This window comes from Ornithinimicrobium cavernae, from assembly GCF_003121625.1.
GTDB lineage: Bacteria > Actinomycetota > Actinomycetes > Actinomycetales > Dermatophilaceae > Ornithinicoccus > Ornithinicoccus cavernae.
The window spans coordinates 114461-172131 of the sequence record NZ_QDDJ01000004.1; the positions used below are offsets into that span (position 1 = coordinate 114461).

40 protein-coding genes (2 of these 40 running past the window's edge) are annotated in these 57671 nt (G+C 67.2%); 33 read left to right on the plus strand and 7 right to left on the minus strand.

The annotated features are described in order from the left end of the window. Positions 1-20, plus strand: partial view of a DEAD/DEAH box helicase gene (locus tag DA085_RS05425; protein ID WP_109471936.1) — the 3' end only. Its footprint begins 3103 nt before the window's first position; the window shows 20 of its 3123 coding nt (coding positions 3104-3123); the start codon falls outside the window, past its left edge; its stop codon occupies positions 18-20. Beyond that, a complete protein-coding gene (locus DA085_RS05430; protein WP_109471937.1) occupies positions 13-828 on the plus strand; it encodes an SWIM zinc finger family protein in 816 nt (271 codons plus the stop codon). Before DA085_RS05425 ends, DA085_RS05430 begins: the two co-directional genes overlap by 8 nt. Here the strand turns inward: DA085_RS05430 and DA085_RS05435 are convergent. The 3 genes from DA085_RS05435 to DA085_RS05440 form a co-directional block, all read right to left on the minus strand. Further along, the gene (locus DA085_RS05435) at positions 825-1484 is read right to left on the minus strand and encodes an RES family NAD+ phosphorylase (protein WP_161958421.1); all 660 of its coding nucleotides are present in this window, start codon (positions 1482-1484) and stop codon (positions 825-827) included. The two genes, DA085_RS05430 and DA085_RS05435, sit on opposite strands and share 4 nt — an antisense overlap. Beyond that, positions 1481-2008 carry a hypothetical protein gene (locus DA085_RS21125; RefSeq protein ID WP_161958422.1) on the minus strand — a complete coding sequence of 176 codons (528 nt, stop codon included), beginning with the start codon at positions 2006-2008 and terminating at the stop codon, positions 1481-1483. The genes DA085_RS05435 and DA085_RS21125 overlap by 4 nt, the downstream gene beginning before the upstream one ends. 118 nt (positions 2009-2126) lie before the next feature. Next, complete coding sequence (locus DA085_RS05440) at positions 2127-3218, minus strand: ROK family transcriptional regulator (RefSeq protein ID WP_161958423.1); 1092 nt, start codon at positions 3216-3218, stop codon at positions 2127-2129. A gap of 266 nt (positions 3219-3484) precedes the next feature. Between DA085_RS05440 and DA085_RS05445 the strand changes: the two genes are divergently transcribed. The 11 genes from DA085_RS05445 (at position 3485) to DA085_RS05495 (ending at position 16882) form a co-directional block, all read left to right on the plus strand. Then, complete coding sequence (locus DA085_RS05445; RefSeq protein WP_109471940.1) at positions 3485-4633, plus strand: sugar ABC transporter substrate-binding protein; 1149 nt, start codon at positions 3485-3487, stop codon at positions 4631-4633. Continuing rightward, positions 4633-5457: an ATP-binding cassette domain-containing protein gene (locus DA085_RS05450; RefSeq protein WP_109471941.1), complete on the plus strand. Its 825-nt coding sequence runs from the start codon at positions 4633-4635 to the stop codon at positions 5455-5457. Before DA085_RS05445 ends, DA085_RS05450 begins: the two co-directional genes overlap by 1 nt. Next, positions 5450-6700 (plus strand): sugar ABC transporter permease, encoded by a 1251-nt coding sequence (locus DA085_RS05455; RefSeq protein ID WP_109471942.1) that lies wholly within the window; start codon positions 5450-5452, stop codon positions 6698-6700. Before DA085_RS05450 ends, DA085_RS05455 begins: the two co-directional genes overlap by 8 nt. Positions 6701-6783: 83 nt before the next feature. Continuing rightward, complete coding sequence (locus DA085_RS05460) at positions 6784-7716, plus strand: MurR/RpiR family transcriptional regulator (protein WP_109471943.1); 933 nt, start codon at positions 6784-6786, stop codon at positions 7714-7716. Positions 7717-7749: 33 nt separating this feature from the next. Continuing rightward, positions 7750-9213 carry an APC family permease gene (locus DA085_RS05465; protein ID WP_109471944.1) on the plus strand — a complete coding sequence of 488 codons (1464 nt, stop codon included), beginning with the start codon at positions 7750-7752 and terminating at the stop codon, positions 9211-9213. Then, positions 9210-10520 (plus strand): type I glutamate--ammonia ligase, encoded by a 1311-nt coding sequence (locus DA085_RS05470; protein WP_109471945.1) that lies wholly within the window; start codon positions 9210-9212, stop codon positions 10518-10520. Before DA085_RS05465 ends, DA085_RS05470 begins: the two co-directional genes overlap by 4 nt. Then, positions 10504-11664 (plus strand): amidohydrolase family protein, encoded by a 1161-nt coding sequence (locus tag DA085_RS05475; protein WP_109471946.1) that lies wholly within the window; start codon positions 10504-10506, stop codon positions 11662-11664. Before DA085_RS05470 ends, DA085_RS05475 begins: the two co-directional genes overlap by 17 nt. Continuing rightward, on the plus strand, positions 11661-12872 hold the full coding sequence (locus DA085_RS05480) for a M20 metallopeptidase family protein (protein WP_202619114.1): 1212 nt from the start codon (positions 11661-11663) through the stop codon (positions 12870-12872). Before DA085_RS05475 ends, DA085_RS05480 begins: the two co-directional genes overlap by 4 nt. A gap of 23 nt (positions 12873-12895) precedes the next feature. Continuing rightward, positions 12896-14242 (plus strand): aspartate aminotransferase family protein, encoded by a 1347-nt coding sequence (locus tag DA085_RS05485; RefSeq protein ID WP_109471947.1) that lies wholly within the window; start codon positions 12896-12898, stop codon positions 14240-14242. 114 nt (positions 14243-14356) lie between these two features. After that, positions 14357-15718 carry a hypothetical protein gene (locus DA085_RS05490; protein ID WP_109471948.1) on the plus strand — a complete coding sequence of 454 codons (1362 nt, stop codon included), beginning with the start codon at positions 14357-14359 and terminating at the stop codon, positions 15716-15718. A 132-nt stretch (positions 15719-15850) separates the two neighbouring features. Further along, positions 15851-16882 (plus strand): GNAT family N-acetyltransferase, encoded by a 1032-nt coding sequence (locus DA085_RS05495; protein ID WP_109471949.1) that lies wholly within the window; start codon positions 15851-15853, stop codon positions 16880-16882. A gap of 166 nt (positions 16883-17048) precedes the next feature. Here the strand turns inward: DA085_RS05495 and DA085_RS21810 are convergent, their stop codons facing one another. Beyond that, complete coding sequence (locus DA085_RS21810) at positions 17049-17183, minus strand: hypothetical protein (RefSeq protein ID WP_272914475.1); 135 nt, start codon at positions 17181-17183, stop codon at positions 17049-17051. A 267-nt stretch (positions 17184-17450) separates the two neighbouring features. On the opposite strand from DA085_RS21810, the gene DA085_RS05500 reads away from it, so the two are divergent. After that, a complete protein-coding gene (locus DA085_RS05500) occupies positions 17451-18347 on the plus strand; it encodes an LLM class flavin-dependent oxidoreductase (protein WP_109471950.1) in 897 nt (298 codons plus the stop codon). Between the two features lie 9 nt (positions 18348-18356). Here DA085_RS05500 and DA085_RS05505 read toward each other — a convergent pair whose 3' ends face one another. Further along, positions 18357-20306, minus strand: a complete 1950-nt coding sequence (locus DA085_RS05505; RefSeq protein WP_109471951.1) for a bifunctional aldolase/short-chain dehydrogenase — start codon at positions 20304-20306, stop codon at positions 18357-18359. Between the two features lie 179 nt (positions 20307-20485). Here DA085_RS05505 and DA085_RS05510 point away from each other — a divergent pair, with 179 nt between their 5' ends. The 6 genes from DA085_RS05510 (at position 20486) to DA085_RS05540 (ending at position 28648) form a co-directional block, all read left to right on the plus strand. Continuing rightward, positions 20486-21394, plus strand: a complete 909-nt coding sequence (locus DA085_RS05510) for a transketolase (protein ID WP_109471952.1) — start codon at positions 20486-20488, stop codon at positions 21392-21394. Beyond that, a complete protein-coding gene (locus DA085_RS05515; protein WP_109471953.1) occupies positions 21394-22422 on the plus strand; it encodes a transketolase family protein in 1029 nt (342 codons plus the stop codon). Before DA085_RS05510 ends, DA085_RS05515 begins: the two co-directional genes overlap by 1 nt. 2 nt (positions 22423-22424) lie before the next feature. Further along, positions 22425-23528 carry a RuBisCO large subunit C-terminal-like domain-containing protein gene (locus DA085_RS05520; protein ID WP_109471954.1) on the plus strand — a complete coding sequence of 368 codons (1104 nt, stop codon included), beginning with the start codon at positions 22425-22427 and terminating at the stop codon, positions 23526-23528. Between the two features lie 598 nt (positions 23529-24126). After that, positions 24127-25284: a DUF5067 domain-containing protein gene (locus DA085_RS21280; protein WP_202619115.1), complete on the plus strand. Its 1158-nt coding sequence runs from the start codon at positions 24127-24129 to the stop codon at positions 25282-25284. A 297-nt stretch (positions 25285-25581) separates the two neighbouring features. After that, positions 25582-26133, plus strand: coding sequence for a hypothetical protein (locus DA085_RS05535; RefSeq protein WP_109471955.1), 552 nt, complete (start codon positions 25582-25584; stop codon positions 26131-26133). Positions 26134-26917: 784 nt separating this feature from the next. Beyond that, positions 26918-28648 (plus strand): ATP-dependent nuclease, encoded by a 1731-nt coding sequence (locus DA085_RS05540; protein WP_109471956.1) that lies wholly within the window; start codon positions 26918-26920, stop codon positions 28646-28648. 561 nt (positions 28649-29209) lie between these two features. Here DA085_RS05540 and DA085_RS05545 read toward each other — a convergent pair. Together DA085_RS05545 and DA085_RS05550 are read right to left on the minus strand one after the other, a co-directional pair. After that, positions 29210-30760, minus strand: coding sequence for a Shedu anti-phage system protein SduA domain-containing protein (locus DA085_RS05545; protein ID WP_109471957.1), 1551 nt, complete (start codon positions 30758-30760; stop codon positions 29210-29212). A gap of 333 nt (positions 30761-31093) precedes the next feature. Beyond that, positions 31094-31810, minus strand: a complete 717-nt coding sequence (locus DA085_RS05550; RefSeq protein WP_109471958.1) for a GntR family transcriptional regulator — start codon at positions 31808-31810, stop codon at positions 31094-31096. Between the two features lie 161 nt (positions 31811-31971). Between DA085_RS05550 and mtnA the strand changes: the two genes are divergently transcribed. The 13 genes from mtnA to DA085_RS05610 all read left to right on the plus strand — a co-directional run. Next, positions 31972-33009, plus strand: coding sequence for an S-methyl-5-thioribose-1-phosphate isomerase (mtnA, locus tag DA085_RS05555; RefSeq protein ID WP_109471959.1), 1038 nt, complete (start codon positions 31972-31974; stop codon positions 33007-33009). A 37-nt stretch (positions 33010-33046) separates the two neighbouring features. Further along, positions 33047-34183 carry a substrate-binding domain-containing protein gene (locus tag DA085_RS05560; RefSeq protein WP_109471960.1) on the plus strand — a complete coding sequence of 379 codons (1137 nt, stop codon included), beginning with the start codon at positions 33047-33049 and terminating at the stop codon, positions 34181-34183. An 81-nt stretch (positions 34184-34264) separates the two neighbouring features. After that, on the plus strand, positions 34265-35794 hold the full coding sequence (locus DA085_RS05565) for a sugar ABC transporter ATP-binding protein (protein WP_202619116.1): 1530 nt from the start codon (positions 34265-34267) through the stop codon (positions 35792-35794). 3 nt (positions 35795-35797) lie between these two features. Continuing rightward, positions 35798-36826 carry an ABC transporter permease gene (locus DA085_RS05570; protein ID WP_109471961.1) on the plus strand — a complete coding sequence of 343 codons (1029 nt, stop codon included), beginning with the start codon at positions 35798-35800 and terminating at the stop codon, positions 36824-36826. A 30-nt stretch (positions 36827-36856) separates the two neighbouring features. After that, complete coding sequence (gene mtnK / locus DA085_RS05575) at positions 36857-38089, plus strand: S-methyl-5-thioribose kinase (protein ID WP_109471962.1); 1233 nt, start codon at positions 36857-36859, stop codon at positions 38087-38089. Between the two features lie 336 nt (positions 38090-38425). Next, positions 38426-43651, plus strand: coding sequence for a DEAD/DEAH box helicase (locus DA085_RS05580; RefSeq protein ID WP_109471963.1), 5226 nt, complete (start codon positions 38426-38428; stop codon positions 43649-43651). Positions 43652-43673: 22 nt separating this feature from the next. Next, positions 43674-46508 (plus strand): helicase-related protein, encoded by a 2835-nt coding sequence (locus DA085_RS05585; RefSeq protein WP_109471964.1) that lies wholly within the window; start codon positions 43674-43676, stop codon positions 46506-46508. Position 46509: 1 nt separating this feature from the next. Beyond that, positions 46510-50406: an Eco57I restriction-modification methylase domain-containing protein gene (locus DA085_RS05590; protein WP_109471965.1), complete on the plus strand. Its 3897-nt coding sequence runs from the start codon at positions 46510-46512 to the stop codon at positions 50404-50406. Between the two features lie 45 nt (positions 50407-50451). After that, positions 50452-50877: a restriction system modified-DNA reader domain-containing protein gene (locus DA085_RS21130; protein WP_161958424.1), complete on the plus strand. Its 426-nt coding sequence runs from the start codon at positions 50452-50454 to the stop codon at positions 50875-50877. Beyond that, positions 50874-53072 (plus strand): AAA family ATPase, encoded by a 2199-nt coding sequence (locus DA085_RS05595; protein ID WP_161958425.1) that lies wholly within the window; start codon positions 50874-50876, stop codon positions 53070-53072. The genes DA085_RS21130 and DA085_RS05595 overlap by 4 nt, the downstream gene beginning before the upstream one ends. Then, positions 53072-54262 carry an McrC family protein gene (locus tag DA085_RS05600; protein ID WP_202619117.1) on the plus strand — a complete coding sequence of 397 codons (1191 nt, stop codon included), beginning with the start codon at positions 53072-53074 and terminating at the stop codon, positions 54260-54262. The genes DA085_RS05595 and DA085_RS05600 overlap by 1 nt, the downstream gene beginning before the upstream one ends. Positions 54263-54551: 289 nt before the next feature. Further along, the gene (locus DA085_RS05605; RefSeq protein WP_109471968.1) at positions 54552-56057 is read left to right on the plus strand and encodes a hypothetical protein; all 1506 of its coding nucleotides are present in this window, start codon (positions 54552-54554) and stop codon (positions 56055-56057) included. After that, a protein-coding gene (locus DA085_RS05610; RefSeq protein WP_154402111.1) for a hypothetical protein crosses the window boundary here: on the plus strand, positions 56050-57671 show its 5' portion. Its footprint extends 1039 nt past the window's final position; the window shows 1622 of its 2661 coding nt (coding positions 1-1622); its start codon is at positions 56050-56052; the stop codon falls past the right edge of the window. The genes DA085_RS05605 and DA085_RS05610 overlap by 8 nt, the downstream gene beginning before the upstream one ends.

Genomic DNA, 57671 nt, shown 5'->3' on the forward strand with positions numbered 1-57671 from the left:
CGGAGGCCGTCGGTGAGTGACTGGTTCCCGCCCCCGTCGCGACCCCGGGCGGTCGAGGGCGGGCTGCGGGCGCGCAGCAAGCGCGGGGCCATCGCCCAGCAGTGGTGGTCCCAACGGTTCATCCAGGTCCTGGAGTCGATGGGCATCGGCGGCCGGCTCGCGCGGGGCCGCAACTACGCGCGCCGCGGCCAGGTGCTCGAGCTGCAGCTGGACACCGGCGCGGTGACCGCGAGGGTCCAGGGCAGCCGGGCCCGTCCCTACCGCGTGCGGGTCGGGGTCCCCGCGTTCGGCAAGGCCGACTGGACCCGGGTGAGCCAGGCGCTCGCCGGAGACGCGTGGTACACCGCGAAGCTGCTCAGCGGCGAGATGCCGCCCGACATCGAGGAGCTCTTCGCCGGGCTGGGCCTGTCCCTGTTCCCCGCCGGTGCCGCCGAGCTGACGATGGACTGCAGCTGCCCGGACTGGGGCGTGCCGTGCAAGCACCTCGCGGCGGTGCTCTATCTGCTGGCCGAGCACTTCGACGAGGACCCGTTCGCCATCCTGGCGCTGCGCGGGCGCGACCGGGAGACGCTGCTCGGCGCCGTGAGCGCGTTGCGCGGCGGCGCGCCGGCGGATGACGGCGAGGCGTCCGCCGGCGCGTTGCCACTCGCGGACTGCCTGGAGACGTTCTTTGCCATGCCCACCGGGCTGCCCGGGCGCGCCGACCAGGGCGTGGACCCGGCTCCTCCGGATGCGCTGCTCGACCAGCTGCCAGCCGTGGACGTCACGGTCCGCGGCACGCCGCTGATCGAGGCGCTGCGCCCGGTGTACGCGACACCCGCCGGCTAGACCGGCTCGGCGTTGTCCTGGATGTCGAGGGTCGTCGATCCGAGCTCGTCGGAGCGCACCGCCGGATAACCCAGCTCCTGGAGGACGTCGAGCAGGTCGCGGCGCCGCAGCACCCCAGGGTCCGGGTGGTGTCCTTCGTCGCCGAAGATCGCGAACGCGGCCTCCTTCCCTCCCGGCGTGAACCTGGGTGGGTACCTGAGACCTCCGAACCCCGCGTCCCAGCAGGCCCGGGCCCATGCCTGGCACAACGCGTAGTCGCTCGTGGCCGCCAGCTCCCCGGTGACACCCACCATCAGGGCCGCGGGTGAGGTGAGGTCGGCGAGGGCGCCCGCGGACTCGGGCGCACACACCTCACTGACAACCCTGCCCGCATACAGCCGCTCGGTGATGGGGATCTGCATGGCCATGAGCCGTCCGCACCGCTCCCGGACCGCAACGCCCTCGGTCCCGCCGAAGTAGCACGTTCCGTGTGGGTCCTCCAGGTCGAAGCGGCCGTCCCCGGATGAGGCGAACCACCAGCAGCCGCCGTCGTCGCCCTCACGGAGGCCGTGCTCCCGGTAGAGGCGGCGGCTCGGACCAACGCGCGGAAGCCCGGTGCGCAGGACGGCTGCCTCCGGCGGGGGCTGCTGTGCCGGACGTGCCCGCGGGGCTGTCATCGGGGAGTCAGTTCGCGCCTGACGTCCTGGGCCCAGTCCCTCAGGCGAGCCTGGTCGCGACTGCTGGTGGCCCACTCGGTGGCACTCATCCCGAGTTCGGGGTCCGTCGCCCGGAGCATGGCCGCCACGGTCCATGAGTCGACGTCCTTGAGTGCCTTGAGGACAGGCACGAGGTTGGGGTGGACCTCAACTCGCCCGGCCTGGCGCCGGAACTGGAACAGCGGATAGTAGACCTGTCCCTCGGTCGTGGTGATCCCGAGCACGGTGCCGTTGGCACGACGGCTGCTCAGAGCCTGACGCGTCCGCAACCCGAGGGCTGCGCGAGCGCGCGCGCTGGTCCAGACCGGGCCGATACGAGAAGCGAGCGGATTCTGAGCGGGCGCTGCCGTGGTGTCCAGGATCAGTTGGGCCGCCTCGTCCGGCGTGGGCATTCCGGTGGTTGACCCCTTCCCCGCCCGACGCATCCGTTGGACCAGAGCATCACTGACCCGATGAGCGTACTGCTCGGCACTCATGGTGGACATGGCCACTCCTTCCGTCACGTGCGACAAGACCATTGTCGCCCGTGACGACAAGATCGTCAAGGGCAGTGATTGTGCCGTTCGCCCGGCTCAGCGTCCGGCGTTGTCCAGGTCGGTGCGCTCAGGTCCCGGCGTTGACCAGGTCGGTGCGCTCGGCGGCCAACTGCACGGCACCGACCACGCTGGCCCGGTCGCCGAGCTCGCTCATCACGATCGGGGTCTCGGCGACAGAGGCGAGCGCGTGCCGCCGCAGCCCGGTGCGGGTCGGCTCCAACAGCAGCTCACCGGCCTGCGCGGCGGCGCCACCCAGGATGACGATGCCGGGGTTGAGCAGGTTCAGCAGCGAGCCGAGCGCCCAGCCCAGTCGGAGCCCGGCGTCCTCGATCACCCGCCGGGCTGCGAGGTTGCCCTCACCCGCTGCCACCACCACCTCGGGGAACGTCGCGCCCGGGAGCCGCGAGCCGAGCAGGCGCAGCAGGTGCTCGCTGGAGGTGTAGGTCTCCAGGCAGCCCCGGCTGCCGCACCGGCACATCGGCCCCTGCTCGTCGACGGTGAGGTGTCCGATCTCGCCCGCGGTGCCGTCGGCCCCGTGGAACAGCTCGTCGTTGATGATGATCCCCGCACCCACGCCGCTGGCGATCTTCACGAACACCGAGGTGCGGTGCTCGCGACCGTGCCCGTGGCGGTGCTCGGCGAGGGCACCGAGGTTGGCGTCGTTCTCCACCTGCACCGGGGCGCCGAACGCCTCCCGCGCGACGGCCGCCGCATCCACGCCCTCCCAGCCCGGGAAGATCGCCGAGGACCGCACGACGTTGTTGACCACAGGGGCCGGCAGGCCGAGGCCGATGTGCCGCAGGGGCCCGACACCGGGGTTGATGCGCTCCAGGATCGAGGCCGCCAGCGTCAGGTCCATGACATGGCCCTCCGGCTCGGTGGGGACGCGCTCCTCGGCCAGCACCGTGCCGGTGAGGTCACCGACCGCGACCGCCACGTGGCGGTGCCCGAAGTCGACGCCGGCCACGACCCCCGCGCCGGGCGCCAGGCGCACCGCCGAGCCGCGGCGGCCGCTGCTCGGCTCGCTGTCCAGCAGGCCGGCGGCGGTGAGGTCGCGGACGATGTTGGACACCGTGGCGTGCGCCAGCCCGGTGGCCCGCGCCAGCTCTGCCTGGGTGTGGGCGCCCTTGTCCGTGGGCGTCCGCAGCACGTTGAGCACGCGGCTCTCGTTCGCCGCGCGCAACGACGACGTCGATCCGGGCGCAGAGGTCTTCGGAGACGCGCTTGGAGGCATGGCAGAACTGTGCCCCCTTCACCATTTAAGTGTCAAGAGTTAACGACATGCGAACCGTTCGGCGCTTTATGGAACCGTTATCGTTCACCTCTTGACGACAAAGCCCTTCGGCGCAACACTTCAGGGGATCTGTTCGCAACGAAGCGGGCGCTGGGTCTCCCCGGTCCGCTCTCCCCCTAGGAGGACCCACCGTGACCACATCAGTCAGGCGCCGCTCGGCCGTCGGGATCACCGCCCTGCTCGCGCTCACCCTCACTGCCTGCGGAGCCAACGACCCGGCCCCGGAGGACACCAACGACACCGGCGCCGAGGCCGAGGACACGGGCGAGGCCGGCACGGAGACCGGCGCGGCCGGCGGCGAGAGCATCAGCATCGCGCTGCTCCTCCCCGAGTCCCAGACCACGCGCTACGAGGCGTTCGACAAGCCGCTCTTCGAGGCCAAGGTGGCCGAGCTGTGCGAGGAGTGCGAGGTCCTCTACTACAACGCCGACCAGGACGAGACCGCCCAGGCCCAGCAGGTCGACACCGCGATCAGCGAGGGCGCCTCGGTGATCGTGCTCGACCCGGTCAACGGTGCCGGTGCGGGCGGCATGGTCACCGCGGCGCAGGCCGAGGACATCCCGGTCATCGCCTACGACCGGTTCATCGCGGAGGCCGACTACTACATGTCCTTCGACAACGAGACCGTCGGCAAGATGCAGGGCGAGGCCCTCGTGGAGGCGATGGGCGACACGGGCAACATCCTCATGCTCAACGGCGCCCCTAGTGACCCCAACGCCGCCCAGTTCAAGGCGGGCGCGCACAGCGTCATCGACGCCAGCGGCCTGACCATCCTGGAGGAGTACGACAACCCCGACTGGTCGCCGGAGAACGCCCAGCAGTTCGTCACCGACCAGCTCAGCGCCTACGACCCCGAGGAGATCGACGGCGTGTATGCCGCGAACGACGGCCAGGCGGGTGGCGCGGTCGCCGCGCTGACCGGTGGTGGCATCGCCGTGGACGACCTGCCCCCGATCACCGGCCAGGACGCCGAGCTCGCGGCCGTGCAGCGGATCGTGGCGGGGCAGCAGTCGGTCACGGTCTACAAGCCGATCCCGATCGAGGCCGAGACCGCGGCCGAGCTGGCGGTCACGCTGGCCAGGGGCGAGGAGCCGGCCGGGACCAGTGACACCGGCGTGGAGCTGACCGACTTCGAGGGCGTCCCGTCCTACATCTTCGATCCGATCGCGGTGACCCAGGACAACGTCGCCGACACGATCGTGGCCGACGGGTTCTACTCCGCGGACGAGATCTGCACGGGCGACTACGCCGAGGCCTGCGAGGCGCTCGGGATCGGCTGATGACCCAGCCCCTCACCCACCACGAGGCGGTGCCGGTCGGGGACAGCGTGCTGTCCCTGACCGGCATCACCAAGCGCTTCGGCGCGGTCCAGGCCCTCACCGACGTGTCGCTCGAGGTGCGCCCGGGCGAGGTCGTCGCCCTGGTCGGCGACAACGGTGCGGGCAAGTCGACCCTGGTCAAGATCATCTCCGGGGTCTACCAGCCCGACGGAGGCAGGATCGTCTTCGACGGCCGGCCCGTCGCCGTCCACGGGCCGTCCGACGCCCAGCGGCTCGGGATCGCCACGGTCTTCCAGGACCTGGCGCTCTGCGACAACCTGGACGTCGTCGCCAACCTGTTCCTCGGTCAGGAGCGGGCCACCGCCTCGATCCTCAACGAGGTCGAGATGGAGCAGGAGGCGTGGCGGCTGCTGCGCACCCTGTCGGCCAAGATCCCCTCCGTGCGCATCCCGATCGCCTCGCTGTCCGGCGGACAGCGGCAGACCGTCGCGATCGCGCGCAGCCTGGTCGGGCAGCCCAAGGTGGTGCTGCTCGACGAGCCGACCGCCGCCCTGGGCGTCGCCCAGACGGCCGAGGTGCTCAACCTGGTCGAGCGGCTCCGCGAGACCGGCCTGGGCGTGATCCTGGTCAGCCACAACATGGCCGACGTGCAGGCCGTCGCCGACCGCATCGTGGTGCTGCGGCTGGGCCGCAACGCCGCCGACTTCGCCGTCGAGGAGGCGACCACCGAGGAGCTGGTGGCCGCGATCACCGGCGCATCCGACAACGTGGTGGCCGAGCGGGCCTCCCGACGCACCAAGCCGGAGGACCAGGACCATGAGTGAGGCGACCAGGACCGCCGCAGTGGCGGCCGACCTCGCCGACGAGCGGCTCATCAAGAACGAGGGAGTCGGTGGCTTCCTGTCCAGCCAGCTCAACCGGCTCCGCTCCGGCGACCTCGGCAACCTCCCGGTGGTGCTGGGCCTCGTCATCATCTGCATCGGGTTCTACCTGCAGAACGCCCGGTTCCTCTCCTCCCGCAACCTGGTCTCGATCACGCAGTACGCCGCACCGATCGGCATCATCGCCCTCGGCATCGTGCTGATCCTGCTGCTCGGTGAGATCGACCTGTCGGTCGGCTCGGTGAGCGGCATGGCGGCGGCCGTCATGGCGGTGCTGATGGTCAACAACGGCCTGTCGACCACGGTGGCCATGCTGGGCGGGGCACTGGTGGGCCTCACCGTGGGGCTGCTCTACGCGGCGCTCTACATCTGGATCGGGATCCCGTCGTTCGTGTTCTCCCTCGCCGGACTGCTCGGCTTCCAGGGCGTGCTGCTGTTCGTCCTGGGCAGCACCGGCACGATCAACCTGTCCAAGGACTCCTGGCTGCTGGAGTTCACCCGGTTCAGCTTCGTCACGGGGTGGCAGTCGTATGCGATCGTCGCCCTGATCGTGCTGGTGTACCTGGGCACTGAGTGGCGGGTGACGGTGCGGCGCACTGCGGCCGGGCTGACCCCGCCGTGGTGGCCGCTGGTCATCGTCAAGGCCGCGGCGATCGCCGTCGGTCTGGGCCTGCTCACCTGGTACGTCAACATCGACCGCGGCTTCAGCTACCTGTGGTGGCTGTTCTTCGGGCTCGTGGTCGTCGTCGACTACGCCCTGCGCCGGACCCGCTGGGGCAGGCACGTGTATGCCGTGGGAGGCAACGAGGAGGCCGCGCGGCGCTCGGGCATCAAGGTCAACCGCGTGTATGTGTCCGTTTTCGTGCTGACCTCCCTGTTCGCCGCCTTCGGCGGCCTCCTGGCGGCCGGCCTGCAGACCAGCGTCTCGCAGGCGACGGGCACCACCGACACCAACCTGACCGCCATCGCGGCGGCGGTGATCGGCGGCACCAGCCTGTTCGGCGGGCGCGGCACGGCCTGGGCGGCCCTCATGGGCGTTCTGGTGCTGCAGGCGATCACCAGCGGGCTCAACCTCGCTGGGGTGGAGTCGGAGGTGCGGTTCATGGTGACCGGCGCCGTCCTCATCATCGCCGTCGGCATCGACTCGCTGTCCCGGCGCGCGCGGTCCTCCAGCGGCAGCGGCTGACCGGACCTTACGGCGGGTCCCGACCGGGCCAAGGCTGGCCGACTCCCCCGCCGGGCGCCGCTTTCGTCTAGCCTCGGTCCCCTATGGACGAGGACCAGACCGACGGCGCGCCCGTCACCGTCGCCCAGCTGACCCGGGACCGGCTGGGCGAGCTGAGCGCCGGCGAGCGCAAGGTGGGCCGGGCGCTGCTGTCGGCCTATCCGGTCGCCGGCCTGGAGACCGTGGCCGAGCTCGCGCACCGGGCCGGCGTCAGCGCCCCCACCGTCGTGCGCTTCGTCGCGCGCCTCGGCTTCGCCGGCTACCCGCAGCTGCAGCGGGCGCTGATGAGCGAGGTGCACGCCCAGATGGGCTCGCCGGTGCAGCAGTACCCGCTGCAGGCCGAGATGCCCGCGGGCAAGGACTTCCTGCCGTTCAACGCCGAGATGCACGCCTCGCTGATCCGCCGGTCGTTCCAGGACCTGCCCACCAGCGAGTTCGCGGCGGCCATCCGGCTGCTCTGCGACGAGTCGCTGCGCGTGCACGTGATCGGCGGCCGGTTCAGCCAGCTGCTGGCGGCCTACCTCACCACACACCTCCAGCTGCTGCGTCGGGGGGCGGCGCTCGTCCCCCCGGACGAGTTCGCCCGCGCCTCGCTCGTCGCCGACGCCGACCGTCACGACCTGCTCGTCGCCTTCGACTACCGCCGTTACGACCCCGCCACGGTCCGACTCGCCCGAGCGATGGCCGAGGCCGGCGCCCACGTGCTGCTGCTCACCGACCCCTGGCTCTCCCCCGCCAGCGACGTCGCCGAGGTGGTGCTCGCCAGCCGCGTGGAGTCGCCCTCGCCCTTCGACTCCCTGGTCCCGGGCCTGGCCCTGGTCGAGACGCTGGTCACCGCCGTCATGGACGAGCGCGGGCCCGACGGCCGGTCCCGGGTCGAGCGGGTGGAGGCCGTCCGGGAGGGGCTCAGCCCCGAGAACCCGTCACCCCTGGCGCCCGACCCGTCTGAAACAGAGATTTCACCCTCAGGCTATTGACAGGTTGCTGTATCACCTGTTTCATTGACGCCCATGGCGAGCACACCACACGAGACCTCGGGCCGCGCGACCGCCCGGCCCGACCCGGCTCCCGGTCAGGGCCTGCACCGCAACCTCCGCGTCTGGGAGGTCACCGCACTCTCGGTCGGCTTCATGGGCCCGGTCATGGCGATGTCCCTCAACGGCATCGGCGTCGCCGGCCTGGTCGGCAAGGCGGTCCCGTTCACCTTCATCGTGTCCTTCGCGGGGACCATGGCGGTGGCCTACGCCTTCATCCGGCTCACCCGCTACTTCGCCCACGCCGGCAGCGTCTACGCCCTGGCCGGCGCCACGCTCGGCCCGCGGGCGGGCTTCTTCGGCGGGTTCGCCCTGCTCGGCACCTACCTCTTCTTCTCGGCGTGCATCGTCGGCGCCTGCGCGGTGTTCTTCGACGCGATGATCGGCGAGCTCGGCATCAGCGTGCCGACGTGGGGCTGGCTGGTCGTCGGGGTGCTCGCCAGCCTCGCCGCCCTGGGGCTCAACCTGCGCGAGTCCAAGACCGTCACCCGCGTGCTGCTGGCGATCGGCATGGTCGGCATCCTGACCATGCTCGGTCTCGCCTTCGTCATCATCGCCCGCGTCGGCAGCGGCACCGCCCCGGTCAGCACCGGCCTCGACCTCGGCACACTGCTGCCGGGCGACGCCTCGTGGACGGCGATCATGACGGCGGCCGTCTTCGGCTTCCTGTCCTGGGCCGGATTCGAGTCCGGCACCACCCTGGGCGAGGAGACCAGGGACCCCAAGCGGACCATCCCGGTCGCCCTGACCCTGGCGGTCGTCCTGGCCGGTGTCATCTACACCGTCGTGATGTTCGCCCAGTCCGTCGGCTTCGGCACCGACCAGGCCGGGCTGGACGCCTTCGCCGGCGCCAGCTCCACGCTCACCCAGCTCAGCTCGACCTACATCGGCTCGTGGTTCGCCGTCGTCATCTCGATCATCGCGTTCTGTGTCGCCTTCGCCTCGCTCCTCAGCTGCTCGGCCGCCGCGGCCCGCCTGGTCTACGCCATGGCGCGCGACGGCTTCGGCCCCGCAGCCCTGGCGCGCACCAACACCACCGGCGCCCCCAGCACCGCGACGTACCTGGTGATCGGCCTGGCCATCGCGCTCATGCTGTTCCTGGCCGTCATCGGCGGCGGACCGGTCGAGGTCTACTACTGGTTCGCCACGATCGCGACGCTCTGCATGGTGGTCGCCTACGGCATGGCCTCGGTCGGCGTCATCCGGCACACCTTCCGCCCCGGCTCCCCCATCCGCGCGTGGGAGGCGCTGGTCCCCGCCCTGGGCCTGGCCTTCCTGGTCTACGTCTACGTCGTGCAGGTCGCGGGCCAGGAGGCGCCCTACACCTACTTCCCCTGGATCGCCGGCGCCTGGTGCCTGCTCGGTCTGGTGGTCATCATCGCCGCGCCACGGTTGGCTGAGCGCATCGGCAGCCGCATCTCACAGGAGGATCTCGGATGACCCCGGAGGCACACCAGGACGCCCCCGAGCTGACACCGCTCACCTTCGTCGCCACCAGCGACCTCACCGGGCTCACCAAGGGACGGGTCGTCCCGACAGCCGGTATGCCGACAGGCGCCTCGACCGGTTGGGTGCCGGCCAACGTGGGGATCGGTGTGGACGGCCACATCGTGGAGGGCATCCCCTTCGACTCCAGCGGGGATCTGCGGCTGCTGCCGGACCCCGAGGCGGTGCACGAGATCCGGGGCGTCCCCGGCAAGCCGGACCTCACCGTGGCGATCGCGAACGTGGTCCACACCGACGGCGCCCCGTGGTCGTGCTGCACCCGGACCATCCTGCGCGACACCGTCGCCGCCCTGCAGGAGGAGTTCGGGCTCAGCGCCGAGGTCGCGTTCGAGCACGAGTTCGCCGACCTGGACGGCGACACCCCGCACCACCCGTTCTCGTGGCGCAACTTCCGGGCCGCCGAGCCGATCGGCTCGCACCTGGTGACCGCGATGCAGGCCAGCGGCCTGGAGCTGGAGAACTGGCTGCCGGAGTACGGCCGCCACCAGTACGAGGTCGTCGTCGAGCGCGCGGCCCCCGTGGCGGCGGCCGACCGTGCCCTGCTGCTGCGCGACCTGGTCCGGGACGTCTTCGCGGCCTTCGACAGGCGCGCGAGCTTCACGCCGATGACCGCCCCCGGCGAGACCGGGGCCGGCGTCCACGTCCACTTCAGCCTGCAGTCGGCGGACGGCTCCAACCCGCTCTTCGACGCGGACCGGCCGGGACGGCTGTCCGAGCTCGGGGGCCGGTTCGCCGCGGGCATCCTGAGGTACGCGCCGTCCCTGGCCGCGGTCTTCGCGCCGCTGGCCATCTCCTACGAGCGGCTCAAGCCGCACAACTGGTCCGCCGCCGGGGTGTTCCTCGGCGTGGAGAACCGCGAGGCGCTGCTGCGGATCTGCCCGACCATCGAGATCAACGGCCAGGACCCGGAGCCGCAGCTGCACTTCGAGTTCCGCGCCGGCGACATCGGCGCCAACCCCTGGCTGCTGCTCGCGGTCGTGCTGCGCGCCGGCCTGGAGGGCCTGCGCCAGGACCTGGAGCCGGCCGAGGTCGTCGTGGGTGAGCCCGAGCGGGCGCAGATCACGGACCTGCCCTGCGACCTGGCCCAGGCGCTCGACCTGTTCGAGCAGGACGCGGAGGTGCGCTCGTGGCTGGGCGAGGACCTGGTCCAGACCTATCTCGCCGTCAAGCGTGCCGAGCTGGCGGCGGTGGCCGACATGAGTGACGAGGAGAGGTGCCGCTGGTATGCCGACATCTACTGAGTGGCTCACCACCCTGGACCTGGTGGACCACCACTGCCACGGTGTGGTCGAGTCCGACCTGACGCGGCCGCAGTTCGAGGACCTGATCACCGAGTCCGACGTCCCCGCACCGGCCGGCACCACGCACTTCGACACCCAGCTCGGGATGGCCCTGCGGGCGCACTGCCCGCCGGTGCTGGACCTGCCCGCCTTCGCCTCCCCCGACGACTACCTCGCCCGCCGGGCGGAGCTGGGCGCGCACGAGGTCAACCAGCGGCTGCTGCGCGCCTCAGGCATCACCGACTACGTCGTGGAGACCGGGTTCCGCCCCGACCTCATCCTGAGCCCGGAGCAGATGGGTGAGCGCGGCGCCGCGCGGTCCGCCGAGGTGGTCCGCCTGGAGCTCCTCGCCGAGCAGGTGGCGGCCGCGCACGACCCGGCCGACTTCCTCACCGCCTTCCGCGCCCGACTGGACCACGAGCTGACCCGCGCGGTCGGGGTGAAGTCCGTGGCGGCATACCGCGGCGGTTTCGAGCTGGACCCCACGCCACCGGGCGAGGAGGAGGTCACCCGCGCCGTCGTGCAGTGGCGTGCGCAGACCCCGGAGGGCCAGCCGCTGCGGCTCACCGACCCGGTGCTGATCCGCGCCGGCTGGTGGGAGGCGATCCACCGGGCGGTGCCGATCCAGCTGCACGTGGGCTACGGCGACCCAGACGTCGACCTGCACCGGACCAACCCCCTGCTGCTCAGCGACCTGCTGCGCAACGCCCGCTGCAGCGGCGCGAGCTTCCTGCTGCTGCACTGCTACCCGTTCCACCGCGAGGCCGGCTACCTCGCGCACGTCTTCGAGCACGTCTACTGCGACGTGGGGCTGGCGGTGAACTACACCGGGGCGCAGTCGGCGCAGGTGATCGCCGAGAGCCTGGAGCTCACGCCGTTCCACAAGGCGCTGTTCTCCTCCGACGCCTGGGGCGCCGCGGAGCTGTTCCACCTCGGCGCGGTGCTGTTCCGCCGGGGCCTGGGCGAGGCGCTGGAGCGCTGGGCCGCCGCCGACGGCTGGCCGGCCGAGGAGCAGGAGCGCATCGCGCGGATGATCTGCAGCGAGAACGCGCGCCGGGTCTACGGACTCGACCGCACCGGTCGGGCGACCGGAGAGACCAGGTGAGCGCGCCGCATACGGCCTCGTCCTCGGCGGTCCTGACCGAGCTGCACCGGCGGTGGCTCGCCGCGCTCGAGCCCGAGCTCCCCGGGGCACTGCAGCTGCGCCGCCAGGTGCACGCCGACCCGCACCTGTCGGGCCTGGAGGAGCCGACCGCGCAGGTGGTCGAGGCCGCGCTGGGGGTGCCGATGGAGCCGGTCGCGCTCACCGGGCGCGCCGGCCGGGTCGGACCGCCCGAGGGGCCCAGCGTGCTGCTGCGCGCCGAGCTGGACGCCCTGCCGGTGCGGGAGGCGACCGGGGTGAGCTTCGCCGCGCAGAGCGGGCGGATGCACGCCTGCGGGCACGACGTTCACCTGGCCGCGCTGGTCGCGGTCGTGCGGGCCGCCGCCCACCTCGACCTGCCGCTCGGGCTGGTGCCGCTGCTGCAGCCGCGGGAGGAGACCTATCCCTCCGGGGCGCAGGACGTCGTCGCCTCCGGGCTGCTCGCGCGCGAGCAGGCGGTCGCCGCGATCGGCGCGCACGTGCACCCGGGCGTGCCCCCGGGGCAGGTCGCCACCGGGGCCGGCGTCGTCAACGCCGCCGCCGACGAGATCGAGATCGTGCTCACCGGCAACGGCGGCCACGGCGCCTATCCGCACCGCGCGACCGACCCGGTGTCGGCGCTGGGCCACATCGTCCTGGGGCTGCCCGAGGTGGTGCGCCGCACCGTCTCCCCCATGCACCCGGCCGCGGTCTCGGTCGGCCACGTGCAGGCCGGTGAGGCGAGCGCCAACGTGCTCCCCTCCGAGGCGCGGCTGCTGGCGACCATGCGGACCACCGACGCCCGGGACCGGGCGGTCGTGCCGGAGCAGGTGCGCAAGCTGGCCGAGCACCAGGCCAAGGCGTTCGGGGTCGTGGCCGAGGTGCGGATCACCGCGGGTGAGCCGGTGCTCTACAACGACCCGGACCTGGTCGACCTGGTGGACGCGTGGCTGGAGCACGCCGGGCTCGAGCCGACCGAGCCGATGCGCTCCCTGGGCGCCGACGACTTCTCGTTCTTCGGGGAGGTCGTGCCCTCGGTGATGTGCTTCGTCGGGGTGCGCGTCGCCGGGCACGACGAGGAGCCGCCGCAGCTGCACCACCCCCGGTTCCTGCCGGTGGACGACGCCGTGGGTGACGTGGCCCGGGCGCTCATCGCGGGCTACCTGGCGGCCGTCGAGCTGCACCAACGCTGAGTCAACGGATGGGAGAGGGATCGATGGAGAACAGGCCGGACTGGACCGACGAGCAGTGGTATGCCGCGGACCTCACCTCCGTGGCGGGCGTGGAGCGGCTGCGGTTCTTCCCCCAGGTCGTCGCCTCCGGCGCGGGCAGCGTCCTGACCACGCCGGAGGGTCGCGAGGTGATCGACCTGAGTGCCTCGTGGACTGCGACAGGGCTGGGCCACGCGCACCCGGACGTGGTGGCCGCGGCCGAGCGGGCGCTGCGCGCCGCGCCGGGCGGGTCGGTGCTCTCGGGGACGCACCCGGATGCGGTGCTGCTGGCGCGGGCGCTCTGTGAGCGGGTCGAGGTGACGGCGCCTGCCGGCGAGCGGCGTGCCTACCTGGGGCACGCGGGCACGGACGCCAACGACGTGGCGCTGCGGGCGGCGCGGCACGTCACCGGCCGGGCGGGGATCGTGGCCTTCGAGGGCGGCTATCACGGTGGGCTCGGCGCCAGCCAGTCCGTGTCGGGCCTCCACATCTCCGGCGGGACGACTGCGGACCCGGACCTGACGCTGGTGCCCTATCCCGACGTCTACCGCCCGTGGCAGGACTCCGCGGAGACGCTGCTGGCGGACACGCTGGCCCGGGTCGAGGCGGCCCTGGCGGACGGCTCGGTGGCGGCGGTCCTCGTCGAGCCGATCCAGTCCGACGGTGGGGTCCTCGTGCCCCCGGACGGCTTCCTGGCTGGGCTGCGTGAGGCGACGTCGCGCCACGGCGCGCTGCTGGTCATCGACGAGGTCAAGGTGGGTCTGGGGCGCACGGGCCATTTCCTGGCCCACCACGCCGAGGGCGTCGTGCCCGACCTGGTGACGCTCGGCAAGGCCCTGGGCAACGGGCTGCCGGTGTCTGCGCTGGTCGGCCCGGCCTCGGCGTTGGACGAGCCGGCCGCCTCCGCGCTGATGACCACGATCGGCAACCCGGTGAGCTGCGCCGCGGCCCTGGCCGTGCTCGAGCTGCTGGACGACGGCACCCTGGCGGCGTCCGCGGCACGCCTGGGCGAGCAGGCGACGGAGACCATCCGTGGCTTCGCTGCCGGTGACCGGCCTGGCGCGGCGCACGTCGGGCAGGTGAGGGGCCGCGGGCTGTCCGTGGGCATCGAGCTCGTCCGTCCCGGCACTCAGGAGCCGGCCGACGACCTCGCGGCCAAGACCGCCTTCGCCGGCTGGAGCAACGGCGTCGTCGCCTATCCCGTGCGCGGCAACGTCCTGGAGATCACCCCGCCGCTGACCATCACGCCCGCCGAGCTGCAGACGGGCCTCGAGCGGTTGCTGGCTGCGCTCGACGCAGCAGCATGCGGCGAGGTGGCTGATGAGGACGTCGCGGCGTTCAGCGGCTGGTGAGCTGACGCTCTCTTCGACGGAGCGGCGAACCTCGATCTCGGCCCATAGTCGTAGGTAGAAGTACCCATATCGGCCCGTCCGTGGCGACCGTACTCTCGAGGGGAGGAGGCAGCCATGGCCACGACGCCCTCCCCCGCACGAACGACCGGCGGTCCGCGGCGGATCACCAAGGCACAGGCCCAACGTGTCCTCGCGGACCCGGCCTCGGTGCCCTCCGTCCTCGGCGCCGACGCTGAGCCGCTCGAGCCCGAGGATGCGGCCACCGTCGAGGAGGCGTTGGAGCTGGTCCGCGCACGCGCCTCCGCCGTGGTCCGGACCGGCACGGCCAGGCCGAGGGTGCACTCCGCGGCACCGACCCGCACGGCCGCGCGGCCACAGGTCAGGAGCACCGTCGGCCGCGGCTCCGACACCGTGACCAAACGCGGTCCCCGCGCCAGGAGGAGCGAAGACGTCGTTCGTGAGGCACCGACCCGCACGGCCACGCGGCCACAGGTCAGGAGCACCGTCGGCCGCGGCTCCGACACCGTGACCAAACGCGGTCCCCGCGCCAGGAGGAGCGAAGACGTCGTCCGGGAGCGCGCCGAGGCAGCGGCCGGGCCGAAGCCCTCGGGCACGGGCAAGCCCCTCCCCCAGACCCTCGAGTTCTGGCACCGGTCCTATCACCCTGCGCTGGACGGGCGTGACGCGCAGTTCCGCCGACAGCGTGTTGGCGCGGGCAAGCTGACCGGCACCGAGTTGAGCGTGGTGACCGACGCCTACGTCTGGGCCTACTTCATGGCAGGATCGGCGCGCAACGAGCTTCGCTCCTGGGGCGAGACTCCCCAGGACATCCCGGCACTGTGGAACGGCTCCATCGGGCACCCGGCGGCGTCCCTCGGCCACTGGTTCGGTGAGCGCGTGTCCGATCGCTCCGACATGCGTCGCATCATGGACCGCATCCAGGACGTGCTCGAGGCCTGGACCAGTGCGTTCTCGTCGGGATTTCGCACCGGTTTCCCGGTCTTCATCCGACGCAAGGAACGCGATCCTGTGTTCGGCTCGCCACCGGCACGGCACGTGGCCCGGAACACCGTTGAACTCACGCCGGACTACTTCGAGCTGGGGCCGGCAGCGCAGGCAGCGGTCCTGCTCCACGAGATGGGCCACTGGGCGATCGGCATGACCAATCCCAGGGACGAGCGTTCCGACCTGTGCGAGGGAGGATGGAACCGGCCGGAGAACATGTGTTACCACACCGGGAAGAACACCCTCCGCTCCGAGGACGAGATGCTGCGCGAGAGCAATCCTCGCGTTCTCGCCGAGGCCTTCGACGCAGGCAGTGAGTCCGCGGGCAAGACAGCCCGCAACAACATCGACAACTACGTGGCCTTCATGTGGAACCGGTTCATCGACCGCACCGACTCGGTCCTCTACGTGCCAACCGCCGGCTCCGTGCGCCCCGACCCGTCACCGGTCGGGAAGGGCAAGCCGACCTGAGCCGTCGTCGCGGGTCCTCCCACCAGTGCCGCTCGAGCTCGGCATGCCGCACTGCCACGTCCAGCTGCATCTCGCGCCGGGGGCGGCGACAATCCCGTTGCGTCAGGCAAGCCCCAGACCGACGATGACAGAGTGACTGACACGGCCTATCCCCTGCAGACCGATCGCCTCGTCGTCCGCATGCTCCGCGAGGACGACATCGATGTCCTCACGGCCTACCGCAACGACCCGCAGGTGTCGGCGCTGCAGGACTGGGAGCTGCCCTACCCGCGCGAGCGCGCCGAGCGGTTGGTCGCGGCCCATGCCGACCGCGACGACGTCCTGCCGGGCCAGGGGACGCAGCTCGGGATCGAGCTGGACGGCCAGCTGATCGGCGACATCTATGTCGGCCTGGACGAGCACGTCGGCATCGCCGAGATCGGGTTCAGCCTCGCCGCCGCGCACCACGGCAAGGGGTATGCCGTGGAGGCGGCTTCCGCGGTCGTCGACGACCTCGTCGACCGGCTGGGTGTGCACCGGCTCGTCGGCGAGCTGTCAGCCGACAACCTCGCCTCGGCCCGACTCCTGGAGCGACTGGGGATGACCTTCGAGCACTTCGCGGAGAAGTCCTTCTGGTGGCGGGGCGCCTGGGACGACAACCTCCACTACTCGATGACCGCCGACGACCGACGCGCCTGGCGGGACCGTCCCCTGACCCCGCCGGCTGAGGTGCGCCTCGTCGAGCTCACGCACGAGAACGTCTGGGGCTATCGCCGGCTGCGCACGCACCGCTCCCAGGAGCGCTTCGTCGCGACGATGGACCAGTCCTTCGTCGACGCGCTCTTCCCCGAGCCCGAGGACGGGCACCCCGTGGTCGCGGTGCTGCGCGGGATCGAGGCCGACGGGGAGCCGGCCGGCTTCGTCATGTGGGCCGACGCCATCAACGAGGGCACGCCCGATCCCTACCTCTGGCGCTACCTCATCGACCGGCGCCACCAGGGCCGCGGCATCGGCCGGCGCGCGCTCGACCTCTGGTTCGAGGACCTGCGCGCGGCCGGACACACTGCCGTGGAGGCGAGCTGGGTGCAGGCGCCCGGCGGACCGGAGCCGTTCTATCTCAAGGCCGGCTTCGCGCTCACCGGCGAGATGGACGACGACGAGGCCGTGGCGCGTCGCGAGCTCTGACTGCCGCGCGGCGGTCCGTGCTCACCTCACCAGGCACCTGGTAACCAGAGACGGGTGGCTGAGTCACCCAGTGACTCAGCCACCCGTCATACAGGAGCACTCTTGCCAGCGCCCGGCAGAACCCGCGATCCGCGGGGTTCATCTGGCGATGAGCAGTGGGCCGGCGTCAGCGCTTCTTGCCGTGCAGGGCGGTCTCGACCCCGGTCGCCTCGAGTTCCTTGGCCCGCTTCTCGGCGCGCTTCTCCTTGATGGACTTTCCCGTCTTCTTCGAGAGCGCCTGCCGTGGTGATTTGTCGGACATGGTGAGTCCTTTCAAAGGGGAACCCGGAAGGTCCCACTGACTTGACCATACGCCTCGGCAGACCAATGACCGCTCACGCTGCCGGAGGCCCAGCATCTGCTTCTTCCAACTGCTACAGGGTGTCGCAGTTCCGTGGTCGACTGGACCGGAGTCGAGAGAGGGACGGCGAGGCCGGGGCCCGAATCGATCTCAGAGCCGCACGCGGTAGCGGCCTCGCGTCGACCCCAATATGTTGGTGGCCCCAGGACCCCGACCAGGGAGTGGCTCATGGATCCACCACAGGGATCCTCCTCGTCCGCAAGGCCACGGCACGGCTTGATCCTGCCCGGTTCCGCCGCGGGTGACGACCCCACCACACTCGTCGAGTACGCCGTCAGCGCCGAGGAGTCCGGATGGGAAGGCGTCTTCCCGTGGGACGCGCTCATCGCGCCGGCGGCCTCAGACGAGCTGGGCGCGGCCGGAGACCCGGAGCAGCACCGGCCGGAGACCTATGAACCCCTGGTGGACCCGATCATCACGCTCGCCGGCATCGCGTCCAGGACGGACCGGATCAGGCTGGGCACGTGGATCATTCCTGTCGCACGCCGTCAGCCGTGGCAGGTCGCGCGCGACCTGGCCACGCTGGACCGACTGTCCCACGGTCGTGTCATCCTCGGTGTCGGACTGGGGCGACGGGCGGAGTACGACCTGTTCGGCGAGGAGTGGGACGTGCGACGGGTGAGCCGCCGCTATGACGAGGCGCTGGAACTGATCTCGCGCTTCTGGAGCGGTGAGCGCGTCACCTTCCACGGCGAGTTCTACGACGTGGACGACGTGGCCCTGTTGCCGACACCCGTGCAGCGCCCTCGGATTCCCATCCTCGTGGCGGGGTTCTGGCCGAACCGCAGACCGGTGCGACGGGGCGCCCGGTGGGACGGGCTGATGCCCGTGGTCGACCCGGACCCCGAGCGGCAGGACCTCCTCGACCTCGTCAGCTACTACCGGGACGTGGCGGACGAGCCCGGCGACATCTTCCTCCGCGTCGACGGCGCCGCCACGACGGCCGAGCGGGTCGACCGCTACCGCGAGCTGGGCGTGACGTGGCTAGCCTCGAGCGTGATCTCACCGCAACGGTCTGTTGAGGACAACCTCGAGGCGATCCGTCGCGGGCCCCCGCCCTGGTGACGTCAGCACTCAGATCGTGCGCTCGCTGCCGCCGTCGATGGCGACCTGCGCGCCGGTCGTGCGGGCGAAGGTGTCGTCCACCAGGGCGCGCACGCCCCGGGCGACGTCGGCGCTGGTCACCTCGGTGCGCAGCAGGTTGCGGCGCTTGTAGTCCTCGACGGACATCCCGTAGTGCTCCGCCCGGCTGGCCAGCAGCTCCGGGGTCCACAGCCCGGTGTCGAAGACGGCGTCCGGGTGCACCAGGTTGACCCGGATCCCGTCCTGGGCCCACTCCAATGCGGCGACCCGGCAGAGCTGGGTGAGGGCGGCCTTCGACGTCGAGTAGGCAGCAGCACCCTTCCCGGGAGCCGGCACGTTCTTGGAGGCCACGACCGCCACGCGACCGCCGGACGGCGCGAGCCGCAGCAGCGGGTGCACGGCGGTGAACAGGGTCGCCACGGCGTCCACGTTGACCGCCATCGTCGTGCGCCACTGGTCGGCGGTCAGGTCGGCGATGTCCTGGCTCTGAGGGAAGATCCCCGCGGAGACCACGACGATGTCCACTCCCCCGAACCGCTCGACGGTGCTGGCGAGCGCCGCGCGGACCTGCTCCGCGTCGGTCACGTCGACCGTGAGGCCCAGCCACGCGGGGTCGGCGAAGGCGTCAGCGGTCCCCGACGCGAGGTCCCACCCGGCGACCGCCGCGCCGGCGGCCATCAGCTCCTCGGCGCAGGCCCGGCCGATGCCCGAGGCGGCGCCGGTCACCACGGCGACCTGCCCCTCCAGCGGCCGCGGCTTCCCGGCGCGCTGCAGCTTCAGCTGCTCGAGCACCCAGTACTCCAGGTCGAAGATGTCGCCGGCCGGCAGCGAGACGTAGCCGCCCTGCCCCTGCGCCAGCTCGATCGTGTCCAGCGTGTGCGAGTAGATGTCCTCGGCGATGCCCGCCTCCTTCGCGGTGCGCCCGAACGAGAGCATCCCCAGCTCGTCGTCCAGCACGATCCGCGGCGCCGGGTCCAGCATGGTGAGCTCGACACCGCGCCGGTCCTTGTGGGCAGCGAAATAGTCCCGGTATGCCGAGGCGAACCCCTCCACGTCCCTGCCCCTCAGTGGGGTGCGCTTGGTGTAGAGCACGTGGTCGGGCGTCATCGGTCCCTGCTGCGTCGACTCGCACAGCACCGGGTCGGTGAGGAAGGCGCTGACCTGGGCGTCGGCGCGGCGCCGCGCCACCAGGGGCTTGCCGGCGACGGCGCTGATCCGGGCGCGCAGCTCCGCGAGCGCCACGACGTCCACCTCGTCCAGTGGCCCGGGCGCTGTGTGCTCCGGAACCTCGCCGAGCAGCTCGCGGGCTTCTGCGATCATCTGCTCGTGCCGTGCGAGCGCCTCGCTGGGCGTGTCCCCCACCGCGAACAGCCCGTGGTTGAGCACCACGATGCCCTCGGTCCCCTCATGGGCCTGCTCCTGCCAGGCGGCGAAGCACGCCTCGCCCAGGTCAGGGCCCGGCATGACGTAGTCGACGATGACGACCTTGTCGCCGTAGAGCGCCTCGGTCCGGGCCCTGCCCCCCTCGGTGTTGGTGACGGCCAGGATCGCGTCGGCGTGCGAGTGCAGCACGGCAGCGTGCGGCACCAGCGCGTGCACCAGCGTCTCGACGGACGGGTTCGGCGCGGAGGCGTCCAGCGACGCGGCGCGCAGCTCGTTGCCGAGTTCCACGTCACCCATCTTCACCGGCGGCAGCAGCTGCCGGAGTCGCTCGAGGCGCAGCGGGGCGAAGCCGTCCCGGCCGATCGTGGCCAGGTCATGCCCGCTGCCCTTGATGAAGAGCACCTCGAGGTCCTCGCCGGTGACGTCCCTCCAGGTCGCCTTGACCGAGGTGTTGCCGCCGCCGTGCAGGACGAGGGAGGGATCCGCGCCCAGCGCGCGGGACGACTCGACGAGGTCGTCGAGCAGCTCCAGGGCGGGGGGACTCAGCCGGTTCTCCATGGGATGTGCCTCTCTCGCAACGCGGGTCAGACCTCCAGTTGTCGGACAACCTAGCATCCAGCAGTCTCACCTGACCCCTTCCCGAGCACGGGTTCGGCGTCGTAGGGTGCAGCCATAGTTGTCAGACATCCCCTAGCGGGCCGCGCCCTTCGCAGCGCCCGCAGCTAGGAGTGGAGCAGATGGAGCCGGACCTCGACCGGATGGCGGCAATCGCCCACGGCATCCGCCGCAGGGTGCTCGAGCACACCCTCAAGAACAACGGGGGCTACATGAGCCAGGCCTGCTCGGCCGCCGAGCTCCTCGCCGCCTGCTACGGCGGCGCGATCAGGATGGCGCAGGTCGAGCAGCCCTATGAGCCGCCGCCGTTCACCGCGGTGCCGGCCCCCGGCGTCGAGCCGCTGTCGGGCGCGGTCGTGCACGGCCCCAGCTCCCCCGAGGCGGACCGGTTCATCATCTCGCCCGCGCACTACGCGCTCGTGGTCTATGCCGCGCTCATCGAGACCGGCCGCCTGGCCGAGCACGCGCTCGAGCAGTTCAACGCCGACGGCAGCACGATCGAGATGATCGGCGCCGAGCACTCCCCCGGCTTCGAGACCACCACCGGGTCACTGTCCCAGGCGCTGTCGCAGGCCGGCGGGATCGCGCTGGCGCGCCGGCTCAAGGGCCACACCGGCCGCACCTGGGTGTTCCTCAGCGACGGGGAGTTCCAGGAGGGACAGACCTGGGAGGCCGTGCAGGCTCTGGCCCACCACCAGGTGACCGGGGTGCGGGTGATCGTCGACGTGAACCAGGCCCAGTGCGACGGCCCGATGGAGGACGTCATGCGCATCGAGCCGCTCGCCGACCGCATCCGGGCCTTCGGCGCCAGCGTCGACGTGGTCGACGGCCACGACCTGACGGCCCTCACCGAGGCCATGGACCGCGAGAGCGACAAACCGCACTTCGTGCTCGCCTACACCGACCCGGTGCGCGGCCTGCCGCTGCTGGAGCAGCGCCGCCCCGTCCTGCACTACCTGCGATTCATCAGCGAGGACGAGAAGGCGGCCTATGCCGACGCCTACGCCGAGCTGGCCGGAAGGAGCCTGTGATGGCTGAGATCGTCCGCCGCCCGCACCTGCAGAACTTCATCGACTGGAGCGCCGACAAGCCCGAGGTGGTCGTGCTCACCGCCGACCTCACCAACTCATGCGAGGTCGGGCCGTGGCGCGACACCTACCCGGAGCGCTACTTCTCCATGGGCATGGCCGAGCAGAACATGATGGGCTTCGCCGCCGGGCTAGCGCGCGAGGGCTTCGAGCCGTGGCTGCACACCTTCGCGGTCTTCCTCTATCGCCGGCCGCTGGACCAGCTGCTCATGTCGGTGGCCTACCCGGCGCTGCCGGTGCGGCTCATCGGCTTCCTGCCCGGCGTCACCACCCCAGGTGGCGTCACCCACCAGGCGATCGACGACCTGGCGGTGCTGCGCGCGGTGCCCAACCTGACGATCCTGAGCACGGGCGATGCCACGGAGGTGGAGAGCGTCCTGGACGTGATCCACGCCCAGCCCGGCCCGGTCTATGTCCGGATGCTGCGCGGCGAGATGCCCCGCCTGTTCCCGCAGTCCGAGCCCTTCACGCTCGGCCGCGCCCGCGAGCTGGGACCCGACCACTCGGCATACGGCCCGGATCATGTCCTGGTCCTCACCGAGGGGATCTGCACGGAGGAGGCCATGCGGGCCCTGCCTGCCGTGCGCGAGCGGGGCGTGCAGGTCCGCCACCTGCACATCTCGACGCTCAAGCCGTTCGACGACCCCACGGTGCTGGACGCCCTCGCCGCGGCGGGCGGCGGCGTGATCACCATGGAGAACCACCTGCGCACCGGTGGTCTGGGGTCGGCGGTCGCCGAGGTCATGGCCGACGCCGGCATCCCCACCCGGCTGGTGCGGCTCGGGCTGGACGACACCTACGCCCACGGCGCCTCGCAGGGGCACCTGCTGGCGGAGTACGGGCTGGACGCCGCCGCCCTGGTCCGCGCCGTCGAGTGGCTCACCGGCGAGCCGCTCGGCATCACCGCCGAGGACCTGACCGAGCTGCGGGTCGCGGACGTGCACAGCACCGCCAAGGCGGAGGCCCTGTGAGCATGCCGACCGTGCTGGGGCAGGACCCCTCGCGGCTCTATGTGCGCTATGCCATCGCCGGTGATGTGGACGCCGTTGCCGAGGCGATCCGGGTCGAGCAGACCATCGAGTTCCCCGCCGACCTGGCGCCCGAGTGGATCCAGGAGGAGGTGGTCGGGCGAGTCGAGGAGCGCGACGAGCAGTCGGTGGTCATCTCCTACGCCGCGGGGGTGTATGCCGGTGGGCTGGGTCAGGTGCTCAACGTCCTGTGGGGCAACGTGTCCCTGTTCGAAGGTGTGCGTGTGGTCGGCGTGCAGCTGCCTGCCGCCGAGCACCTGGGGCTGAGAGGGCCACGGTTCGGCGGGCCCGGTGTTCGGTCGCTGCTGGGTGTGGAGTCGCGGCCGCTGCTGGCCACGGCCCTCAAGCCGATGGGCTCCACCTCCGCCGAGCTCGCCGCGACGGCCGGCGTGCTGGCCGAGGCCGGCATCGACCTCATCAAGGACGACCACTCCCTCGGTGACCAACCGTGGTCGCCGTGGCGCGAAAGGGTCGCCCGGTGCGCCGAGGCCGTCCGCGAGGCCAACGCCCGTGCCGGGACGAGCGCGCGGTATCTGCCCTCGCTCAACGTCCCCGCCCACGAGGTGTTGCAGCGCGCCCACGAGGCCAACGAGCTCGGCGCCGAAGGGCTGCTCGTGCTGCCTGGGATCACCGGCTTCGACGCCATGCGGGCGCTGGCCGACGACGATGACCTGGCCCTGCCGATCATGAGCCACCCCTCGATGCTCGGCTCCCACGTCGTCAATCCCGGCCAGGGCCTCGACCACGGCATCCTCCTGGGCCTGGTCAACCGGCTCGCCGGGGCCGACATGGTCGTCTTCCCCAACTACGGCGGCAGATTCGGCTTCTCGGTCGAGCAGTGCGCCCGGATCCGCGACGAGTGCGCTGTCGAACGTCCTGGCTTGCGCTCAGCACTACCCACCCCCGGAGGCGGCATGACACTGGCACGCGTGCCCGAGATCCTCGACCTCTTCGGCCACGACGTCGTCCTGCTCATCGGCGGCGCCCTGCACCGGGGGGACCTGAGCGCCAACGCGACGGCCCTGCGTGAGGCCGTCGAGATGCACTGACCAGGCCGCCTGTCGCGCGGCATGCACGTCGACCCTCAGCTCCGCGGTGCGCGGTCCATCGCCAGCCGGTGCCATCGATCTCGATGGTTCGACCTTGGATCCGGTTGGTCGCCTCCAACACCCGAGCGGGTTGACCTGGTCGCAACAGGGCGAGCAACTCGGCGCGCGGGGCGATGCCGGCGCGGAAGGCGACGTCGGACGGGTGGCAATCGGGGTTCGGATCGCTGCTGTTGACAAGCGCGGAGGCCTTTGCCACCACCGAGCAGTGACGGCGCAGGAACCACGAACGACTGGTCGTCTATAGCAGTGTCAGTCGCGGTTTCACTCGGTCGCCCATTGCATTCTGCGGGACTGGACGCCGGAGCACCTGTTTGACGGACGTGGGCGGGCTCGCCCGCGCCGAGGGCAGGAGCAGATCCACTTTCCGCCTGGCAATTTCATTCATACTCAACCCACTGCTAGCATCGCCCGCGACTATAGTGGGCCGAGACGCGCGGTTTACACTTGACAGACCTCCGTCACCACCTGCGTTCTTACCGTAATCTACGCATGCCTGACCGTGTTATGCGACAGTCCAAGATGGGGAAGTGAGTGTCCTATGAAGAAGCCGTTGGTGTCGCTTGCAAGCACGATCACTGCAGTGGCTCTTGTGCTCAGCGGGTGTGGTGAGTCGTCGCCCGAAGCGGAGAGCTCGCCTGAGGTGCGCGACGAGGGTTCGTCCCAGGAACCCGCGTCGGAGGCTGGCGATCCGTCAGACGGGAGCAGTGCAACTGAGGAAGCCGACACCGACGGTTCCGAGGCAGGGAACGAAGCCAGTGAGGATGCCGGAGGACACTCGACCTTCGAGGACGGTGTGCTCACCACCCCGGAACTGAAAATCGTCATCACTGATCACAAGGTGATTCCGGTTGGAGAGGAGGGCAATGAGTACGGAGACAAGCCAGTCATAGCTTTTTGGTACGAGACCACCAACTTGACTGACGAGGACGTCAGCCCGATGGACTTCATCTTCTACTTCGAGGCGTACCAGGACAACAACCCCAACGCCGAGAACACACTCGAGGTGGCGAGCCTCCCCGACGACAGGTTCCTCGACACCCAGATGGAGAAGATCAAGAATGGGGGAACAGTCGAAAACGCGATGGCCTACGAGCTCGATGACGAAACAACCCCCGTCGACCTCGTCGCATCAGACTTCATGACCGAGTTCGGCACGACCACCTACAACCTGGATGGCTCAGTTTCCAACACAGTTGCTTCTGACGAGAGCGCTGGGTCTTCCACGGCGAACGAGGGTTCGACCGGTAGTGACACGTCAGGTGAAGGCGAGGCCAGTGAGGATGCCGGAGGGGACTCGACCTTCGAGGACGGTGTGCTCACCACCCCGGAACTGAAAATCGTCATCACTGATCACAAGGTGATTCCGGTTGGAGAGGAGGGCAATGAGTACGGAGACAAGCCAGTCATAGCTTTTTGGTACGAGACCACCAACTTGACTGACGAGGACGTCAGCCCGATGGACTTCATCTTCTACTTCGAGGCGTACCAGGACAACAACCCCAACGCAGAGAACACACTCGAGGTGGCGAGCCTCCCCGACGACAGGTTCCTCGACACCCAGATGGAGAAGATCAAGAATGGGGGAACAGTCGAAAACGCGATGGCCTACGAGCTCGATGACGAAACAACCCCCGTCGACCTCGTCGCATCAGACTTCATGACCGAGTTCGGCACGACCACCTACAACCTGGAATAGCAGGTACCCCTGGCTGCGTGCCGGCAGTGTTTGGGCAGGACCGCTTGCGGCTCTATGTGCGCTACGCAATCGCCGGTGACGTGGACGCGGTTGCCGAGGCGATCCGGGTCGAGCAGACCATCGAGTTCCCCGCCGACCTGGCGCCCGGCTGGATCCAGGAGGAGGTGGTCGGGCGGGTCGAGGACCGCGACGAGCAGTCGGTGGTCATCTCCTACGCCGCGGGGGTGTATGCCGGTAGGGCTGGGTCAGGTGCTCAATGTCCTGTGGGCAAACGTGTCCCTGTTCGAAGGTGTCCGTGTGGTCGGCGTGCAACTGCCAGCCGCCGAGCACCTGGGGCTGCGCGGGCCGCGGTTCGGCGGGTCCGGTGTTCGGTCGCTGCTGGGTGTGGAGTCGCGGCCGCTGCTGGCCACCGCCCTCAAGCCGATGGGCTCCACCTCTGACGAGCTCGCCGCCACGGCTGGCGTGCTGGCCGAGGCCGTCCGGGAAGCCAGCGCCAGGGCCGGGACCACCGCGCGGTATCTGCCCTCCCTCAACGTCCCCGCCCACGAGGTGCTCCAGCGGGCCCACCAGGCCAACGAGCTGTGCGTCGAAAGGCTGCTGGTGCTGCCCGGCATCAGCGGCTTCGACACCATGCGAGCCCTGATAGACGACGATGAACTGGCCCTGCCGATCATGAGCCACCCCTCCATGCTCGGCTCCCACGTCGTCAACCCCAGCCAGGGTCTCGACCACGGCATCCTGCTGGGCCTAGTCAACCGGCTCGCCGGAGCGGACATGGTGGCCTTTCCAAACTACGGCGGCCGGTTCGGCTTCTCCGTCGAGCAGTGCGCCCAGATCCGTGATGAGTGAGCTGCTGAACCCCCTGGCTTGCGTTCCGCGCTGCCCACGCCCCGGTGGCGGCATGACCCTGGAGCGAGTCCCCCGAGATCCTGGACCTGTTCGGTCAGGAGGTCGTCCTATTGATTGGTGGGGCGCTGCACCGGGGTGACCTGCGCGCCACCGTGACCGCATTGCGGGAAGTCCTCTGACCGGGAACACACCGGATGGATTGATCAGAGACTTGGTGTTACCCCACCTACCCTGACGGCTACGGCTGGCGCAAAGGAATGGAAACCGGGCTCAACCGACGCATGTAGGAGGTACTTCCTTCCTCCCGCGCCACGGGTGCCTAGCCGTGCTTCCAGCCACGATCAGTAGACGGGGCTTCACCTCGCCATCTGACGTCTCAGCACAGGTTCCTACCGGCCCCAACGGCCGGAGGCTCCGCGGGCCGTCGAGCTTTCCATCCGGGCGCCCGATACTCTTCGGTGCATGCGTACGTACGCCGGCTTAGCCGGTCGACCGGTCGAGACGACACACTGGTTACGTTCCCAGGCCACAATTCAGATCGACGCCACATCCTTCCTGGACGACGACTTGATACATAATCTGACGGCGTCATTGCGCTCACGATCCCCAGTCTCAGGCCTTTCGAAGATCACATCAGCACGGAATCCGAGACATAAAATTGGCTTGGTAGCTACAGCACGTACTACTGGCAAGCGAGTACAAAGCCACCGACGGTTGCGGACGCTGGGGGCATGCCTTACGGCAGCGCGATACAACACGACCTCGAGCACCGTTGGATCAATCTATGGAAGGCCGCATGAAAATTCATTCGATCGAGATTTCAAATTTCAAAGCCATTGCTCGCGCAACCATGGATCTACATCCGACATTCAATGTGTTAGTCGGCTCCAATGGATCCGGAAAGAGCAGCGTCTTGCAAGCGCTGCATTGGATGCTGCAGTCCGGGCGGAACCAAGTGGTAAAACCAGGAGTCCCAGGGAAGGCCTCTACGCTATCGGAGAAAGACGCCATCTTCATGCCCTCGGCCGAATATCAGAGCGCTGGACACGGCGCAGATTACGGAAATTTCAAGAGCAACCCTCAACTTGACCTTCGCATCGTCGCAATCGACGACGACGATACCGAAATCGAGGCTGAATTGTGGCTAAAGGCCGCGCGCAACGAGGGCATTTCCGTGCACGTTCCCGCGAACAACCAGTTCGTTGGATTCATGCGAGACAGAAGGAGGGAGATCAGCGCCTACATCCCAGGGCTCGCTGGCATCCCATTAGTAGAGGAAAAACGTTCCCAATTGATCGTACATAGGTCGGCCGCTGCAGGCGATGCGAACACCGTATTGCGCAACATGTTGGACCTTCTTAGGAAGCAGGACGTCAATGGGCGCAGTGGCCTTGACTTTGTCTCCGAACTCGTTGCGCGTGTAATGGGGGATTTTGCACTCAAGGTCGAGTTTGAGGACGAACGGCACGCCCGCGTAGTTGCAACGTTTCGCGTCGGGGAGATGGGAACTTCTGGGGACAAGTTGTACCGTCCGCTCGAGTTGGCAGGAATTGGCTATCTCCAAGTCCTGCAAATATTCTGCTATCTGGTCTACTTTCGGCCAGCCCTGCTATTAGTTGACGAGCCTGATGCACATCTCTATCCGATAGCCCAAGAGCGTCTAGTCGAAGTACTGCATGAGGCGGCCGAACAGTTTGATTCTCAAGTCATCTTGACTACCCACAGTCCATCGATCGTTCGAGCCTTGCCCCAAAGTTCCAGAGTAATCTGGATGAAGGACGGGAAAGTGGAACCGAGCGGTGACTCCGCGGCTCGTCAGTTGATGGGCTGGGGATTGCTCGATCGCAAGATCATACTTCTCACTGAGGACGCGCGAACCGAGATGTTGCGTGCCCTCATCGGACAGTGGCCAGACCTCGAACGGTCCACTGCAATCTGGCCCTTTCACGGTACAGGTAAGTTGCCCACCGCCGAGACGCTGGCCGGCTTCCAGGCCATGGTTGGCACGAACGTGACGATCGTCATTCATCGAGATCGCGACTTCCTCATGCCGCTCGAAGCTGAGACATTTGCTCAATCCTATAAGAGCCACGGACACCATGTGTGGCTCACCAAGCATTCTGATATCGAGTCATACTGGGCTACACCAAGCGTTGTCGCACACCATTTTGAAATCCAGCACGCAGACGCCGTTGAGTTAGTCTGTGAAGCGACAGCGCGCGCGAATGCGGGTGAAGACGCGATCCAAAAGATGCGGAGAAAACGAAGCGAGGCTTTGAAGTCCTTCAATAGTGATGGAACTATTCCGCATTACAGCGACGCGCAGGTATTGGCCGAGGCCACACTGCATGGCGAACAGTTCGGCGTGCTGGGCAAGACGCTTATGAGCCGCATTCGCGACGCCTCGACTAAGCAAGGCCTTCCAAACGCAAACACTTTCGGAAAGGCTATTCCTCAAGGCGCACGCGGCACGCTCGCCCTTGACCTGCAAGCGCTACTGAGGTCCTGCACTTGACCGCAACTTCGTAACTCTTAGCGTCCCACCCTGGAGAATGCCACCTAAATGCTGGTCATGCTGATTGAAGACCTCGTACCCAGCGTTGATTTCTGCGATGCTAGCCTGCTAGCTCCCTACGAGCAATGATTCGGCTAAGAGTATGCCACCACCCAGCTGGGTCTCAGCGACGCGAGATTTGCTCGCAAAGACACTGATCCCTTCTCAAATATGTCCAACACCGCCCCGCAACGGTGTGATCTATCCCCCGGGAACCACTGCATTGGCAGCCTCGAGGTCGACGAAGCGGTGACCGGGACTCAGCCGGTGCCCGAGGTATCGGGGGGATCGCCCCTGCCGCCCTCCCTGCGAGGCAACCGCATGCGGCCACAGATCGTCCCAATAGCGGACGGATGGCGAGCGAAAGCGTCTGGACGCCAGTTGTTCAGAGCGTCGCCAGATTTCTGTCGAGGGCACGCAATGTCATCGGAGCATGTTGCGCTTCGTGTACATGGCTTTCCGTCGCCGCTTGGTCGATCGATACAGTTGACTGGGACAAACGTCACCGGCGGCTACCGCTTGTCATCGGGAGATCGTGGCCGAGGACGCGTCGTCCGTCGGCGCAGACTGGAGCATTCCCTGGAGTGCGATCAAGTGCCCAAGTACCTCGTCGTAGCCGAGAACGGCTACAGCGGAGAGGCCAGCTCGATACCGCAGGAACGAATCGCGATGTGCGCCCTCAAGGGTGGATACTCGTCCGACGATGACTGCGCCGCGAAGGTCGTGCCAGGGGTCAATGTCGAGTTTGGGGTCTCGGTGCAGCCGCTGAGCAAGGTCGCGAGGAACTGCCGCCAACTGGGACTGTACCTGGCTCACGGCACCGCTGAGTTGTCCGTGCGGCGCGTAGACCGACTCATTCCCCTTGCCACCCCGATAGGCGGTGTTGCTCACGAGTCTGGCCGCTGGGGTCTTGATCTCAACGACCACAGCCGTTCGAGTAACCGTATTCGCGCATAGGAAATCAGTGATACGGGCACCGCGCCCGTCAACGCCCGCGGCCTGCACGTGGGCATGCTGCCGGCGAACAACGATCGGCGTCGAGAAGACCTGCTGCAGCGCGAAGCGGTTGGTGTCAAAGAACTCCTGCCAATAGGCCTCGTTGCTGTCATGTTTTCCCGCCAGGCTTGCGGCGAATCGTTCAATTAGCGCCTTCAGCGACACCAACTCGATGTCTGCTCGCAGTTTCCCGAGCCGTTCGGGTGCCTCCTGGGCGAGCGTAGGAGCAGCGCGCGACACCTCGCTCATGAGATTTTCCCGGTCTGCAGGCCCCATGACGTGGCCGGTTGCGACCTCTTCGGTTAGGGCGCTGATGACCGGATTTCGGCCGTACTTAGGTTCCACTCGGTCGAGACCAAACAACTCTGCAGTGGCGTTGTGACAGTCGGCCTCGACGACACGACGTACGGCCGTGCGTCCTCGCCCTCGACTGCGTTCCACTGCGGCGCGGTAGTCCTCGAAGCGTTGGAGCGAAATCCGGAACGTCTTGCCGTCCGAATCCTTACCTTCAACGCCCGAGGCCACGAAACACACTACCGTGCATCCCGTATGTTTCTCGATCTCCCGGATCAGGCCGACGTATTCTCGTCTTATGCCCAATCCGTACTCATAAATCGAACCAAATCCCTTCGGCAGGCCGCGAACGTAGAGGAGTCCGAAACGATCGTGCTCAGCGGAGTGATCTCCGGCGTTCCAGTTCGGCGCTTCAACCTGTAGCTCTTTGACCTGGCTAAACTGGTCGTCGAGTTGTCCGAGATGGGTTGCACGCGGGAAGATCCTCAGGAGCTTCTCGACCCGGTCGAAGCGCAACATCTCGAAGCGACTGTCGCCGCCGTCCCGTTGTATCCGAGTCAGAACGAGTTCGTCGCCATCGTCGTGCTGCGTGACCGACCCGAATCGGTCCTTGAGTTCCGTGGCATCGGCACTGAATCGGCCCATACCGTCGGAGGGCTCGTCCTCGTGAAGCTCGGCGCCGTCGTCGTCAAATGACCCGTTGCTCAACGTGGCTGCCCCGGAAGCGACGCGACGTCCATGGGCATCCTGCACATCGAGAGGAGGACGATCAACGCGATCCATAGGAGTGGTGACAGGAGCGGTTCAACCCCAAGGCGGTCCATCCACCGACCGTACTACGGACCGGTGCTGACCGAGCAGTATGGTGAGTGCGCGTTCTCTGCCACTGCCGCGAGTTGTTCACCGGTCCGGGGATGTCTCACGGTGCGTCCGTCCGATGTCTAATGGGCAGGGTGACTCCGCCGCGTGCAGGGCAGGCTGACGCAGGCCCAACACCCGATACACAGGTTCGCCCCTCGGCTGGCTCGTTGCACACGCAATTCGATCGACGACTTTCGAGGCGGAGCCGCGATGGCCCTCGCCACTGGTGCCCACACTGTTACTCGCGGGACCGGTCTAGACGGTGCGGACGAGGGTGAAGGAGTAGCGGCCCTCGATGAAGTAGGTGCGGGAGTAGAGAACAAGCTCACCCGTGGCGTCGTGGTGCAGTTGGTTGAGCAGCAGGAACAACTTATGGGTCGCGGCCTCGCTCCCCCAGCCGACGTGGTTGGACTCCACGGCGTGCACCTCGGCGAAGGCGGTGACCGGCACCCGCCCTAGTCGCGTCTTCATGAAGTCAAACAGTGAGCCGGTGAGTTCCTCAGGGTCGAAGCCCTTGGGCAATAGGTGGGCCGGCATCAGGTCGTAGGAGTAGGCCAGCACCTCGCCATCGGCCAGGATCGTGCGGCGGATCTCCAGGACCTGGGTGTCGCCGGGCACCTCCATGCGCGCCGCCTCCTCGGGCATCACTGCCCGCAGGATCCGGCTGGCGTAGACCATGTCCGGCACGTGTCCGGTCGCGCGGATGGACTCGGTGATCGAGTCGAGCCGTTCCAGGCCGGTGCGCACCGCCGGTTGTTCGACAACAAAGGTCCCCACACCGTGCGCCGTTCTGACAAGTCCCAGCGCTTCGAGCTCCCGCAGGGCTGCGCGGACCGTGGGTCGGGAGACCCCGAACTGGGTGCCCAGCTCCGCCTCGGGCGGGAGCTTGGACCCCGCGGGGTACTGCCCCGCAGCCAGCGCGCTGCGGAGATCCTCCGCGACGCGGGACACGAGCGTGCCGCTGCGGGCCATGGATCCTCCCAGGAGTCGACGTCCCGGTGGACCCGGGTGGTTGCCGAGGACACTGTACGACGCACCGGGTCACGATGTCGCCTCAAACTATTGACAACACCTTGCCCGGCGCTTACGTTTGCCGACAAGTTGTCGGACAACGTCGTCCCGGAGGAACACACATGGTGCTGGCAGTCGAGTGGGTCGAGTCCCCTCAGCCGAGGATCCGGTTGCTCGACCAGACCGCGCTGCCCGCCCAGGAGACCCACCTGGACATCACCACCGTGGACGGCCTGGTCGCTGCCATCCAGAGCCTGGCCGTGCGGGGAGCGCCCGCGCTCGGCGCGGCCGGCGCCCTCGGTGTCGTCGTCGCGATGCACCAGGCCGACCGCGAGGGTTGGGACGAGACTCGCCTGCAGACCGAGGTCGACCGGATCCGCCTCGCCCGTCCCACCGCGGTCAACCTCGCCTGGGGCGTCGACCAGGTCCGTGGCGCGATGGCCCAGGGCGCCGAGCAGGTGCTGACCCTCGCCCGAGGCGTCGTCACCGACGACGAGACCGCCAACCGAGAGCTGTCCCGCCTCGGCGCCGACTGGGTCCTGGAGCGAACCGGGCTGGAGCGGGTGCGGGTGGTGACCCACTGCAACACCGGCGCGCTGGCCACGAGTGCCTGGGGCACGGCATACGGGATCATCCACGAGCTGCACGACCGGGGCCGGCTTGGCCTGGTCTATGCCGACGAGACCCGCCCCCTGCTGCAGGGGTCCCGGCTGACCAGCTGGGAGCTCACCCAGGACGGCATCGAGCACGTCGTGCAGGTCGACGGCGCTGCCCCCAGCACGATCCTGCGCGGACTAGTGGACGTCGCGATCATCGGCGCCGACCGGATCGTCGCTAACGGAGACACTGCCAACAAGGTCGGCTCGGTCTCCCTCGCGCTGGCGTGCGCCCGCGCCGGGATCCCGTTCGTCGTGGCTGCCCCCTCCTCCACCGTCGACCTGGCGACCACCACCGGCGACGACATCGAGATCGAGCAGCGCGACCCCGAGGAGGTCGTCAACTTCGGCGGCCGCCGCACCGCTCCCGAGGGCGTCAAGGGCTTCAACCCGGCCTTCGACGTCACGCCGCACGACCTGATCAGCGCCATCGTCACCGAGCGCGGCGTCGTCGAGCCGGTGCAGACCCCCCATCACAACCTGCTCGCGAGGATCGCGGGCTGAGCAGACCGCAGCACGGCTGCGCAACGAAAGGACAATCATGAGGAACAGCAAGGTTCTTCTGGCAGGGCTGCTTGGCGCATCCGTCTTCGCGATGTCCGCGTGCAGCCAGGGCGGGACGGCCGACGACGACCCGAGCGGGGACGCCGGCACCACCGCCGACGCCGGTGAGGGCAGCGCCGACGAGGGCGAGACCACCTCGGCCAGCGCCGAGGCGCCCGCGCCGTTCGACGAGGCGGTCAACATCGCGATCGTGCAGAACAGCGGGCAGGGCGACTACTTCCAGCAGTACCTCAACGGCACCCGCCAGCAGGTCGAGGCGCTGGGCGGCGAACTCGCCGTCTTCGACGCCCAGGGCGACAACGCCACCCAGGCCTCCCAGCTCGACCAGGCGATCGCCGCCTCCCCCGACGGCATCATCGTGCGCCACGGCTTCCCCGACACGCTGTGCCCGGGCGTCAACAAGGCCATCGAGCAGGGCATCCCCGTCATCATCTACGACGTGGAGATCCAGGAGTGCGCCCCCGAGGCGATCCAGACCCAGCAGTCGGACGTCGAGATGGCCTCCCTCGTCCTGGACCAGATGGTCGAGGACATCGGCAGCGACCAGAACGTCGGCTACGTCAACGTCGCCGGCATCGCCCCGCTGGACCGTCGCGACGCGGTGTGGCAGGACTACAAGGCCGAGAACAACTGGACCGAGCTGTTCAAGACCGGCACCTACACCAACTCCAGCGCCACCGACACCGCGCCGATGGTGAGCAACGCCCTGAAGGCCAACCCCGACGTGGCGGCGATCTACGCGCCCTACGACGAGCTGACCAAGGGCACCCTGTCGGCCCTGGAGCAGAACCCGGACCTGGAGGGCAAGGTCAAGGTCTACGGCGCCGACATCTCCACCGCCGACATCGAGCTGATGAAGGCCGAGGGCAGCCCGTGGGTGGCGACCGGCGCGACCGACCCCAACGCCATTGGCGCCGCGGTCGTGCGGACGCTGGCCCTGCACATGGCCGGTGAGCTCCAGGAGACCAAGGTGGAGTTCCCGCCGATCCTCATCACCGCGGACTTCCTGCGGGAGAACGACGTGAACAACATGGAGGACCTGCGCGCCGCCGAGCCGGCCCTCAACATCGCCGACGTCTCCTCGGCCGACTGGATCCCGTCCGTGACGTTCTGACCTGAGACGTGTGGGCGGCAGCCGGCCCGGCTGCCGCCCACACGTGCCCGCAACCACACGACATACGACAGGGAGGACGACGTGCAGGACGACGCAACCACCGACCCGGCCGGGGCCCTGCGCCTGGAGGGCATCACCAAGGACTTCGGGCCCAACCGTGTCCTCAAGGGCGTCACGATGGACCTGCGGGCCGGGCGGGTCACCGCGCTGCTGGGAGCCAACGGCGCCGGCAAGTCCACCCTGATCAAGATCCTCAGCGGCATCTACGAGCGGCAGGACGGCCGCATCCTCGTCTCCGGGCAGGCGGTGGACATCTCCACGCCGATGACCGCGGCGCAGCACGGCATCCAGACCGTCCACCAGCGCATCGACGACAGCATCATCCCGGACCTGACGGTCGCCGAGAACCTGGTGTTCGAGGAGATGGTCCGCGGCTCCGGGCCGCGGGTGCGCACCCTGAAGAGCCTCCTGCCCCGGGCCCGCGAGATCGCCCAGACCCTCGACCTGGAGTGGTCGGACAACTTCCTGCTCAAGGACGCCTTCGAGATCGGCATCGCCGACGGGCAGCTCCTGCTGCTGGCCCGCGCGCTGAACCACCGGCCCAAGGTGCTCATCCTCGACGAGCCCACCTCGACCCTGTCCGCAACCGAGACCGACCGGCTGTTCACGCTGGTCCGCCGGCTCCGGGACGAGGGCGTGGCGATCATGTATGTCACGCACCGCCTCAGCGAGGTCCGCACCCTGGCCGACGACCTGGTCGTGCTGCGCGACGGCCGGCTCCAGCAGGAGCAGAGCGCGCCGTTCGACATGCCGGCCGCCGTCGAGGCGATGCTGGGCAAGACCATCCAGGTGGAGGTCAGTGAGCTGACCGAGCACCGAGGTGAGCGGGTCGCTCTGGAGCTGCGCGGCATACAGCTGCTCCCTCGGTCCGCCCCCATCGACCTGGACCTGCGCTATGGCGAGGTGACCGGCGTCATCGGTCTGATCGGTGCCGGCAAGACCGAGCTCGCCCAGGCCGTCTTCGGGGCGGAGCGGCTGCGGGCCGGGTCGATGCGACTGGACGGGGCCGAGTTCGCGCCGCGCAGCACCCGGGATGCTGTGCGGCGCGGCATCTACCTGGCGCCGGAGGACCGGGCGGCGCAGGCGATGCTCCTGGGCTGGACCGTGGCGACCACCGGCAGCCTGCCCTTCCTGGCCAAGATCAGCCGCGGGTCGGTGGTCAACCGGCGGGCCGAGCGGCGGATGGCGGCCGACATCATCAACGACTACGGGGTCGTGGCCACCGGGCCGGACCAGGAGATGGACGCGCTGTCCGGCGGCAACCAGCAGAAGGTCGTCGTCGCGCGGTGGCTGCGCCAGTCTCCCCGGATCATGCTGCTCGACGAGCCTTTCCGCGGCGTCGACCTGGGCGCCCGGCGGGACCTGGCGCACAAGGCGCGCGAGCAGGCGGAGGCGGGGGCCTGCGTGGTCGTCCTGGTCAGCGACGTCGAGGAGCTGCGGGAGGTCGCCGACCGCGTGGTCGTCCTCGCCGAGGGCCAGACCTATCTGGACGCCTATGCGTCCGAGATCGACAACTCCACCATCATCGCAAGCATGTCGGAGGTTGCTTAACCCATGGCCGGAACCACCGAAGACACCTCGGCGCTGGACAGGGCCAGGGACGTGATCGTCAAGTACGGCTTCATCGCCGTGACGATCGTGCTGTTCCTCTACTTCGCGGCCACCGAGCCGGCGTTCGCGACGTCCTCCTCGCTGTTCTCGATGCTGAAGTTCGTCTCGGTGACGGCCATCCTCGGCCTGGGGGTCATGTTCACGATGGTGGTCGGCGGGCTGGACCTGTCGATCGGGTCGGTCGCCGGGCTGGCCGTGCAGATGGCCGCGATGACGATGGTCTTCTACAACATGACCGGGGCCACCGCGGTGGGGGTCGTGCTGCTCGCCGGCGTGCTGGTCGGGCTGATCAACGCCTTCCTCATCGTGGTCTGCAAGATCCCGGACCTGCTGGCAACCCTCGGCATGATGTTCGTCATCCAGGGCGCCAAGCTCATCCCGGTCTCCGGCCAGTCGGTCACCAGCGGCATGGTGCTGCGGGACGGCTCGGAGGCGCCGGGCCGGTTCACCCAAGGGTTCCTGCAGATCGACCGCGGCTTCGTCGGCCCGATCCCCCTGCCGGTGCTCATCATGCTCGTGCTGGTCATCGCCTCCTGGTTCTTCCTCAGCCGCACCACCTGGGGACGGGTGATGTATGCGATCGGCGCCAACCCGGAGGCCGCGCGGCTGACCGGGGTGCGGGTGGGTTACTACCGGGGGCTGGCCTACGTCATCTCGGGAGTGCTGGCCTCGGTCGGCGGCCTGATCCTCGTGTCGCGGATCGGTCAGGGTGACGTCAACGCCGGCGCCTCGAGCCTGCTCGAGGCCGTGGCTGTGGCGCTCGTCGGTCGCTCGGTGCTGGGGCAGGGCAAGCCGAACGCCTGGGGCACCTTGCTCGGTGCGGTGCTCATCGCGATCGTGCTGACCGGGCTGACCATGAAGGGCTTCCAGTACTACCACCAGGACACCGCCAAAGGCGCCGTCCTGATCCTCGCGCTGATCTTCTCCTACACGTTGTCCCGCAAGAAGATCCGCTACACATCGGCCACCTAGGTCCAGCTCAGAAGGGCGAGTGCACACGCAATGGCTCACGACTACGAGTTCCTCACCGTCGACACGATCGCGGACTACGTCCGTGGCGTGCCCGCGCTGGCACAGCGGGTCGACGCCGACGACCTGGTCTCCGTGGACGAGATCGGCGACGGCAACCTCAACCTGGTCTTCGTCGCCAAGGACTCAGGCGGCCGGGGCGTGTGCCTGAAGCAGGCCCTCCCCTATGTCCGGATGGTCGGTGAGGGCTGGCCGATGACGCCGGAGCGGGCACGGTTCGAGGCGACCTCCCTGCAGATCCACGGGCCGCTCGCGCCCGGGCTGGTCAGCGAGGTGCTGCACTTCGACAACGACCGGCACGTGATCGCCCTGGAGGACCTCAGCGACCACACCGTGTGGCGGACCGCGCTCAATGAGGGACGGATGCATGACGGTGCGGCGGCCGCGGTGGGTCGGTATGTGGCGGGGGTGGCCATGGGAACCTCGGCGCTCGGGCTGGAGCGGGAGGAGCTCGCCCGCCGGCTCGCCGACTCGGTCAACCCGCAGCTGTGCCAGATCACCGAGGACCTGGTCTTCACCGAGCCCGTCGTCGACGCAGGCCGCAACAGCGTGCTCCCGGCGAACGAGCCGGACGCCGCCGAGCTGGCCGGCGACGAGGAGTTCGTCACCGCCATGGGCCGGGCCAAATGGCTGTTCATGACGAAGGCCGAGGCGCTGATCCACGGCGACCTGCACACCGGGTCGGTCATGGTGCGCTCCCCCGAGGGCACGACCGAGTGCGACAGCGTCCGGGTCTTTGACTCGGAGTTCGCGTTCTATGGACCCGTCGCGTTTGACCTGGGCGCGCTGTGGGCGAACTACACCATCGCGGCTGCCCGTGCCTATGCGCTCGGTGAGGACGAGCGGGCGCAGTGGGCGCTCGGGCTCATCACGCAGACTTGGGATGCCTTCGAGGCTGAGTTCCGCCGCCGGTGGCCCGACCGGCTGGACCCTCGGGTGTGGCGCGAGCCGTTCCTCGAGGAGTTGCTGGCCACCTGGCAGCAGGAGGCGTGGCTGTTTGCTGCGGCGAAGATGTCGCGCCGGATCGTGGGCGCTGCGAAAACGACAGACATCGAAACCCTGCCTGAAGGTTTGCGCGAGGGCGCGGCGCGTGGCGTACTACGCACTGCCCGTCAGGGCGTGGGTGAGTATCTAAGCGACAGTTCCCCGAAGGCATTCTTGACGATGGCGGGAGACATCCTTGTGAGCACCAAGACGGCCAGCTGATTTCCCAAGCCCCTCCTGTAGAAGTCACCTTCACCCGCGCGCGCGTTCTGGTGAGCCTGCAGTCGTGACTTGTCGGACTATGTTGCACTTCGATGGGGGACTCGACGGGTCCCGCTGACGTGTCCACACGCCCGAAGGGATGGGTTGGATGCGAACCATTCCTGGGACTGACTAGAGCCCAAGAGAATACTCAAGGCCGTGCTCGCTGGTCGCCTCGACCATCGCTCGGGTAGACACCCACCCCGACTACACCTACAACTGCGAAGCACTATGGTTCAGGCAAAGGTCGGCTCGGGCTAGGGCAAGCCAGGACGTGAAAGGAGGCGACTCGAGGACGTGGATGTCTTCAAGATTCACGCACAACTGATCGACGACTACCGCGCCTTCACGTCTGGATCCGTTGAAGTCCGCGACCGCCGTATTCGAGCGCACGTCGACCAGCAACTCAGCGAAGGCCACCAGTGGCCGGACCCGTGGCTCAGCCTAAACCCCAGTTTTGAAAGCGGCGGCAGCATCTCCCAGCTTGTCGCCGATGGGCTTCTCGACCCCGAGTGTGAGCGCGTCTTCAGAGTCAAGGGCAACAAGGACGATCCGGGCAGCAGCACCCTGACGCTGCACCGCCACCAGCGTGAGGCAGTCGAGGTCGCTCAGAAGGGCAAGTCGTACGTGCTGACCACCGGCACTGGCTCCGGCAAGTCGCTTGCCTACATCGTCCCGATCGTCGACAGGGTGCTGCGAGAACGAGCAGCGAACGGTGGCCAGCGTACCCCGGGCGTCAAGGCCATCATCGTGTACCCGATGAACGCCCTGGCCAACTCTCAACTGTTCGAGCTGAAGAAGTTCCTCGAGTTCGGCTATCCGGCGGGTGGTGAGCCCGTCCGGTTTGCCCGATACACCGGTCAGGAGAACGAGGACACACGCCGACAGATCCTCGCTGACCCGCCTGACATCCTGCTGACCAACTACGTGATGCTCGAACTCGTCCTGACCCGACCGGACGAGCGTAAGCACTTGATCCGCGCCGCGCAGGACCTGCGCTTCCTGGTCATGGACGAACTGCACACTTACCGGGGCCGACAGGGCGCTGACGTCGCCCTGCTCATTCGGCGCCTGCGCGATGTGTGCGTCTCCCCCGATCTCCAGGTCATCGGCACCTCAGCCACTATGGCCTCGGGCGGTACCTCCGCGGAGCAGAAGATCGCCGTGGCGGATGTCGCATCGCGCCTCTTCGGTTCCGAGGTCACTCCCGAGTGCGTCATCGGGGAGACCCTCAAGCGCGCAACAACTCAGACCGGTATGCCGGACGCGCACCTGGGCGCGTCAGTCGCCGAAGCGCTTGCCCGCACCGGTGTGACCGACTACGAGCACCTCGCCCGCGACCCGTTGGCGCAGTGGATCGAAGGGACCTTCGGCCTCGCCACCGAGGAGGGTACCGGGCGCCCGGTGCGGAGGAGGCCCACCACAGTGTCGGCCGCAGCGGAACAACTGGCCGAGCTGTCAGGCACCACCCCGGAGGACGCCTCGGAGGCGATCCGCCAGACACTGATGCTCGGTTCCCAGACCAAGAACCCCTTCACTGGACGGCCACTGTTCGCCTTCCGTCTCCACCAGTTCCTCTCCAAAGGCGACACCGTCTACGTCTCCCTGGAGACCGAGTCTGCCCGGTACATCACCAGCACCTACCAGCAACGCGTTCCGGGCCAGCCCGAGAACGCCCTACTACCGTTGGGCTTCTGCCGAGAGTGCGGTCAGGACTACATCGTCGTATCCAAGATCAACCGCGAGGGCCGCACCACCTTTGTCCCGCGTCAGGACGCGGACGCATCCGGCGGCGACAGCGTGACGGGCTATATATACGTTTCGGAGGACCTGCCCTGGCCTGCGAACCCCATCGCCGAGAGCCGACTGCCTGACCACTGGCTCGTCCCAAGCGAGAGCGGCGAGGCCTTGGTCCTACCCAACAAGGTCAAGTACCTGCCCGAGGAGATCTGGCTGGCCCCCGACGGCACGCTGGCCCGCGACGGACACGGTCTTCAGTGCTGGTTCGTCTCAACCCCATTCGCCTTCTGCATGCGCTGCCGCGTCTCTTACGAGCAGGTCCGCGGCAACGACTACGCCAAACTCGCCACACTCGACCGAGAGGGCCGCTCCTCAGCCGTCACAGTCGTCAGCGCAAGCATCGTCCGGTCCCTGAAGGCGCTCGGCCAGGATGAACTGGGCGCCGAGGCGCGCAAGCTTCTCACTTTCGTCGACAACCGGCAGGACGCGTCCCTCCAGGCAGGGCACTTCAACGACTTCGTCCAGGTCTCACAACTCCGAGGCGGCCTTTACCGGGCTATGGGGGACGCTTCTGAGGGTCTCACTCACGAAGTTCTGGCCCAGAAGGTCACCGATGCACTGCATCTGACGATGCAGGACGTCGCAGCCAACCCCTTGGCGAAGTTCTCGGCACGGGATCAGGCCTTCCGCGCCGTGCGGAACGTCGTGGAGTACCGCCTATACGCCGACCTTCAGCGGGGCTTCCGCATCACCATGCCCAACCTCGAGCAGACGGGCCTGCTGCATGTCGAGTATGTCGACCTGCCCGAGATCGCCCGAGACGAGGCTTCCTGGGCGCACTGCCTGCCCGTGTTGAGGGAGGCGGACCCCGCCCTTCGCGGAGAACTGGCCGGCATCCTGCTGGACGAATTGCGGCGAGTCCTCGCGCTCGACGTCGACTGCCTCACGGAGATCGGCTTTGAGCGGATCCAACGCGAGTCGCGGCAGCACCTGACCGGGCCGTGGTCGCTCCCCGAGGGAGAACGCGTCGCCGAGACAGGCACCGCCTACCCGCGACCCGGCCGACCGGGACGGCCGCGGGGCGACCTCTTCGTCTCCGGCCGCTCGGCATACGGCCGGTACCTCAAACGCGAAGGCGCTGGTCTGGGCCCCGCCCTCACGACCGAGGATGCCCAGTTCGTGATCGGCGATCTGTTCCGCGTGCTGGAGCAAGTCGGGTTGATGACCGTCGTGTCCGACTTCGACGGCGTCCCCGGCTACCGGCTCAAGGCATCAGCGATCCGCTGGGTCGCTGGAGGCGGCACCAAGGGTGCTGAGGACCCGCTGCGCAAGTCCTTGGACTCCGAGGCGATCGTCCGGGTCAACCCGTTCTTCACCTCCTTCTACAAAGAGGTGGCCGAGACCCTCCGCGGGCTGCAGGCGAAAGAGCACACTGCCCAGGTCCCCGCTGAGGATCGCGAGGAGCGCGAGGAACAATTCCGCTCGGGCGACCTGCCGCTCTTGTTCTGTTCCCCCACCATGGAGCTCGGTGTGGACATCGCCAGCCTCAACGCCGTTGGCCTGCGCAACGTCCCCCCCACACCGGCCAACTACGCCCAGCGTTCGGGCAGAGCTGGCCGGTCCGGGCAGCCGGCACTTGTCGTCACCTACTGCGCCACTGGCAACGCTCACGACACGTACTACTTCCGCCACTCACGGGACATGGTGGCCGGCACTGTGGCCGCGCCTCGCCTGGATCTGGCAAACGAGGATCTCGTGCGCTCCCACGTGCACGCGGTATGGCTTGCGGAGACCGGACAGTCATTGAAGTCGCGGATCACCGACCTGGTCGAGGCAGGTGGAGAGAAGCCGTCCTTCAATGTGCTTCCCGATGTATGGCGCGCCCTCACCGAAGCCGATGTTCGGCGGCGCGGGATACAGCGCGCCGAAGCCGTCATCAACGAGTTACGGAAGTCGTGGGAGCGCGGGGCGGAAGGCGTTTCCTGGTGGTACGACGGCTGGGTCGCCGACCAGGTCCGCCGCGCGCCGCGGAGCTTCGACGAGGCGCTCGATCGGTGGCGCACCCTCTATCGCACTGCTCTGGAGGAGTACCACGACCAGAACAAGCTCGCCATCGACCCCAAGGCCCCCCACGCCATCCGCCAGATCGCCCAACGCCGCGCCGCAGATGCCCGAAACCAGTTGGTCCTGCTCCGCAACGAGGACAGCCAGAACGGCCAGACCGACTTCTATTCTTATCGCTATTTCGCTTCCGAAGGATTTCTCCCCGGATACTCCTTCCCTCGTCTGCCTCTGGCAGCCTACATTCCCGAGCGCCGCAGCGCGGGCGGCAAGCGTGATGGCGACTACCTCCAGCGGCCGCGCTTCCTCGCCATCAACGAGTTCGGCCCTGGAGCCCTGATTTACCACGAGGGGGCCAGGTACGAGGTCGTGCGTGTCCAGCTCCCCCGGAACGCCGAGGCGGGCGCCGAAACCGAGGAAGCACGACGCTGCGAAGCTTGCGGGTATCACCACCCGGTCGGCGTGGGGACAGACGTGTGCGACTCCTGTGGCGAGCGCCTCGGCCTGAAGACCTACGGACTCCTTCGCCTGCAGACCGTCTTCACGCGGCGCCGGGAGCGGATCAGCAGTGACGAAGAGGAACGCCGCAGGTCCGGCTATGAGCTCGAAATCTCCTACCGCTTCCACGACCACGGTGACCGTCCGGGCCGTGTCGACGCGCAAGCGTCTGCTGGGGGCGCCAACCTGGCCTCCCTCACCTACGGCGACTCGGCAATGATGCGCATCGCCAACGTCGGTCGACGGCGCCGCAAGGACGTCGCAGACCGGGGCTTCTGGCTCGACCTCAACGAGGGTCGCTGGCTCTCCGAGAAGGCTGCAACAGACTCCCCGGTCGACACCGAGGGCATGCACGCCGCAGAGGACGTGAGGCGAAAGGCCAAGGTCATCCCCTACGTGGAGGATCGCCGGAACATCCTCATCGTCCGGCTGAGCCACCGGGTCGACGAGACTACCGCGACGACCTTGCGCTACGCGCTGGAGCGCGGCGCAGAGGCGTGCTTCCAACTCGAGGACTCCGAACTCAGCAGCGAGTCGCTGCCCGACCTCGACAGCCGAGGTCGGATGCTCCTTACGGAGAGTGCCGAGGGCGGAGCCGGAGCACTACGCCGCCTCGTCACCGAACCCGACGCACTGGCACGGATCGCGCGCACCGCGCTCGAAGTTGCCCACTTTGACCCCCACACCGGGGCCGACCTTGGCCACGCTCCGGGCGCCCGCGAACGGTGCGAGCGAGCCTGCTACGAGTGCCTGCTCGCCTACGGCAACCAGTACGCGCACGGACTGATCGACCGTCACGCCATCCGCAATCTCCTGCTCGAACTCAGCAGATCGACGACCAGGGCTGGCGCGGGTGGACGCTCGCGAGGCGAGCAGCGGAAGATCCTGCAAGCCCTCGCAGACTCGGGGCTCGAGCGCGACTTTGTCCTGTGGCTGGACAAGCACGGACTACGGCTGCCGGATCGCGCACAGGTCATCGCCGGTGAGGCCAAAGCGCGGCCTGACCTGGTCTTCGACCTTGCCACCGGGCCGGTTGCTGTCTTCGTCGACGGTCCCATTCACGACACGGACCACCAGGGCGAGCGGGATGCGGCTGCCGAGGACAGGCTCGGCGACGCGGGATGGATGGTCGTCCGGGTACGCCACGACGCGGACTGGGATGCTGTCGTGAGCCGCTACCCCTCCGTCTTCGGCACCCGCCGTGGGGGGACTTCCAGCGCATGACTCGAAAGGACCGGTTCAGAGCATGACGTATGCCGTGGGCTCGCTCGTGCACGCACGCGGCCGAGAGTGGGTGGTGCTTCCCGACAGCACTGACGACTTCCTTGTGGTCCGCCCACTCGGGGGTGGTTCCGACGACGTCGCCGGCGTCTTCCGCTGGGAGGAGGACCTGCGTGAGGCAACCTTCCCGCTGCCCAGCGCTGACGACTTGGGCGATTCCTCCAGCGCCGCCCTTCTCCGCACGGCGTTGCGCGTTGGCTTCCGGTCGTCCGCCGGCCCGTTCAGGTCCGTCGCCAACATCGCCGTCGAGCCACGCGCGTATCAGTTCGTGCCACTCATGCTCGCCCTACGTCAGGACACCGTTCGCCTCCTCATCTCCGACGACGTCGGCATCGGCAAGACGGTGGAGGCAGGGCTGATCGCGGCCGAGCTGTTGGCCCAGGGCGACGCCACGCGCTTGGCTGTGCTCTGCTCCCCCGCCCTGGCCGAGCAATGGCAGCGCGAGTTGCGCGAGAAGTTCGGCATCGACGCCGAGTTGGTCCTCACGTCAACGGTGAAACGCCTCGAGCGTGGGCTGATGATGAACGAGTCGCTCTTTGACCGTCACCCCTTCGTCGTCGTCTCCACCGATTTCATCAAGCCACCCAGCCGCCGCCACGAGTTCCTCAATCACTGCCCCGAGCTGGTGATCGTCGACGAGGCGCACACTGCTGTCTCCGACGACGGAACTGGCGGAAGTCGAGGTAGGCACCAGCGACACGAACTCCTACGCGCTGTGGCCAAGGACCAGACCCGCCACTTGATCCTGGTCACGGCGACGCCGCACTCTGGCAAGGAGGAGGGCTTTCGCAACCTGCTCGCCCTTCTCGACCCTGCCCTTGGGACCATCAAGCTCGACGATGTCCGGAGCCGCGAGCATCTCGCGCGGCACTTCGTCCAACGTCGCCGAGCCGACATTCGCCACTTCCTCGACGAGGACACCGCCTTTCCAACTGATCGGCAGACCCGCGAAGCCCCCTATGGCCTCAGCCCAGAGTACCGCGCGCTGTTCGACCGGGTCCTCGACTATGCCCGCGAGCAGGTCCGCGACGAGGAGGATGGTTCCCTGCGCCAGCGTGTGCGGTGGTGGTCCGCTCTCGCACTACTTCGCACGCTTGCATCTTCGCCCCGCGCGGCGGCCTCGACGCTGCGCACGCGCGCCGCAGCCGCCGAGGCCGTCGACGTGGTGGAGGCTGACGCACTCGGCCGCGCGAGTGTCCTCGACACCGCCGACGACGAGGCGGCCGCGGACGTGACCCCAGGGGCGGACAGCGCTGCGACCGACGAAGGCAGTCCGGACGACGGCCAACGGCGCCGGCTACTGGCGATGGCGCGGCAGGCCGAGGCCCTCGAGGGTGCGAAGCTCGACCGGAAGCTCGCACTGCTCACCACCGAGGTCAAGGCGCTCCTGGCTGATGGGTACGACCCGATCGTGTTCTGCCGGTTTATCGACACGGCTGACTACGTGGCCGCACACCTCGATTCTGCTCTCGGAAAGAACGTCGACGTCGCAGCCGTGACTGGGACGCTGCCCCCAGCAGAGAGGCAGCAACGCATCCAAGACCTGACGGCCACCGACTCGCGCCACGTTCTCGTCGCCACCGACTGCCTCTCCGAAGGAGTGAACCTTCAGGACGCATTCCAGGCTGTCGTCCACTACGACCTGGCTTGGAACCCCACCCGCCACGAGCAGCGGGAGGGACGCGTCGACCGCTTCGGCCAACGCGCCAACACCGTCCGCGCCATCACGATCTACGGTAAGGACAACAGCATCGACGGCATCGTGCTCGATGTACTCATTCGCCGTCACCAGGCCATCAGCAAGGCGACCGGTGTATCCGTGCCTGTGCCCGATGGCTCAGACGGTGTCATTGAGGCGCTGCTCGAGGGTCTGCTCCTGCGCGGCCGCGATGCCGATCAGCTCCAGCTGGACCTCGGGCTCGCTGAGCGCACCGACGAGCTGCGCAGAGAGTGGGAGTCCGCGGCCGAGAAGGAAAAGCAGTCGCGAACGAAGTATGCCCAAGCAGGAATCCACCCTCAGGAAGTGGCGGCAGAGGTGTCCGCGGTGCGGCGCGCGTTGGGCGACCAGAGCGAGATCGCCAGCTTCGCTGAGGAGGCGCTCCGCAGTCTCGGCGCGTCTGTCACTCCGACGGACGAAGGTTTCCGCGTTGTCACGGCCACGCTGGCCGTTGGCGTCCGCGATGCCCTTCCGCCCGGCCACGCCGAGCCACTCCCCTTCCACCGCCAGTTGCCAGCACCTCGCAAGCACGCGATCCTAAACCGCACCGACGCGAGCGTGGAAGCGATCGCACGGCATGTCCTCGATGCTGCTCTGGACCCTGCCATGGACCCGACTGCACGACCTGCACGACGGGCCGGCGTCATGCGTACCCGGGCGGTCGAGAGCAGAACGACCCTTCTGCTGGCCCGCTACCGCTTCCACCTGGACCTGCCAGGCCGAGATGGCGCCCGCCAACTCATCGCAGAGGACGCACACGTGATCGCCTTCCGCGGAACCCCGGAGAACCCCGACTGGCTAAGCACGGACGAAGTCGCACAACTGCTCGACGCGATCCCGGACGCCAACGTCCCTAGCGACCAGGCTCGAGACCTGGCAGCCCGTGTGATCGACAGACTCAACGCCCTGAACGACCAACTCTCCACGCGGGCCGATGCACTAGCGGAGAGGCTCCTCGAGAGCCACCGCCGGGTTCGCTCCGGTGCCGGTGCAGCAAAGCGCGGACTCGCCGTTCGCGCACAGAAGCCCGTCGACATCCTCGGTGTCTACGTCTACCTGCCTGTCACACAAGGGGTCTCCTGACGTGAGCGACTTCACGACCATTCGCGCTGTCGGCGGCCTCATCCCTCCCGACCTTCTGAGCCGCATCGTGTCGGGTGACAAGCAGCTCACCGGCCTGTCGCCCTCGGATTACCACCTCTCCAGCGAGTCGCCACGCGAGGCTGCGAACAGAGCTTGGTCCTACCTCACCGGTGTCTGGGCCACATTCAGGTCAGGGCTCGAGAAACTCCAGGAGGGCGACCCCGCGGTCGGCCTGACCCGCGAAAAGTGGCTGCTCCAGCTGCTGCGTGAGCTCGACTATGGCCGCGTTCCCACGACACCCGTAGGAGGCTTACAGATCGGCGACCGGGCCTTCCCCGTCTCGCACCTCTGGGGCTCGACGCCGCTCCACCTCCTCGGCTGGGGCGTCGAGTTGGACAAGCGCACAAAGGGCGTTGCCGGGGCTGCCGAACGCGCCCCGCACGCGATGGTCCAGGAAGCCCTCAATCGCACAGACGACTACCTGTTTGCCGTCGTGTCCAATGGGCGGGTCCTTCGCCTCCTCCGAGACTCCACCTCGCTGTCAGGGCAGTCGTACGTCGAGTTCGACCTCGAAGCGATGTTCGATGGCGAGGTCTTCTCGGACTTCGTCCTGCTCTACTTGCTTCTGCATCAGTCTCGTGTCGAGGTGCGAAGCGCAGAGGGCGCCGCTTCTGACTGCTGGCTCGAGGCTTGGCGTACCACTTCGATCGCCTCGGGAACACGGGCCCTAAGCCTCCTCCGCGACGGCGTGAGGGCGGCAATCGAAGCACTGGGCACCGGCTTTCTCCAGCACCCAGCGAACGCAGAGCTCCGCCGCCGACTCGACGACAAGGAGGCCCGGCTTGAGGACCTCCACCATGCCCTCCTCCGCCTCGTCTACCGGCTGCTCTTCCTCTTCGTCGCTGAGGACCGTGGTGCGCTCCTCGACCTGAGCGCCGACCCGGCGGCGAGGCAGCGGTATGCCGACTACTTTTCGACTGCGAGATTGCGCCGGCTCGCCCTGCGCCGCCGAGGCACCAAGCACACCGACCTCTGGGCGGCCCTCACGCTCGTCATCACGGCGCTCGGTGACGAACACGGGCAGCCGGCCCTTGGCCTGCCGGGAATTGGGGGACTCTACGACCAGCACGAGGCCGACGCGCTCCTCATGGACGCCGGACTACCCAACGACGCCCTCCTCACGGCCGTCCAAAGCCTGTCCGTCGTCCAGCCCAAGGGCCAGCCCAAACAGTCGGTCGACTACCGCAACCTCGGCGCCGAGGAGCTTGGCTCGATCTACGAGTCGCTGCTCGAGCTCGTCCCGCGCTACAACACGATCGAGCAGACCCTCGCCCTCGAGGCCCTCGCCGGCAACGACCGCAAGACGACCGGCTCCTATTACACCCCCTCCTCGCTCATAGACCTCGTCCTCGACGAGGCCCTCGACCCGCTCCTCGACGAGGCCGAGCGCGCCCCCGACCCAGAGACCGCCCTCCTCGCGATGACGGTCTGCGACCCTGCGTGTGGCTCTGGACACTTCCTCGTCGCTGCTGCACGTCGCATCGCCGAACGCCTTGCGACCGTGCGCACGGGGGACGCCGACCTCACGCCGACCGACGTTCGCGACGCCCTCCATGAGGTCGTGGGCACCTGCATCTACGGTGTCGACCTCAACCCGCTCGCCGCCGAACTCGCCAAGGTGAGTCTTTGGCTGGCGGCGATGACTCCGGGCCGCCCGCTGTCCTTCTTGGACGCTCACATCAAGGTCGGGAACGCCCTTCTCGGCACGACGCCAGCCCTCGTCGCCGAGGGAATCCCCGACGACGCTTTCGTCGCGCTCACCGGTGATGACAAGCGCGTCGCCACCGCCCTGAAGAAGCAGAACAAGTTGGAACGAGAGGCCGGACAGGAGTCCCTTCTCGACATCGCCGAAGCCGTTCCGAGCAATGCAGACCTCCGCGCCGAACTCGCCGACGTCCGACTCTCGGCACCGAAGAGCCTCGCCGACGTGCACGAAGCCAAGCGCCGCTACGCCGCCTACCTCGACTCCCCCGACCTTGCACTCGAGAAGCTCAGAGCCGATGCCTGGTGCGCAGCATTCGTCCAGCCTAAGACGGCTGCCGAAGCCCTCGTCACTACCAGCACACTGCGAGCGATGGAGGACGGAACCCTGGTGGCTGATGCAACCACCAGGGCCGTCCGTGACCGGTCCGCGGAGTACCGCTTCTTCCACTGGTGGCTAGAGTTTCCTGAAGTCTTCGAAGTCTCCCCCGCCACGGCGGGCCGACCGAGCGGGTGGAGAGGTGGCTTCACCGCACTGGTCGGCAACCCGCCCTGGGAGCGAATCGCTCTAGACGACGGGGAGTTCTTCAGTTCCCGCGCCCCGGAGGTGCTGGCACCCGGGACAACTGCAGAACGTAAGCGGCGGATTCAAGATCTTGAAATGCAGAATCCTGTGGTGCATGCCGATTTCCTTATCGCTAAGCGACGCACGGAGGCAACCGCTCGCCTTCTTGCGGGCTCTGGCATGTATGAGTACGGCACGCAAGGAAGGCTTACAACGCAGGGGCCCTTCGCGGAGCTCTTTCTGATGCTAACCAACGAGCAGGGGATGGCCTCTTTAATCGTTCCCACCGGCGTCGTAGCGGACGTACCAATGAGAGCCTTCTGGAGGCACTTGGTGGGCACTAGGGCAATATCATGTGTTTTCGACTTCGAGAACTCAAATGGAATTTTCCCAAGCATCCACAGGTCTACGAAGTTCTCAATCATTGCCTTGCGGGGTGACGGTAGGGCAGCAACCCGCAATGGGGAGACCTTGCGGGTTGCAACATACATTCGCACTGAGTCTCAACTGATGGCGTTGAAACTAAACCAATTGCGCTACTCACACACAGACCTGGAGGCAATTAGCCCGAAATCATTGCAGATTCCATTATGTCAAACTCAGCGAGACGTTAATGTGCTGACAAGAATGGTTAATTCTAGAACAGCAGACTCCTTAACCCCACGGGCGTGGGTGGGTTTCACAAGCGAGGCTCAATCAGGAAATTACCTAATGAATGGCGGTAGTGGCCGAGTACCTCTCCTCGAGGGCAAGTTGATGCATCAATTTGACCCCCATTTCGCCACCTACAAGGGTGTCTCGCGAGAAATGCGTGAATCTGGAAAACCTCGCCTCGTAGAGGCCCCCGATAGGAGTTCCGCCGCGGCGGATTCTACGCGATATTGGGTCGAAACATCGTCGGCGGCAAGTTTCCTTCGTCGCAAGCAATCGGACCCGAGATGGACCGTCGTCGTGCGGGATTACGCCCGCGCAACCGATGAGCGAACGGCCATATGTGCGATTGCGCCGACGACCGTCCCCATCCAGCCTTTGAATGGCGTTACAGCAGGAGGCGCGGGCGCGAGCACCTTCGCCGTCTGCGTTATCAACTCCTTTGCGTACGATTTCATCGTTAGGCAGCGAGTGCCTGGCCAGCATTTCAATGTGACGACTATGAACGAAATTCCACTGCCTCCCGCTGGTAACGATGAAGAATTCGTCGTGTTACGAGGGTTCGAACTGACCTACACCCACTCTGGCCTGTCGGGCTATGCAGATCAGATTGTGGATTTCTACCCCAAAGTGAAGGCAGGACCCCCGTTCCGATGGATCCCTCAACGGCGCGAGATTCTGCGTGCGGAACTCGACGCCGCGATATTCCGCCTCTATGGCCTGGCCCGCGACGAGGTCGAACACGTCATGGAATCCTTCACTGTGGTCCGCAAGTACGACGAGCGCGATCACGGCGAGTTCCGGACCAAGCGCCTCATCCTCGAGATCTTCGACGCCATGGCCAAGGCTGCCAGAGACGAATCGGGCTACGAAAGCCCACTCAATCCCCCTCCCGGCGAGGGGCCACGGCATTCGGGCTGACAGGACACCAAGATCACAACCACGAGTAGGAGCCAGGGAGTCAGCATGTATGTGAAAATCGAAGACGATTTGGCCGAGCTTCTCGAGCAGAACATGCACCTTGATGAAAGTCACGAAGCGGTCGTGAATCGGCTCCTTCGAGGGGCGCTGCTGGAAAGGAGCCAACGTTCGCAAACGCCGTCACCGGCGGGGAGAACTCGGACGGTCGTGGCCGGCGAGCTAAAGGATCTCCTTCGCGTCGGCCTCGTCCGCGCTGACGACGAGGTGCGGTACACGGAGCGGCGACGAGACGCTGTCCACGTTGGTCGGATAACCGCCGACGGTCGAATTGCCACGGACGGGCGCGCGCCAGCTTCGCCCTCAAGCGCGTTGGGACAGCTTGTGGGCTATTCAATCAACGGATGGAAGTTCTGGGTGCACGTGCCATCCGGGAAGACACTGTCGGTGCTTCGCGATGGACTGAGCTCATGACCGAGTTGGGCCCAGCCAACCCCGAGCAGGCAATACGTCGACCACTCCTCGTTCGCCGCCTCTTCGATGTGCTCCTCGAAGCCAGCAAGCCCGTGCCGGCTAGCGACGCTCTAAAGCGGGTCGCGGAGCTCGAGCCGCTCACCCCACATGAAACGAGCACCACAGCGAGTGGCGAGTCACGCGCCAACAACTTGTTGAGATTTACTTCGAGCTGGGCACGCGCCATCGGCTGGCTGAGAAAGTCGGCCGAGGGCTGGGAACTCACGTCCTCAGGGAGGGAAGCACTTGCGGCCCTCTCGGACGACGACAACCTCTACTCACTTCTCACCAAGAAATACCGACAGGTGCAGCGCAGCCGACGGGACGTGAGTTCGGACGCAGCAGAGAACGAGAAGGTGGCGACCCTCAACAGGGCCCTGGACCTCGTGGAGGAAGGGCAGTGGACGGCATACTCCGACCTGGCCGAGTTAACCACCCTTGCAAACCAGAACGTCGGTACCTTCGCCAAGGACACGGACCACCCCAATGGCCATCGGGTCCTGCACGCCGACGGGCAAGTATCTGCGTCTTTCGAGTGGCGCGATCCGGAGCGCACGGACGACCCGCGCGACGTCCTAGAGGCAGAGGGCGTCGAGTTTGACGTTCGCGGTCGAGCGAGGCAGGCGCAGCGGCTCACATCTCACGACTTTCGCGACATGCTCGCCGAGCTGTCAGGAGAGGAACGCGAGCCGCGGGCCTGGATGGTTCGCGGAAGCAGCGTCAATGGCAAGAATCTGGTGCCGACGTGGCTCGCGAAGGGCACCTGCTCGATACCGGCCAGCCAGATCCGCTCGCTTCCGTTGCCCATCACGCGGAGCGAGATCTCCGCCATTGTGGAAGAGGACTATTCCCAGAAGTCGTACACCACCCGGACGGAGAAGGTCGCTGAGATCGACGCCTTCGTCAACCGCCTGCGGGTGGGGGACCTCGTGGCCACCAATTCGGGACCAGATCTCTTCATCGGCACCATCACTGGGGACCCCGTGGCGCTCAAGAGCTCTGACGACCGCTCCAACGTCCGACGGACCGTGGAGTGGCACAACATTCAGAAGCCGATCGACTACTCAGGGATCCCCAAGACCGTGTCGGCCAAGCTGTCAAGCCAGCACACGATTGTCGACCTCACCAGTGACCTCGCGGCGCTGCGCTCGCTACTCGACCACAACACCATGCCTTCTTCGTCTGATCGGCCACTGCCCGCCAGCGTGGAAGAACTGTCTCTACCTCCCATCAGCACGGATCTGGCGGACGACTTGCTCGTCGACACCCGGTGGCTCCAATCCTGCGTTCATCTCCTGGAGGACCGGCGTCAGCTGATCTTCTACGGGCCGCCAGGCACGGGCAAGACGTACCTCGCGCAGGCCATCGCCAAGCATCTGACGGCGCCGGAGGCAAGCAAACTCGTCCAGTTCCACCCTGCATACAGCTATGAAGATTTCTTCGAGGGCTTTCGACCGGTAGCAGGAGTCGACGGCAGCGGCGCAATCGGGTTCAAACTCACCCCTGGCCCTTTCCGCCGACTGGTCGATGCCGCGCGCGAGAACCCGGCCACGCCTTATATCCTCATCATCGATGAGATCAACCGTGCCAATCTCGCGAAGGTCTTCGGTGAGCTGTACTTCCTCCTGGAGTACCGGGACAGCGCGATCGACCTGCTCTACAGCAGCGGCGACGACCAGGGATTCACGATGCCCCAGAACGTCTTCATCATTGGGACGATGAACACTGCGGACCGGTCCATCGCCCTTGTCGACACAGCCATGCGGCGTCGCTTCGCGTTCAAGGCGCTGCATCCGAGCACCGAACCGACGAGGAGCATGCTAAGCAAGTGGCTGGTCAAGAAGGGCCTACCTCAGACAGCGGCCAAGGTCATGGACCACCTTAATGGCCTCATTGAGGACGAGGACTTCAAGATCGGTCCCTCCTACTTCATGAGGAAGTCGGTGCACGAGGGCGACGGGATGTCCGTCGTCTGGGAGACGTCGATCCTGCCGCTTCTGGAGGAGCATCACTTCGGCGAAGGCCGTGACGTGTCCAAGGACTACTCACTGAGCCGCATCCTCAAGAAGGTGGAGGGCGCCGCAGCAGAAGTTTCAGATGGTGCGACCGATCCTGCCGATGCTGACGTGCCCGCGACAGTGAACGCAGACGAGTGATGCGGATCGACCTGACAGAGAACGGCGATCCTGTCGATGTCGAGATCGGCGAACGTGTTGGCAGTGCGCTACGCAACAGCGGAGTCGTGACCGCAACGCCCGCCCTGCCTCACGGCTGGTGGACGATTGGGCCGGCTGGCAAGGTGGGGGTAGCGCAAGTCGCCGGTATCGAGTTGTGGGTGAAGCCGAAACTCGACACCCGACGATTGTTCTTCCTACTCGGCTTCGCCAGCGACCACAAGGTCTGGCGTGACGACGACCTCGGCCTCGTCGAAGATGCGGATTTGCTGAGTGCCATTGCCACCGCGTTCGCCCGGCAAGCGGACAAGGCCACGCAGCAGGGTCTACTCCAGGGGTACAGAGTCGAAGAGGACGCCCTGCCGGTACTCCGGGGGCGGGTGCGCAGTGCGGAGCAGTTGTCACGTCGGTACGGCCTTGTCATACCCCTCGAAGTGCGATTCGACGAGTACGGCGTGGACATCCCCGAGAACCAACTATTGCGGGGCGCTGCCGAAGTGCTTCTCAAGTTGCCCGGCATTGGCTCCAGGACACGAAAGCTCCTGCTCCGCCTGGTTCGATCCATGGCTGATGTGACACCTGCTCGCCGCGGAAGAAGCAAACCCCTTTGGCACGCCTCGCGACTGAACACGCGCTACCACCTCGCGCTGAGACTGGCTGAGCTGGTGTTGCGTGGCGGGTCGGTCGAACAGAAGTCTGGCGAGGTCATGGTCAACGGATTCCTGCTCGACATGGCGAAAGTGTTCGAGGACTTCCTCACCGTCACGTTGGGAAGCGCCCTCACCGCGTACGAAGGGCATTGTAAAACTCAAGACCGCTGGTACTTCGACGAGGCGGAAGAGATAAAGATGCGGCCTGACTTGGTCTGGTACCGCAAGGATGGAAGCGTCGGTGCTGTGGTGGACGCCAAGTATAAGGCTGAGAAGCCCTCAGGCTATCCTTACGCCGATCTGTACCAAATGCTGGCCTACTGCACGGCACTCAAACTTCCACAAGGCCACTTGGTGTACGCCAAAGGCAACGAGCCTGCAGCAGGTCACCTCGTGCGCAACGCAGGTATCGAGATCGTGCAGCATGCTATCGATTTGCACCTGCTGCCTCACTCACTGATGGCACAAGTTGAGATGCTTGCTCGCACCATCAGCGCAACGGACCCTGCTCCGGCCGCATAAAGCGCCAGCCCACGAAGTTCTGTGCCGACGGCGGCAATCGGCGGCCTGACGCTTTTCCGCCAGCAGGCAGACACAACACGACAGCCACAGACCGTCGTCGCCCCGCCCGCCGGGGCCCCACCCCGCCGGTGACCACCCACACGACTCGTCGGGCTGGTGCGCAGCCCGTTGGACATCGATGAGGTTTCACGGTGCCCTGTGGTGACCTGCCGCCGGGTCGCTGGCCCTCGCCTGCAGAGTTAGAGTCCCTAGGTGCGTGGCTGTGTAGGTACTGCAGGAGGTGTCGACGATGACTGTGACGGACCCTGGCTGGGTGGACACTGACAGTTTCAGGCCGAACCGTGGCCAGTTCCCGATCCGCGTTGAACAACATCTGAACCGCTTTGTGAGCTTCCATTTGCCTGGCGTCACCACTGTGACGAGCGCCACGCGCTACTACGCACTGCATGGCCTCACCGCCTATGTGGTCGCTGAGGAGGCTTTAGATGAGCCCGCCGCGGTAAACATACTCCGTAGAAGTGAAGCGCTACTTGCGTACGTAACCCATGTTCACGAACAGGAGTTGGGCTCGGAGCATCCGTGGTCGCCGGCGCCACACGGTATCGACAAGATCCGGACTCACGCTGTGACAGCAGAAGGAGTTGACCTCAGTAAGGCTGCCGAGCACTACGCAGAGGCCAAATGGGCCTTCTTGAATCCGTATCGTGGCTCGGAGATGTTCCTAGACATTCTGCAGAGATCCGGAGGGTTCAAGCCCGGGGAACGCTTCGACCCAGCTGCTGCCAGGTCGGTCCTAGTTCCCCTCCTTGAGACCGCCAGATCCCAGGACGCGGTCTCAAGGGAGCAGGCCGCCGCGTTATCGGCGGCGTGTCTGTGCACGACGTCGAACCAGATGGACGGCGCATGGCTTGCCGAGCTTCTCTCCGGGGATAAGACGGCGTCTACTGACCCGAAGAACGTGTCAGCAGGACGGCTGCTTTGGGAGTTCGGTCACCTGACGGCGGTCGCGACCCAGGTCGGCGACGTGACGGATGCCTCTGCGCTGTCGCGTCTGATCATGTTTGACCCCGAACTAGCGCAACACCCTGCACTCTTGGGGCAGGTCGCACCCGAGCGGTGGCGGGGAGCGCTGTTTCGCAAGGAGTCTGTCTGGGCGCTGCGGCTGATCTGGCACAAGATCAGCAACCTTGTTGAGGGAGCGAGTTATGTCGCTGACCTCATGGCGGCCTTCGCAGATCTCCTGCCTGATTCCGACACGGTCGGTTCCTTTCGTGGCAAGTTGCCACACCACCTCCGGAAGGACGGTGGACCGCGCGAGGCTGAGCGCGAACTGGAGGACCGCACCGATGTCGAGCGATGGCTAGGAACATTGATGCTCGGCGCCGCACGGCTGCCGAACCTGTCTGAGCAGGAACTCCAAGGCTTCCGAGCTGCTCGGGAGCACGAAGCGGGTCAGTGGGACGAGTTGAGCCCTGGGTGGTTTCAGGAACTCCTGGAGCTCAATGCGGACATGTCCTTGCGAGACTTTGGTGTCCTACTGGCCCGACAGATGATAAACCGCTCTCAGCGGGTTGCACTTGGAAAGTCTCGGTTCCACGCGAAGACTCAGGTCTTCTCCTACCCTGCACGCCTTCATGTCCGTGACGGAGTTGCGGTCAGACTTTTCGGTGAGACAGCGCCGGAGCCTGCCACGCGCATACCTCAGTACTTGTCAATCGCGCGACAGGCAGGCATGTTTACCGTGAACAACGATGGCAAGTTCGCGGTTGGGAAGAACGGAGAACGCCTTGCCTGAGGTGGTGTTCCACAGGGTTCCCAGCCTGCTCGGACCCATTCATCAAGAGGCCGCGACAGGCTCACGCGCCATGAGGGAGGCCCTCTTCCTGACCTTCGGGATGGACCTTGGCTTCTTCGAGCGACAACTCCTTGGACCAGTACGGTCCACCGGGGCGGCCGTCACGGTCATCGGCGATGCGCGCATGTTCACGCCGGACCCCCGCGAAGTCCGGTCAGCAGGCCGGGCTTACACACTTGGCCTGGCAGCAGCAAAGCGTGCATTCCACCCCAAGGTTACGGTGCTCGTTGGGCCGGAGCGGGCCCTAGTTGGGGTGGGGTCGGGAAATCTGTCAGTCGGTGGGTGGCACGGCAATGACGAGGTCCTCACCGTGGCACGGGCCAACTTGAATGAGGGTGTGCCCAGGGTCGTAGCCGACCTTATCGAGGCTCTTGTCAGGCTGGCCGAACAGATTCCGATGGGCGGGCTCGCCGCTGAGGGAGTGAAGCGGACCGTCACTGAGTTGAAGAAGTTGGTGAGGAACACTCAGGTGATTGACACCGGCCACAGGTTGGTGGACTCCCTCACTGGTCCGATCGTGGACCAGCTCCCCCAGGGACCGGTCTCCGCCCTGGAGGTAAGTGCACCCTTCTTCGACCCCCATGGTGCGGCGCTGGCGGAACTGGTCCGCAGATTCCAGCCTGAAGACGTGACTGTGCTGACACAACCAGGAAAGACCGTGATAGATCCGGAACCTATAATCCGGACGGCCAAGGAACTGGGAGTCAACGTCAGGTTCGAGCAGTTGGAGCGTGACGCTGTCAGCGGACCGTACCGGCATGGAAAAATCCTGACGGCTCTGCAGGGTCAAGAAACCTCCTGGTCCCTCGTGGGCAGCCCCAACATGTCAACTTCAGCTTTGACGTGCAGCGCGACGGGCGGCAATGTGGAGATCGCCGTCCTCATGGACGCCGGGATCTCACTCCTACCCACTCCCAGAGTTCGCGTTGCCGAAATTCCGGCCTTGGCACACGCAATCACTTCCCTCGAGGACTCCGCCCCACAAGTCACGGGACCCTTGCTGCTGGAGGCCCTAGCGGTCGAAGGAGGGCTCGAGATCACCCTGCTGACCGGTGGCACCTCAGACGTTCCGATTGAGGTCAGCCACTACGCAGGATCGCCTGAGCACTTCGAACTGCTGGGGACCGTCCCGGCCGGTGCCACACAAGCGAGGTTCCCCGGTGACTTTCTTCCCGGCACGCGGTTTCGCGCAGGGGACAGTTTCCAAACCCTCGCCGACCGCCACTCCGTCACCTCCCGTCTCCTCCCACTGGGCCGCGGCAAGCCCAACCAGGACGCATCGCTAAACCAGCTGTTTGCATCCGAGAGTCTCGCTGCGAACTGGATTAACGCACTCCAGTCCCTCGTGCACGGTGCGGGCGTAGAGTCCGGGAGCTCCGGAACGAAGGCACACGCACAGGATGCCGCGAGCGACAGCACGTACTGGGCACACCTGGACGACCCTGAGCAGTGGGCCGCCTACGCCCAGGAGTCGGTAGCCAAGCTCGGGCTACCCATGTTTGAACTGGCTGCTGGAACCACAGTCAAAACAACGGTCGGAGCGACCCTGCCCGT

Bases quoted from the DNA above. Each gene is read 5' to 3' on its own strand.
- DA085_RS05435 (WP_161958421.1), bottom strand. From the start codon at position 1,484: ATGACAGCCCCGCGGGCACGTCCGGCACAGCAGCCCCCGCCGGAGGCA.
- DA085_RS21125 (WP_161958422.1), bottom strand. From the start codon at position 2,008: ATGTCCACCATGAGTGCCGAGCAGTACGCTCATCGGGTCAGTGATGCT.
- DA085_RS05450 (WP_109471941.1), top strand. From the start codon at position 4,633: ATGACCCAGCCCCTCACCCACCACGAGGCGGTGCCGGTCGGGGACAGC.
- DA085_RS05455 (WP_109471942.1), top strand. From the start codon at position 5,450: ATGAGTGAGGCGACCAGGACCGCCGCAGTGGCGGCCGACCTCGCCGAC.
- DA085_RS05460 (WP_109471943.1), top strand. From the start codon at position 6,784: ATGGACGAGGACCAGACCGACGGCGCGCCCGTCACCGTCGCCCAGCTG.
- DA085_RS05465 (WP_109471944.1), top strand. From the start codon at position 7,750: ATGGCGAGCACACCACACGAGACCTCGGGCCGCGCGACCGCCCGGCCC.
- DA085_RS05470 (WP_109471945.1), top strand. From the start codon at position 9,210: ATGACCCCGGAGGCACACCAGGACGCCCCCGAGCTGACACCGCTCACC.
- DA085_RS05475 (WP_109471946.1), top strand. From the start codon at position 10,504: ATGCCGACATCTACTGAGTGGCTCACCACCCTGGACCTGGTGGACCAC.
- DA085_RS05485 (WP_109471947.1), top strand. From the start codon at position 12,896: ATGGAGAACAGGCCGGACTGGACCGACGAGCAGTGGTATGCCGCGGAC.
- DA085_RS05490 (WP_109471948.1), top strand. From the start codon at position 14,357: ATGGCCACGACGCCCTCCCCCGCACGAACGACCGGCGGTCCGCGGCGG.
- DA085_RS21810 (WP_272914475.1), bottom strand. From the start codon at position 17,183: ATGTCCGACAAATCACCACGGCAGGCGCTCTCGAAGAAGACGGGAAAG.
- DA085_RS05500 (WP_109471950.1), top strand. From the start codon at position 17,451: ATGGATCCACCACAGGGATCCTCCTCGTCCGCAAGGCCACGGCACGGC.
- DA085_RS05505 (WP_109471951.1), bottom strand. From the start codon at position 20,306: ATGGAGAACCGGCTGAGTCCCCCCGCCCTGGAGCTGCTCGACGACCTC.
- DA085_RS05510 (WP_109471952.1), top strand. From the start codon at position 20,486: ATGGAGCCGGACCTCGACCGGATGGCGGCAATCGCCCACGGCATCCGC.
- DA085_RS05515 (WP_109471953.1), top strand. From the start codon at position 21,394: ATGGCTGAGATCGTCCGCCGCCCGCACCTGCAGAACTTCATCGACTGG.
- DA085_RS05520 (WP_109471954.1), top strand. From the start codon at position 22,425: ATGCCGACCGTGCTGGGGCAGGACCCCTCGCGGCTCTATGTGCGCTAT.
- DA085_RS21280 (WP_202619115.1), top strand. From the start codon at position 24,127: ATGAAGAAGCCGTTGGTGTCGCTTGCAAGCACGATCACTGCAGTGGCT.
- DA085_RS05540 (WP_109471956.1), top strand. From the start codon at position 26,918: ATGGAAGGCCGCATGAAAATTCATTCGATCGAGATTTCAAATTTCAAA.
- DA085_RS05545 (WP_109471957.1), bottom strand. From the start codon at position 30,760: ATGGATCGCGTTGATCGTCCTCCTCTCGATGTGCAGGATGCCCATGGA.
- DA085_RS05550 (WP_109471958.1), bottom strand. From the start codon at position 31,810: ATGGCCCGCAGCGGCACGCTCGTGTCCCGCGTCGCGGAGGATCTCCGC.
- mtnA (WP_109471959.1), top strand. From the start codon at position 31,972: ATGGTGCTGGCAGTCGAGTGGGTCGAGTCCCCTCAGCCGAGGATCCGG.
- DA085_RS05560 (WP_109471960.1), top strand. From the start codon at position 33,047: ATGAGGAACAGCAAGGTTCTTCTGGCAGGGCTGCTTGGCGCATCCGTC.
- DA085_RS05570 (WP_109471961.1), top strand. From the start codon at position 35,798: ATGGCCGGAACCACCGAAGACACCTCGGCGCTGGACAGGGCCAGGGAC.
- mtnK (WP_109471962.1), top strand. From the start codon at position 36,857: ATGGCTCACGACTACGAGTTCCTCACCGTCGACACGATCGCGGACTAC.
- DA085_RS05585 (WP_109471964.1), top strand. From the start codon at position 43,674: ATGACGTATGCCGTGGGCTCGCTCGTGCACGCACGCGGCCGAGAGTGG.
- DA085_RS21130 (WP_161958424.1), top strand. From the start codon at position 50,452: ATGTATGTGAAAATCGAAGACGATTTGGCCGAGCTTCTCGAGCAGAAC.
- DA085_RS05595 (WP_161958425.1), top strand. From the start codon at position 50,874: ATGACCGAGTTGGGCCCAGCCAACCCCGAGCAGGCAATACGTCGACCA.
- DA085_RS05600 (WP_202619117.1), top strand. From the start codon at position 53,072: ATGCGGATCGACCTGACAGAGAACGGCGATCCTGTCGATGTCGAGATC.
- DA085_RS05605 (WP_109471968.1), top strand. From the start codon at position 54,552: ATGACTGTGACGGACCCTGGCTGGGTGGACACTGACAGTTTCAGGCCG.